The sequence below is a fragment of the Sphingomonas sp. 77B genome, from assembly GCF_056497825.1.
In genome coordinates, this window is record NZ_JBWMBY010000001.1 from 1,543,770 (window position 1) to 1,600,300 (window position 56,531).

Here is a 56,531-nt window from a genome sequence, read left to right on the forward strand (position 1 = left end):
GGCGCGTGATCCTGGTTGGTGCAGGCCCCGGTGATCCGGGCCTGTTGACCGTGCGCGCGGTCGAGGCTTTGAAGACCGCCGATGTCCTGGTCCATGACGGGCTGATCGACCCGCGCGTCCTCGACCTCGCGCCGCCTGAGGCGCAGCGCATCTCGGTCGCCAAGCGCCGCGCGCGGCATACCCTGTCGCAGGAGGCGATCAACGCGCTGATCGTCGCGCATGTGAAGACCGGGGCGATCGTCGTGCGGCTGAAGGGCGGCGATCCGTTCATCTTCGGGCGCGGCGGCGAAGAGGTGGAGGCGGTACGTGCCGCCGGGCTCCCCGTCGAAGTGATCCCCGGCGTGTCGGCCGCACTCGGCTGCGCGGCAGAGGCGATGCTACCGCTGACCCATCGCGATCATAGCTCGGCCGTGTCCTTCGTCGCAGGGCAATGCAAGGGGCTGACCGATCAGGACTGGTCGGGGCTGGCGGGCCAAGGGCGCACGCTCGTCATCTATATGGGCGTCGCGACCGCCAACGGCATCGCCGACAAGCTGATGGCGGACGGTGTCGCCCCCGACATGCCGGTCGCCGTGCTGGAGCGCGGCACGCTGGAGGGCCACCGCGCGATCCGCACCCTGCTCGCCGATCTCGGCCCGATGGTCGAGCGCGAGGCGGTGCAGAGCCCGGCGATCATCGTCGTCGGCGAAGTCGTGACCCTGTCGGATGCCGAAGACAAGCTGGCGCGTTGGGCCCGCGTGGCGGAAGGAATGAGCGCATGAAGCTGTTGACGGGCAATGACTTGAGCACCGGCGACGTCGTCTGGTGGACGGGGAGCGACTGGTCGCGCCATGTCGAGGACGCGGTCGATGTCGGCAGCCAGGGTGAGGCGATCCTGCGTGTCGAGGAAGGCGCGCGCCGGGTCAACGTGCCCTATCTGCTCGACGCCGAGGCGACCGAACAAGGCCCCCGCCCCGCCCATATCAAGGACCGCATTCGCGCGCTCGGCCCCACGGTGCGCCCCGACCTGACGCTGAAGCCCGCCGATGCGGATGCCGGCGCCTGGGTCATCTGAGAAAGCCATTCATGTATCGCTATGACGAATATGACCAGAGCATCGTCGATGCCCGTGTCGAGGAATTTCGCGACCAGGTGGAGCGCCGCCTGTCGGGTGCGCTGACCGAGGATCAGTTCAAGCCGCTCAGGCTGATGAACGGCCTCTATCTTCAGCTGCACGCCTATATGCTGCGCGTCGCGGTGCCTTATGGCACGCTCGACAGCCGCCAGATGCGGATGCTCGGCCATATCGCGCGCAAATATGATCGCGGCTACGGCCATTTCACCACGCGCCAGAACATCCAGTATAACTGGATCAAGCTGGCCGATGCGCCCGACATCCTGGCCGAGCTGGCGACCGTCCAGATGCACGCCATCCAGACGTCGGGCAATTGCATCCGCAACATCTCGTCGGACCAGTTCGCCGGAGCCGCCGCCGACGAGGTCGCCGATCCGCGCCCCTGGGCCGAGCTGCTGCGGCAGTGGTCGACCTTCCACCCGGAATTCACCTATCTGCCGCGCAAGTTCAAGATCGCGGTGATCGCCGCAGATGAGGACCGGGCGGCGATGCGGCTGCACGATATCGGTATCCAGCTGCTGACGCGCGACGGTGTGCTGGGCGCGAAGATTTTCGTCGGCGGCGGCATGGGCCGTACGCCGATGATCGCGCATGAGGTGAAGGACTTCATCACCGCCGACCATCTGATGAGCTATCTGGAGGCGTGCCTGCGGGTCTATAACCGCTATGGCCGCCGCGATAATATCTACAAGGCGCGGATCAAGATCCTGCTCCATGAGATCGGCGTCGATGCCTATCGCGATCAGGTGGAGGCGGAGTTCGCCGCGATCCGCGATCTGGGCATCGACCCGCCGCTCGCCGAGCTGGAGCGGATTACCGCCATGTTCGCCGGGCCCGACTTCGCCACCGATGCGCCCGACACGGTCGACCGCTCCGACCCCGATTTCGCGGTCTGGCTCGACCAGAATGTCTCAGCCCACAAACAGCCCGGCCATGCCATCGTCACGATCAGCCTGAAGCCGATCGGCGGCATCCCCGGCGACGCCTCGGCCGACCAGATCGACCTGATGGCCGACCTTGCCGAGCGTTACGGCCATGACGAGCTGCGCGTCACCCACGCGCAGAACATCGTCCTGCCGCATGTCCGCAAGGCCGATCTCTACGCCATCTGGACCGCGCTTCGCGAGGCGGGGCTGGCCGAGGCGAATCTCGACCTGATCTCGGACATCATCGCCTGCCCCGGGCTGGACTATTGCAGCCTGGCAAATGCCCGCTCGATCCCGCTGGCGCAGAAGATCGGCGAGCGCTTCGCCGGGCGGCAGCGTGAGCTGGGCGAGTTGAAGCTGAAGATTTCGGGCTGCATCAACGCCTGCGGCCATCACCATGCCGGGCATATCGGCATATTGGGCGTCGATAAGAAGGGCACCGAGAATTACCAGCTGCTGCTCGGCGGATCGGGGGCGGAGGACGTGTCGCTGGGCAAGATCACCGGCCCCGGTTTCGACGAGGACGGCGTGGTCGACGCGATCGAGCGCGTGACCGATCGTTACGTCGAACTGCGCGAGCGCGGCGAGCGTTTCCTCGACACCTATCGCCGCGTCGGCATGCAGCCGTTCAAGGAAGCCATTTATGGTTGACCCCATCACCATCAACACCCATGCGGGCGCGACGCTGCTGCGATTCCGCGACGATGTGGTGCATGACGAACCGGCGGTGACGCTGGACGCCTTTCTGGGCCAGACCAACGCCACCGCCGTCCGGCTGGAGGCGGGGGACGATGCGCGCGAACTCCTGCCGCATCTGGGCCAGATCGCATTGGTCGAGATCAGCTTCCCGACCTTTCGTGACGGACGCGGCTATTCGGCAGCGCGCATCCTGCGCGAAGCAGGGTTCGAGGGCGAGCTGCGCGCGGCGGGCGACGTGCTGGTCGACCAGATCCCGCCCATGCGCCGCTGCGGCTTCGACAGCTTCGCGCCGGAAAAGCCGGTCGATGCGGCGACGCTGACCAAGCTGCTGGCGCTCTACCCCCAGCCCTACCAAAAGGCCGCTGATGCGCGCGTGCCGGTGTGGAAGCTGCGCCATGGCTGAGCGCGCGCTCGACCGGATCGACGTTCGGCCGGCTTATACCGCTGAAGACGCCGCCGCGTATGAGGCGCGTTTTGCGGGCGTGCCCGCGCCGGAGATGCTGCGCACCCTGCTGACCGGCGAACTGCATGGCCAGATCGCGGCGGTGTCGTCCTTCGGCACCGAGTCCGCCGTGCTGCTCCACATGGTCGCAAGCGCCGATCCGGCGACGCCGGTGGTCTTCACCGATACGCTGAAGATGTTTCCCGAGACGCTGGCGTACCGCGACACGCTGGTCGAACGGCTGGGTCTGCTGGACGTCCGCGTGATCCAGCCCTATCCCGCCCTGCTGGCCGCAAAAGACCCGGAGGGCATCCGTCACGGCTACGACCCCGATGGCTGCTGCGACTTGCGCAAGGTCGAGCCGCTGGCGCGCGGCCTCGCCCCGTTCGAGGCGTGGATTTCCGGCCGCAAGGGCTTTCAGGCCGGTACTCGCCGCGCCCTGCCCCGCTTCGAGGTCGAGGATGGCCGATTGAAGCTCAACCCGCTGGCAGACTGGGACAAGGCGGCGCTGGACGGCTATTTCGCCACGCACGACCTGCCGCGCCATCCGCTGGAGGCCGAAGGCTATCTCTCGATCGGCTGCGCGCCCTGCACCAGCAAGGTCAAGCCCGGCGAAGATCCCCGCGCAGGCCGCTGGCGCGGGTTCGACAAGGTGGAATGCGGGATACACCGGTCTGTTTCGGCAGGCTGAAGGGGGCCACGCCCAACTTCCGCTTCATCCTGTCTTAACCGCGCCGCGACAGAAGGCGCCTGGCAGGATGAGGGATCACCCATGTACAAAGTCACAGTCGACCTGAAATGCGGTTATTTCGAGGTTACGACCCACGGGTTTTGGACCCTGGACACCATGGCCGACTTCGCCCGCGAGCTGGAACAGACCGTCCACCGCATCCGTGCCACCGGCCGCACCCCGGTCAGCCTGTGCGATCTGTCCAACGCGATGGTGCAGAGCCAGGAAGTCGTCGCGGCCTTCGTCCAGATGATGGAAAGCCCGGCCGTCCGCTCGGGTCGTGTCGCGGTCTATACCTCGGGCGCGCTTACCAAGTTGCAGGCGGAGCGGGCGAACCAGGACCACGACGAATTCCGGTTCTTCACCGACAAGGACGAAGCCCGCGCCTGGCTGCTCGCGCCGACAAGGTAAGGTTGGGGTGCATCCGCTCACATACCCCTGCCTCCGTTCGCACGGAGCGAAGTCGAAGTGCACGCCCCGAACCATGTGGCCAGGGATGAGCGTGGCCTTCGACTTCGCTCAGGCTGAACGGAGGGTATGGCTCAATACCCCGCAAAATCCGTAAACCGCGTGATCGTCGGGTCGAACTTCATCACCACCTTGCCGGTCGCACCGTGACGCTGTTTCGCGACGATCAGTTCGGCCAGGCCGTAGACCCGCTCCACCTCGGTCGCCCATTTCGCGTGATCCTCGAAGACCTTGCCGTCATCGCCTTCCATCGGGCGCTTGGGCTCGCGCTGCATCATGTAATAGTCTTCGCGGAACACGAACCAGACCATGTCGGCGTCCTGCTCGATCGAGCCCGATTCGCGAAGGTCGGACAGCATCGGGCGCTTGTCCTCGCGCTGCTCGACCGCACGGCTCAGCTGGGACAGCGCCAGCACCGGCACGTTCATGTCCTTGGCCAGCGTCTTGAGCCCGCGCGAAATCTCCGAGATTTCCTGCACGCGGTTGCCCTCGGACGACTTGCCCGATCCGGTCAGCAGCTGGAGATAGTCGACCACGACCAGACCCAGTTCGTTGTTCAGCCGCCGCTGAAGCCGCCGGACGCGGGTGTGCAGCGCGGAAATGGTCAGGCCGCCGGTATCGTCGATGAACAGCGGCAACTGCTCCAGTTCGGCGGCGGCGGCGGCAAGCTGCGCGAACTCATTGCGGCTGATCTTGCCCATGCGCAGCGCTTCGGAGCTGATCCCGGACTGCTCGGCCAGGATACGCGTCGCCAGCTGGTCGGCCGACATTTCGAGGCTGAAGAACGCGACCTTGGCACCGACCGACTCGGAGGGCGGAATGCCGTCCTGCATGTCGCGCATCCAGCGGCGCGCGGCGTTGAACGCGATGTTGGTGGCGAGCGAGGTCTTGCCCATGCCCGGACGGCCCGCCAGGATCATCAAGTCGGAGCGGTGCATACCGCCGATCTTGGCATTGACCGAGTCCAGACCCGTGGTGATGCCCGAGACATGGCCGCCGGAGTTCAGCGCGCGCTCGGCATTCTTGACCGCCATGGTGGTGGCCTGGGAGAAGCTCTTGACCGCATTCTCGGAACCCCCGTCCGCCGCGACCTTGAACAGCTCATTCTCGGCCAGCTCGATCTGCGCGCGCGGGTTCACCTCTTCCGAAGTGTCCATCGCCCGGTCGACCAGCGTCCGCCCCACCGTTACCAGCGCGCGCAGCATGGCCAGGTCATAGATCTGCGTCGCGAACTGCCGCGCGCCGATCAGGCTCGCCCCCGATCCGGTCAGTTGCGCCAGATAGGACGGCCCGCCCAGCGCCTTCATCCCCTCATCCGCCTCGAACATCGGGCGCAGGGTGACAGGCGTCGCCAGCATGTCGGTGGCGCGCAGATTCTTGATCGCGGAGAAGACGCGGCCATGCACCGGGTCAAAGAAGTGCTCCGGGTCCAGCCTGTCGACCAGATCGTCGGCCAGCCGATTGTCGATCATCATCGCGCCCAGCAGCGCGGCCTCCGCCTCGGTATTGTGGGGGAGCTGCTGCGGCTCGGTGGCGGCAGCGGGGTTCTGAAATGCGAGGGTGGCCATTTCTCCGGCGTTAGCGCGAAGAGGCGCCGGATGAAAACGCATTCAGTCGATCAGCGCGGGATTTGCGGCGCACGCGCTTCGCGACTATCCCCGTGCGCATGGCCGATCCGCGGATCATATCCATCGAACTCGACGAGCGCAGCCTGGGCTGGCGCTCGGCCGATGTCGAGCAGGAGCGGCGGATCGCGATCTTCGACCTGATCGAGGAAAACTACTTCGCGCCGCAGCGGCCTCAGGCGGACGGCTATGCCGGGCCCTACCGCATCAAGCTGGAGTCCGAAGAAGGGCGGCTCGGCATCCACATGCACCGCGAGGATGGCACGCATATCGAGACCCTGGTGCTGGCGCTCGGGCGGTTCCGGCGGCCGATCAAGGATTATTTCGCGATCTGCGACAGCTATTACCAGGCGATCCGCGCCGCCACGCCGCAACAGATCGAGACGATCGATATGGCCAGGCGCGGCATCCATAACGACGCGGCGCAGATGCTGAAGGAGCGGCTGACCGGCAAGATTGAGGTCGATTTCGACACCGCACGCCGCCTCTTCACACTGCTCTGCGTCCTGCATATCCGCAACTGATGGCGATTCTCTGGAAAATCGGGGCCGGGCTGCTGGCGCTGGGTGCGATCAGCGCGGGCGGGCGGCACTGGGTCACGCATTGGCAGCCCTCGACCGAACATTATCCGCTCCAGGGCATCGACCTGCCCGAGAACCCTCCCGCCGTCGAATGGCGGACGCTGCGCGCGAACGGCGCCGACTTCGCCTATCTGGTCGCGACCTCGGGCACCGACCGGCGCGATCCGTCGTTCGAAGGGAATTGGGACGCCTTGCCTGAGGCCGGGATGCGGCGCGGCGCGATCCATATCTATTCGCTGTGCCAGCCTGCCGCGGCGCAGGCCGATGCCTTCAACATCTTCGTGCCGCGCGCGGGCGATGCGCTGCCCACCGCGATCGACCTGTCCTTTCACGACGATTGCACCGCCCGGCCCGACCGTGCGCAGCTGGTCGCCGACCTGACCCGCTTCGTGTCGATGGTCGAGACTCATACCCGCAAGCCCGTCATGCTGCGCGTGTCCAAGGCGTTCGAGCGCGAATACACCGTCACTGCCGCACTTGATCGTCCGGTCTGGGCGATCGGCAATCTGTTCAAACCCGATTATGCCGCGCGCCCCTGGCGCATGTGGCGTGCCAGCGATTTCCGCCGGGTCGAGGGGGTGGAAGGCCCCGTAAACTGGGACGTCGTCACGCCATGAATGCCACCGATACACATGCTTTGATCGCCGCCGCTCGTGAGGCCGCGCGCAACGCTCATGCCCCCTATAGCCGTTTTGCGGTCGGCGCAGCGTTGCTGATGCAGGACGGCTCGGTGGTGACGGGCGCGAATTTCGAGAATGCGAGCTACGGCTTGTCGCTCTGCGCAGAGACGGTTGCGATCGCCACCGCCTCGGCCGCCGGGCGGCTGCGCGAGATCGTCGCGATCGGCGTGATCGGCGGCGCGATGGACGGGGACGGCGTGCCCACCGGCACCAGCCCGGTCAGCCCCTGCGGACGATGCCGTCAGGTCATCAACGAAGCCGCCCAGATGGGTGGCCGCGACCTGCCCGTCCATTGCGGCGCGGCGGAGGGGGACGCGGTACGAACCTATCGCCTGTCCGAGCTGCTGCCGGATGCTTTTGGCCCGGCGGATCTGGGGATCGGCTGAGGCCCCACGCAAAAATCCGAAGATTTGGTTCGCGCGGAGACTCGGAAAAGAAGAAGTCTCAGCGTGGCATAAGATGGCCTCACCCCTCCCCTTCAGGGGAGGGGCCGCGGGTGGGGCGCCTACGCAAGCGTGCTGTTCGGGGCGAGGCCCCACCCCACCCCCTGCGGGATTTCGACTGCGAAACTCCCCCTCCTCCATCCCGGCGAAGGCCGGGATCCAGTTGCGGGGCGATTGTCCGTTACTCTTGTGATTGCCCAACTGGGCCCCGGCCACCGCCGGGGGCGTGCATGTTCCTAGACAGTGATGACGTTGCCTTGGACCAAGGAGAGCCCCTTCCCTTCAGGGGAGGGGTTGGGGTGGGGCCTCGCCACGGGCAGCACGCTTGCGGAAGCGCCCCACCCCCAGCCCCTCCCCTAAAAGGGAGGGGTGAGTTAATCTCATGTCATCATGGCCTAGGCCGGATCGACATTCAGGATTCCCAAACCCGTTGCAGGGTGATTCATAGGCATCCGTGTCAAAGCGCGGAGGGAGCGATGGGGATCAAGCGTTACGAGTTGAGCGAGGCGCAATGGTCGCGGATTGCGTCGCTGGTTCCGGGCAAGACGACTGATCCCGGCCGAACGGGTTCGGACAACCGCTTGTTCGTGAATGGATGTTTGTGGGTGCTGCGCTCGGGCGCACACTGGTGCGACCTGCCGGAGCGCTATGGCAAGTGGAAGACGGTGCACCGGCGCTTCAGCCGCTGGTGCCATGGCGGCGTCTGGGAGCGCGTGTTCGAGGCGCTGACGGCCGACCGGGACAACCAGTATCTGATGATCGACAGCACCATCGTTCGCGCCCATCAACAGGCTGCGACCGGAAAAGGGGGGGCGAGGATCAGGCGCTGGGGCGTTCCCGAGGTGGACTGACGACCAAGATCCACATGCTCGCCGACACGTTCGGCCGGCCCTTACGCTTCCGCATCACGCCAGGGCAAGCCAGCGACATCGCCTCCGCATCCGATCTGCTCGAAGGCCAGCAGGCCGGGGCGGTGCTGGCCGACAAAGCCTATGACGGCAACGACTTGCGCGACCGGATCGCAGGCATGAACGCCACGGCTGTCATCCCGTCAAAACACAACCGCAAGGTCGCCATCCCGCACGACGAAGACATCTACAAGCATCGCAATCAGATCGAGCGATGCTTCGGACGCCTCAAGCACTTCCGACGCTTCGCCACCCGCTACGATCGCCGCACCATCCACTTCACCGGATTTGTCCACCTCGCCGCCGCCATGATCTGGCTACGATGAATGTCGATCCGGCCTAGGTCTCCCGACTCCCGGCGGCGACCTACCATCGCGTACGATCGGATACGTCCTCTCCTCACCTCAGCGCGAACATCATTCTTCCTTGCGCCTCCGCGTGAGCCCCCCCCTTTTTGGCGGTTGCCGCTTGCCCTGTCCCCGCGATCCGGCGATGAGCGGCCAAACCTGAAGGGAATGAAGATGTCGATCCTGTCCGACCGCTGGATTCGCGAGGCCGCGCAGACCCAAGGCATGATCGAACCATTCGTCGAGAGCCAGCGGCGCGACGGCTGTATCAGCTATGGCCTGTCCTCCTATGGCTATGACGCGCGGGTGGCGGACGAGTTCAAGATCTTCACCAATGTTGACAGCGCGGTCGTTGACCCCAAGGACTTTGCGTCGAACAGCTTCGTCGACCGCAAGACCGATTGCTGCATCATCCCGCCCAACAGCTTCGCGCTGGCGCGGACGGTCGAATATTTCCGGGTGCCGCGCGACGTGCTCGTCATCTGCCTGGGCAAGTCGACCTATGCCCGTTGCGGGATCATCGTGAACGTAACGCCGCTGGAGCCGGGCTGGGAAGGTCATGTGACGCTGGAGTTTTCCAACACCACGCCGCTGCCCGCCAAGATCTACGCCAATGAGGGCGCGTGCCAGTTCCTGTTCCTGAAGGGTAACGAGCCCTGCGAGACCAGCTATGCCGACCGCGCGGGCAAATATATGGGTCAGCGCGGTGTCACGCTGCCTCGATTGTAAGGGTTAGGCCGCAGCGGGCGTCGATCCGGGCGACTAGCAACGGCAGGTCGACACGGCCCTTCGCCAGGCCGTTCACGGCCGATCGGGCACGTCCAGACGCGTCGGCGTCCGGACCTGCCCTTGGACCATCTTAACGTGCGGCGATCGTCTGCGGCAAATGGCGCAGACCGGTGCGGGCCACGGTGTGCGACGACAGGATCACGCCCGATGGCATGTCCATGGCGACCGCCTTTTCCTTCAACACGGCGTCATACAGCGCGCGTGCGTCGGCGGCGCGCCCCGTCTTCGAATAGACGGCGGCCAGGTTGAGCATCAGCTCCGGGCTGTTCGGATCGGTACGACGTTCTTCGAGCAGCGTCCGCTCGGCCACGTCGAGATGGCCCGCTGCAATTTCCTGAAACCCCGTGCGCTGCGGCCAAGAATCCTGGGCCATGGCCGGGGCTGCCACGCCCGCCGCCGCCACAAGCAACACCGAAACCACTCCACGCATAACCCATCTCCTATGTTTCATTTTTGTGACTTGAGAGTGTCACTTTTATGAAACGTGCGCAAGCGCGCAAAGATGCGGCGGTTTGGATGAAGCCTGCTCGTTGCGGGACGTGGTTATCGGGGGGAACGCCAAGCGGGGGACGATCCAAGTGATCCCCACCTTGCGGGTGGATTGGAGGGGTCGAAGCCGAGCGGGGGATCCGGCGGAAAGAAGGCACCACTTTCGTGAAGATTTTTGCTGTCGGGCAGAGCGCGCAGCGTGGCCTTCGACTTCGCTCAGGCTGAACGGCGTTCAGGTCAAGCACCTGAACCCGCGATGCAGGGCGGGGAAGGGGCGAGGAGCGCCCCCAATCGCCGTTCAGCCTGAGCGAAGTCGAAGGCCAAGGCCGAGGCCAAGGAAATCCCTGCCCCAGCACGAAAAAAGGCGGCCTCCGAAGAGACCGCCTCATTTCATCATCGACCTGATCGAAAGCGATCAGAAGTCGTTGCGATACTGCTCGTTGCCGATGAAACCGAGCTTCGTCACCGCCGAACGCTTGATGATGGCCAGGGTCTCGTCGACCTTGGCATACTTGGCGTCGGGGGCCGGCTGGAAGTGCAGTTCGGGTTCCGGGTTCATCGCGGCGGTCTGGTCCAGGAACTGGCGCAGCGTCACCTCGTCGACCGGGGCACCGTTCCAGGTAACCGTACCGGCGGCGTCGATACCGATCTTGTTCTTCTCGGTATTCACGACCGGCGTGTTGGTCTTCGAGTTGACCGGCAGGTCGACCTTCACCGCGTGAGTCTGGATCGGGATGGTGATGATGAACATGATGAGGAGCACGAGCATGACGTCGATCAACGGCGTCGTGTTCATGTCCATCATCGGCTCGCCATCATCAGATCCGGCGCTCATTGCCATGGCGTGCTAACTCCTATTCTGTCCGCCCGGCCGATCAGGCGCGGGGGTTGCCGCCGGGGGGCGGCTCGGAGATGAAGCCGACACGGGCGAAACCGGCCTGCTGCATCGTGTAGATGGTGCCACCGACACACCGATACGGCGCGTTCACGTCAGCGCGAATGTGAACTTCGGGAAGCTGATCGGCCGTGATATTCGGCCCGAGCCGCTCGATTTCGGCCTTCAGCTTTTCGACCGCGCGGGTACGCAGTTCGTCCGAGCTGACCGGCGTCAGGTTCCAGTACACCTTGCACTGGCCATTCTCGCTGGTCACCGAGAGCGACACGTTTTCCGGCTTCGTCGTCGTAGGTTCGAAGCGGACGTTCGGCAGCTTCAGCGGAACGGTCTGAATCACGACCGGAACCGCGATCAGGAAGATGATGAGGAGCACCAGCATGACGTCCACGAGGGGCGTCGTGTTGATCTCCGACATCGGTTTCTCGGCGGAGTCACCGCCAACGCTCATCGCCATGAGAGAGCTATCCTATCCATGCATTCTTGCGCCGCCCCGAATGAGCGGCGGGGGGTGGCGGGGCGACCATCCGGAGATGGCCGCCCCGCCCCCTTAAGCTCAGGCGCGGGTCTGAACGCCACCGGCCTGACCGGCGGTGGTGGTGCCAGCAGGCGCCTTGACGGCGGCAGGCTTGGCCGCACCGGCGATCGCCGGACGAACCGCACCGTTCGAGGCCAGGAAGCCCAGCACGTCGTTCGAGAACGACGACAGGTCTTCCGCGATGCCCTTGTTACGACGCTGCAGCCAGTTGAAGGCGAGCACCGCCGGAACGGCGACGACGAGACCCAGAGCGGTCATGATGAGCGCTTCACCGACCGGACCGGCGACGGCGTCGATCGAGGCCTGGCCCGACGAGCCGATCTTGATGAGCGCGCGGTAGATGCCGATAACCGTACCGAACAGACCGATGAACGGTGCGGTTGCACCGACGGTCGCCAGGAAGGCGAGACCGCCGCCCAGCTTCGAGTTGATCGCGGCTTCCGAACGCGCCAGCGAGCCGTGCAGCCAGTCATGCGCTTCGACCGGATCGGTCAGCTTCGAGTGCTGGTCCTGCGCGGCCAGACCGTCGTCGACGATCTGCTTGTAGGCCGAGTTCTTCTCGAGCTTGGCCGAGCCCTCGCGCAGCGAGTTCGACGACCAGAAGCCCTGACGGACGCGCTTGGCCTGGTTGATGATCTTCTGCTGCTCGAACAGCTTCGAGAACAGGATGTAGAACGACACGATCGACATCAGGCAGAGGATGGTGAACACCGACTGCGAGATGAGGCCGCCTTCCTTGAGAGCCTGGCCGAGACCGTAGGGGTTTTCGGCACCGGCCGCGGCGCCGCCCGCGGCGAGGATGGTGGTGAGCATGGTTGGTTAGGTCCTCTGACTAAAGCGTTGAATTTTTAAGTTCGGCCTAAAAAGCCGTTATTCCTGCGGCAGCTGCCAGCGTACCGGAAGCGTGTAGGACGACGTGATCGGGTTGCCCGCACTGTCGAGCGCAGGCGAGAAGCGCACGCGCGCCTTCGCGATGCGACACGTCGTATCGTCGAGCGCACGGTTGTTGCTGCTCGTCGTCACGACGCAATCGGTGACGCGACCGTCCGTACCGACCGTCAGCTTGGCGACCACGCGACCTTCCGCGCCTTCGCGCTGGGCCGAGGGCGGATAGGCATCGGGGCCGAAGAACTGACCCGGGTTACCCTTCAGGCCAGCGGCCTTCGAGATAGCGGGCGGTGCCGGCGGCGCAGGCGGGGCCGGCGGCGCAGGCGGTGCCGGCGGCGCGGTCGGCTGGCTGAGCGGAATCACCGTGGTCGTCGAGATCGTCGGCGCCTGGGTCGGCACGTTGACGATCGGCGGCGGGGTCACGACCGTCGTCGGCGGCGGCGGAACATTGGGCTGTTCCGGCGGCGGCGGGGGCGGCGGTTCCTCCGGCGGAGGTGGGGGCGGCGGCTCTTGCACGTCGAACGTGTTGAGCTTCTCGGTCGCCTTCTTCACGTACTGGTAAGCCAGCCCCGTGACGAAGGCATAGCCCAGGGCAGCATGGATGAGCACGACGATAACGATCGCGACCACCTTGCCCCCGGACATCTTCTGGTCAGTATAGGCCATTCAGCAACGAAACTCCTCAGTCTGCCAGTTTCGCCTCGCCGTAGCGTGGGGACGTGGGAAACTCCTGCCATGCTCTTGCGGCATGCGGCAGAGCCTTGAACCCTATCGTGACGGCTGGCGCGGCGCAATCAGTTTGTCGGACGTAATAAACGTACAACCTGCGCATGACGAAATTATTTCTGTACCGTTAATGTGCAAAGGAGTAGCGCGAAGCTATGAATTCCCTGTCCCACGCCATCCGCGCTGGCGCTTTGACGCTGTCGATTCCCCTATTCGCCGCCCCCCTGCCCGCCCAGATCGCCACTGCGCCGTCCGCCCGGCCGGGTGATTCGATGGCAGCGCAGGCAGGAATGGCACCCATGGGGCCGGGCTATGCCGATCTGGCCGATCTGGTGCTGTCGGCGCCGGTGATCGCCGACGTGACCATCCGGTCGGCGACCGCGATCAAGGGCGCGGAGGCCGCCGGGGTCGCACCCGGCCATCAGCGTTTCTACATCGAGGCCGATGTCGGCACGCTGATCCGCGGCGCGGGCGGCCTGCCTGCGCGGGTCGGCTATCTGTTCGATGCCGCCACCGATACGCGCGGCCGGGCGCCCAAGCTCCGGAAGATGCGGGTGCTGATCTATGCTCGCCGCGTGCCCAATGCCGCCGACCAGCTCCAGCTGGTCGCACCCGACGCGCAGTTGCCCTGGACACCCGATACCGAGCAGCGCAGCCGAACCATCGCCCGCGACGCCCTGTCGCCCGACGCGCCGCCAGTCATCACCGGGGTCGGCAACGCCTTTTACGTGCCCGGCAGCCTACCCGGCGAAGGCGAGACCCAGATTTTCCTGACCACCGCCAACTTTCGCCCCGTCTCGCTGTCGGTATTGCGTCGGCCGGGCGAGGAGCGCCGCTATGCCGTGGCGCTGAGCGAGATCGTGGACGAGTCCGCCGCCCCCCCGGCGCGCGACACGCTGCTCTGGTACCGGCTCGCCTGCGCGCTGCCGGATTCGCTGCCCGATCGAAGTACCGCCTCGCTGACGCCGGAAGACGCCCAGGCGGCGCGCGACGACTATCGTTTCGTGCTGCAAAAGCTCGGCCCCTGCGGGCGCGAGCGTCAGATGCCGACCGCCAGCGACTGACCCGTGACCGCGTGCGCGGCGGCGAGATAATCGACCGCCGCCGCGATCGCCTCGTCCGCAGCCCCCTCGGCCGGGATCACCGCGTTGATCCGCGCGCCCGGCGCCGCCGCGATGGCGAGCGGGGCGATCGCCGCCTCGACCATCGCCTGGGACAGCGCGTCGCGACCGGGACGGATGACCAGCACCAAATCCTCACCGGGATGCCCGGCGACCACGCCTGCGATATCGGCGTCGGGCGCCAGATCGACTCGCCGCGCCGTCACGCGCGTCAACGGCGGTGGCGGACCAGCGTGATGCCGATCGCCTCGCCATCCTCGGCGATCGCCAGCTTCACGATCTTCACCTGCACGCGGCGGACCCGCTTGTCCTGAAGGAACAGCGTGTCGCAGATATGGTCGGCAACCCCTTCGATCAGCGTGAAATGCACGCCCTCGGGCAGCTGGGTCGCAGCATGTTTCAGATCGAGATAGTTTTTGGACTCGGTCAGCGGGCTGTCGGGCGTGTAGCGCGCCGGACAGTCGAGATCGACGGTCAGCGAGATGCGCAGCGGCTGCGGCAGGTGCGTTTCCTCGGAATAGATGCCGGTCAGCACCTGGACTTCGAGGTCGTGGACTTCGAGCTGGAGACGGTCTTCCATTCCCGCGCCTGTAGCAGAGCGCGCGCCGAAGGAAAGCTTGCATCCCCCCGCCGTCGCGCTAAGGGCGCGCGTCCCCCTCCCCGCACCACCGGACTTCAGCTTCTTGACCGTGATGACCGCCCTTGTCCCGCTCGACGCGGTCGCACCCGATGCGGTCGAGGCTTTGCTGGACCGCGCCTTTCCGCCCGGACGGCAGGCGCGCACCGCCTATAAGGTGCGGGGCAGCGTGCGGCCGATCGCTTCGCTGTGCTTTGCCGCGGTCGAGGGGACCCGCCTGATCGGATCGATCCAGTGCTGGCCGGTCGCCCTGACCGACGACGACGGCCGCGCGCATCCGATGGTCATGGTCGGCCCGGTCGCGGTCGAACCGGAGCATCAACAGGGCGGGATCGGGCGCGAACTGCTCCGCCACATGCTCGATGCCGCCGCCGCGCAGGGGCTGGACCGCGCGCTGATGCTGATCGGCGACCCGGAATATTATGGCCGTTTCTTCGGCTTTTCCGCCGAGCGCACCGCCGACTGGCGCCTGCCCGGCCCGGTCGAGCGACACCGGCTGCTGGCGCGCGGGCCCGACGTGCCTGCACTCGTCGGGATGCTCGGCCCCGATACGGGGCAGGGCCAGGGTCTTTACCTGCCCGGCCAGCATCCCTAACTCGGTCGCATCATGCCGATGGCACCGCCCCCCGATCTGTCCGCGCTGAGCCTGGCCGAAATCGTCCAGGCGATGGAGGCGCAGAAGCTGCCCCCCGTCTCGCAATGGCACCCCAGCCATTGTGGCGACAGCGAGATGCGGATCGCGCGCGACGGCACCTGGTTTCATCAGGGCAGTCCGATCACCCGGCCCGCCATGGTCCGCCTGTTCTCCACCATATTGCGGCGCGAACCCGATGGCCGCCATGTGCTGGTCACGCCGGTCGAAAAGCTCGACATCGCGGTCGAGGACGCGCCTTTCGTCGCCACCGCGCTGAAGGCCGAAGGACAGGGTGAAAACGGACGCCTGGTGTTCCAGCTCAACACCGGCGATCTGGTCGCGGCGGGGCCGGAGCATGGTCTGCGCTTCGTCGAGGGCGAGGATGGCCCCCGCCCCTATGTGCATGTCCGGGACCGGCTGGAAGCGTTGATCGCGCGGCCGGTCTATTACGAACTGGCCGAACGCGCGCTGGCGGGTGACGGCGATGCGCCCGGCGTGTGGAGCGACGGCGTCTTCTTTCCCCTGACGCCCTCGCCCGCCGCATGACGCTGGCCGAAAGGCTGGCAGCGGCGATGGCGCGGATACCGGCGACCGACCTGCTGACCGGCGACGGTGTCGAGCCGCACGAGATCGGCGCGACGCCCACCGCCGCCGCCGTGCTGGTGCCCGTGACCGATCGGGCGGAGCCGGGCGTGCTGCTGACCCAGCGAACCGAAACCTTGCGCAACCATGCCGGACAGATCGCCTTTCCCGGCGGCCGCGCCGACCCCGGCGACGCCGATCTGGTCGCGACCGCGCTGCGCGAGGCGGAGGAGGAGATCGGGCTGCCCCCCGCCACCGTCACCGTCGTCGGACTGGCCGATCGCTACCGCACCGTCACCGGGTTCGAGGTGACGCCGATCGTCGGCGTCATCCCGCCCGACCTGACACTGACCCCCGCCGAGGCGGAAGTCGCGGACCTGTTCGAGGTGCCGCTGTCCTTCCTGCTCGACCCTGCCCATCACCACCGGGTCAGCGCGCCGTGGCGCGGGCGGACCCGCCATTTCTACGAGATATTATGGAACGACCGGCGCATCTGGGGCGCGACCGCGGCGATGATCGTCAACCTGTCACGGCGGATGCAATGGACGGCATGACGCCCGGCACCGCGCCTTGGGCCGACCGCCCCGAGCTGATCGCCCTGGCCGAGCGGCTGGAGGGGCGTTTCGTCGGCGGCGCGGTGCGGGACATGCTTCTGGGCCTGACCGTCGCCGATATCGACCTGGCGACGCCGCTGTCGCCCGAGACGGTGATCGACCGGGTGCGCGCCAGTGGATTCAAGCCGGTGCCGACCGGCATCGCGCATGGCACGATCACGGCCGTCCTGCCCGACGGGCCGGTCGAGGTCACGACGCTGCGCCGCGACGTGTCGACCGATGGCCGCCATGCCGTCGTCGCCTTTACCGACGACTGGCGCGAGGACGCAGCGCGGCGCGATTTCACGATGAACGCGCTCTATGCCGATCCCGCGACCGGCGAACTGTTCGATTATTTCGGCGGTCTGGACGATCTGAAGGCCGGGCGGGTGCGCTTCATCGGCGACCCTTTGCAGCGGATCGCCGAGGATCATTTGCGCATCCTGCGCTTCTTCCGTTTTCATGCGCGGTTCGGCCATGCGGTCGACGAGGCCGGGCTGGCGGCCTGTGCGGCGCGGGCCAACGATCTGATGGCGCTGTCACGTGAGCGGATCGCGGCGGAACTGCTGAAACTGCTGGTCGCCGCCCGCGCCGTCCCGGTCGTGGCGCTGATGGTCGAGCACGGCATCTTCCGTGCGGTCATCCCCGAAATCGACGCCAGCGGCGTGGAACGGTTGCGTCAGGTCGCCGAGCGTGAGGATGCGGCGGGGATCGCGCCGGATGCCATCCGGCGACTCGCCGCGCTCTTACCCCCGGACGCAGCGGAAAATGTCGGCGCGCGGCTGAAGCTGTCCAACACGGATCGCAAGCGCCTGATCGCCGCGACGGCGGGGCCAGGCGAGGAAGGGCCTCGCGCGCTGGCCTATCGCACGGGGCTGACCAGCGCGGTGGATCGGCTGTTGCTCGCGGGCGAGCCGGTCGAGTCGATTCGCGACTGGACACCCCCTTCCCTGCCGCTGACCGGCGGTGCGCTCGTCGAACGCGGGATCGGCAAGGGGCCGGAGGTGGCGCGGCTGCTTCGCCGAATCGAGACCCAATGGATTGCGGAAGGTTTCCCCGACGCCGAACGGGTCGGTCAGATTGCCGACGCGGCGGTGGCTCAGGCCTGATCGGCGATCATCGCCCAGGCGGCTTCGGGATCGAGCGGGCGGGCATAGTAATAGCCTTGCCCGTGGCTGCACCCCAAAGCGGCCAGCGTCTGGCCCAGTTCGACCGTTTCGATCCCCTCGGCGGTGGTCTTCATGCCCAGCGCCTGCGCCAGGCCCAATATGGCGCGGACGATGGCGATCTTGTCGCGGTCGGCCAGCATCCCCGACACGAAGCTGCGGTCGATCTTCAAGATGTCGATCGGCAGTTTCTGGAGATAGGCAAGGCTGGAATAGCCGGTGCCGAAATCGTCCATCGCAATGGTCGGGCCGAGCTTCTTGAGCGCGTTCATGATCGCGCTGACCCGGTCGGGATCGCCGACGATGGCGCTTTCGGTCAGCTCCAGGATCAGCCGCTCCCCCGCCACGCGCGCCTTGGCCAGCGCCGATTCGATGACCGCCGGGATGTCGTCACGCTGCAACTGGATCGCCGAGACATTGACCGACATGCGCACGCCGCAGTTCCCGCCCGCGCGTCGGTCCCACTCCGCCAGCTGCAGCAACGCCTGATTGGCGGCCCAGCGCCCCAGCGGCACGATCAGCCCCGATTCCTCGGCGACGGGGATGAAGTCGACCGGCGAATGATCGCGGCCGTCCGCATCGCGCCACCGGGCCAGCGCCTCGAACGCGATGGTCCGGCCGGTGCTCAGGTCGCAGATCGGCTGATAGGCGAGATGAAGTTCTTCCTGCCCGATCGCCCGGCGAAGCGCGGTTTCCATCGCGAATTGCGCCCGCGCGATGGTGAAGGCCTGGGGATGATAGACTTCCGTCCGCCCCGCCGCCTTGGCGTGCTTGACCGCGAACTGGGCGTGGCGGATCAGCTCCTCGGCATCGCCGTCCGGCCCTTCGTTAAAGGCGATACCGACCGATGCCTCGACATTGACTTCATAGTCGGTCAGCCGGAACGGTGCGCGCAGCGCCCGGTCGATCCGGTCGGCAAGGACATGCGCCTCCGCCTCGCTGCCGTCGATCATCATCAGGATGCCGAACTCGTTACCGCCGATCCGCCCGATCGAGTCGCGCGACCGCAGCGCCCCCTTCAGGCGGCGCGCCACGGTGATGAGCAGTTCGTCACCGACCAGCGAGCCCATGCACGCATTCAACCGGCTGAAGCGGTTCAGGTCGATGACCAGCACCGCATGGCGCTGGCCATTGGCCATCATCGCCTCGATCAGGTCACCAAAGCCCTGTCGGTTGGGCAGCCCGGTCAGGCTGTCGGTCGTCATCTCGCGGCGAAGGCTGCGCTCGGTATGGTGCTGCGCGGTATGGTCGACCAGCATCAGCACGCAGCTGTCACCCTGATCCTCGCTCGCGCGGGTCAGCGTGGCGCGGAAATAGCGGCAGTCGATCACGTCGCCGACCGATAGCGGGAACTCGATCGAGGACTGGGCCGAGGGCAGGAAGGCATCGATTCGCTTGGCGACCTCGGCCAGCAACATGGCCTTGGTCCGCGAGTCGTTCAGTGCGGCACGGGTATAGGCGTCGTTGGTCGCGACGATGATGGGCTGGCCCTGCACGAACGCGATTTCCGCCGCCGGAATCGCCATGATCCCGATCGCGCACGACGCCAGCGACCCGAAATTCGGGTTCGTCGGGCGTTGCGTCGGATGAGCGATCGTTGCCATCAGTCACCCGCGTAACCGCGCGAACGTTAAGAGCGCCTAAAATTCCACAAAAAATCCGGTTAACAAGGGATTGCCCCGCGACGAAGATCGCCGTCATGGCGCGGTGAGTATCCACGCCCTCACCCGTAAGGTGAGGAATCTCAAAGACTAGGCCGGATCGACATTCACGTCATTCCTCCCCTTGCAGGGGAGGTGACAGGCCGAAGGCCTGACGGAGGGGTGTTCCGGTTGAAGAGGTTGGACTTTCCTCACCACCGGCGACACCCCTCCACCATGCTGCGCATGGTCCCCCTCCCCTTGCAGGGGAGGAATATTTGGCATTCTACTTGAACGTCGATCGGCCCTAATCGAATCGATTGTCGCGGGGGAAGCCGGTCGGCGGCATCCGCCCCGCCGCGCCGCGCGCGGTGCGCCAGGCCGACAGGTCGGTTTCGGTGCGCACGCGCCCGCTCTCCCCGCCCATCGCCCAGCTGAGTCCGTCCTTGAAGACGAACGTCGTCGCATCCGACAGCCCGCCGTCGCGGTAGCGCTGGAGCTGGACGCCGGTGCCGCGCGACAGCTCGACGAACTCGGTCAGCGGAAAGACCAGCAATTTGCGGTTGTCGCCGATCGCCGCGACATAATCGTCCTCCGCGCCCACCGGCCGCACGACCTTCAGGCTGGCACCCGCCCGCGGGGTCAGCACGGTCTTGCCCTTGCGGGTCTCGGCGATGGTGTCGGCGGTCGGCACGACGAAACCGCGTCCGTCCGACGCGGCGACCAGCAGCTTCACGGCCCGCGCGGCAGGCAGGAAGCCCACGATGCCGATCGATCCGTCCAGGTCGATCATCGCGCGCACCGGCTCGCCAAAGCCGCGCCCGCCGGGCAGCTTGTCCGCCGCCAACGTAAAGAATCGCCCGTTCGCCGCCGCCAGGAGCAGCTTGTCGGTCGTCTGCGCATGGAACGCAAAGGCCGGGCCGTCGCCTTCCTTGAACTTCGAGGTGTCGGCCGAGGCGAGGTCGACATGCCCCTTCATCGCGCGAATCCAGCCGCGCTGCGACAGGATGACGGTGATCGGCTCGCGCTCGATCATCGCCTCCAAGGGGATGTCGCGGGTCGGCGCCGCTTCCTCGATCAGCGTACGGCGCGCGCCCAGCGCGGTTTCCGGGCCATAGCGGTCGCGGATCTTGCCCAGATCCTTCTTCATCCGCGTCCGCTGGCGCTGTTCGGAGCCGAGCAGCAGGGTCAGCTGTTCGCGCTCCTTGTCGAGCTTGTCGCGCTCGCCGCGTATCTCGAACTCCTCCAGCCGCCGCAGGGAGCGCAGTCGCATGTTCAGGATCGCCTCGGCCTGCCGGTCGGTCAGGCGAAACTCCTCGATCATCACCGCCTTGGGCTCGTCCTCGGTGCGGATGATCTCAATCACCCGGTCGAGGTTGAGATAGGCGACCAGATAACCGTCGAGCAGCTCGATCCGGTCGGCGATCTTGCCCAAACGATGCTCGGAGCGGCGGCGCAGCACCACGAACTGATGCTCGACCCAGGCGGCCAGCGCTTCGCGCAGGGACATGACGCGCGGGGTGCGGTCCTTGTCGAGCACGTTGAGGTTCAGACTGACCCGCGTCTCCAGATCCGAAAAGCGAAACAGTCCGTCCATCAGCACCTGCGGATCGACGGTGCGCGCGCGCGGTTCGAGGACGATGCGGACCTGCGCATCCGATTCGTCGCGCACATCCGCCAGGATCGGCAGCTTCTTGTCGTTGATGAGCGTCGCGATCTGTTCGATCAGCTTACCCTTGGCGACGCCGTACGGGATTTCGCTGATGACGATCTGCCAGCCGCCGCCCTTTTCGCGCTCGATCTCCCAGCGGGCGCGGACACGAAAGCCGCCCCGCCCCGTGGTGTAGCTTTCGCGCAGGATGGCGGGCGCATCGACGACCATGCCGCCGGTCGGGAAGTCCGGTCCCTTGACCAGCGCCAGGATCGCGTCGTCATCCGCATCCGGCTGATCGACCAGCAGGATCGCGGCCTCCAGCAGCTCGGCGGCGTTGTGCGGCGGGATGCTGGTCGCCATGCCGACCGCGATGCCGCTGGCGCCGTTCGCCAGCAGGTTCGGGAACAGGCCGGGGAACAGCTCGGGTTCCTGCTCCTCGCCATTATAGGTCGGGCGATAGGCGACGGCGTCCTCGTCCAACCCGTCCATCAGGTCGATCGCGACCTGGGTCAGCCGTGCCTCGGTATAGCGGTACGCGGCGGCGTTATCGCCATCGATATTGCCGAAATTGCCCTGCCCGTCGACCAGCGGATAGCGCAGCGCGAAATCCTGCGCCAGGCGGACCATCGCGTCATAGACCGACTGGTCGCCATGCGGGTGGTATTTACCGATCACGTCGCCGACGACGCGCGCGCACTTCTTGTAGCCCGAGGCCGGATCGAGCTTGAGCAGCCGCATCGCCCAGAGCAGCCGCCGGTGCACTGGCTTCAGGCCATCACGCACATCGGGCAGCGAGCGCGCGGTGATGGTCGACAGCGCATAGACCAGATACCGCTCCGACAGCGCGCTGTCGAAGGGTGCGTCCAGAATGCCGACGGGAGGATTGTCGCGGAGATCGATCGCCATGGAAGCCCAGCTTCTAGCAAGCCCGTGAGGTCGGGGCAATCGGGCGGATCAAATCAGGAACGCGATCCCCATTCGGCAGGATCGGATCGCCCCAGATGCGACAAAGCGGGCGCGATCGGTATCGCACCCGCTTCATCGGTCGCGCCATCAGTCGATTACGGCTGGGTCGCGACGGCCTGGGTCACATCCTGCTGGAACTGGTTGCCACGGGCGACCGTGCAGTTCTGGAAGGCGACGGGCGTAAAGGTCTCGACCCCGGCGACATCCTCGTCGGTCTTCACCTTGCCATGCGGTCCACGAACCGGCTGGAAGGCGATGGCTTCCGGGTGGAAGGTGGCGAGAACGTCGGCGGTATCACGGCAGGCCACGGTGCGTTCGGCACCACGGTTGTTCTTGATGACCGCGATCGCTTCCATACCATTGGGCTGCGGGACATGGGCCTGTTCATAGACCAAAGGCTGCTGCGCCATCTGCATCGGCCGCGCCATCGCAGTTCCTGCGGTCAGCATCAGGGCCCCACCAACAACACCGATCATCAGCTTGTTCATGACTTCCTCCTTTGCAAGCATCGATAGAACCCATTACTTGAAAGATCGGTTTCCGAAACTTTCCACCTTACGGCCTTTTAATCATTCCACAAAAATCTATTCATCATGGATCGGACATTACCGGATTTTAATCTTGAGATGCCCGCATTCCCATCGGGCCCGCCCGGATGGCCCAGCTCCATTGCGCCGCCGCATCGCATCCATTATAGGCGCGCCATCCCGCCTCGGGCCTCAGCATGGGGGCGCCGGGGCTGTACTCATTTCAGGGGACCGCCGCATGGCTCGCCGCCGCCAAATCTACGAAGGCAAGGCCAAGATCCTGTACGAGGGCCCCGAGCCCGGCACGCTGATCCAGTATTTCAAGGACGATGCCACCGCGTTCAATGCCCAGAAGAAGGGCACGATCAACGGCAAGGGCGTGCTGAACAACCGTATCTCCGAGCATGTCTTCACCATGCTCGACCATATCGGCGTTCCGACCCATTTCATCCGCCGCCTGAACATGCGCGAGCAGCTGATCCGCCAGGTCGAGATCGTGCCGATCGAGGTCGTGGTGCGCAACGTCGCGGCGGGCTCGCTGTCCAAGCGGCTGGGCATCGAAGAGGGCGTGAAGCTGCCCCGCACGATCATCGAATATTATTACAAGGACGATGCGCTGGGCGACCCGATGGTCACCGACGAGCATATCGCCTGCTTCGGCTGGGCCAGCCAGGAAGAGATGCACGACATCGCCGACCTGGCGATCCGCGTGAACGACTTCCTGTCGGGCATGTTCGCAGCGATCGGCATTCGTCTGGTCGACTTCAAGCTGGAATTCGGCCGCATCTGGGACAATGACTTCGGTCGCATCATCCTGGCCGACGAGATCAGCCCCGATGGCTGCCGCCTGTGGGACATGACCACCAACGAAAAGCTGGACAAGGATCGCTTCCGTCGCGACCTGGGCGGCGAGGTGGAAGCCTATCAGGAAGTGGCGCGCCGTCTGGGCCTGCTGCCCGAGGGGGGCGACACCGCCGTCCTCGACCTGGAAGAACACCGCAAGAGCCGGGGCAAGTAAATGAAGCTCAAGATTTTCGTCACCTTGAAGCCCGGCGTGCTCGACCCGCAGGGCAAGGCGATCCACCACGCGCTGGAAAGCCTGGGCTTTGCAGGCGTCAACGACGTGCGCGCGGGCAAGCTGATCGAGCTGGAAGTCGCCGACGCGACCACCGACGCGCAGATCGACGAGATGTGCCGCCAGCTGCTCGCCAATACCGTCATCGAGAACTACCGGGTGGAGCGCGCCTGATGAAGACCGCAGTCATCGTCTTTCCGGGCTCGAACTGCGACCGCGACCTCGCCGTCGCGCTGGAGGCGGTGACGGGCGTCAAGCCGGCCATGGTCTGGCACGGCGACAGCGAGCTTCCCGAGGGGCTGGGGTTGATCGGTGTGCCGGGCGGCTTCTCCTATGGCGATTACCTGCGCTGCGGCGCGATCGCGGCCCGTTCGCCGATCATGCGCGCGGTGGTGGATGCGGCGAACAAGGGCACGCCGGTGTTCGGCGTGTGCAACGGCTTCCAGGTGCTGGCCGAGACCGGGCTACTGCCGGGCGCGCTGATGCGCAACCGCTCGCTCAACTTCGTGTGCCGCGACGTCGACCTGGAGGTCGCGAACACCGACAGCGCGTTCACCCGCCTGTACCAGCAGGGCGAGACGATCCGCATTCCGGTCGCGCATCATGACGGCAATTACTTCGCCGACACCGACACGCTCGACCGCCTCGAAGGCGAAGGCCGCGTCGCCTTCCGCTATGCCGAGGACGTCAACGGCTCGGCCCGCAACATCGCGGGCGTGCTGAACGAGAAGCGCAACGTGCTGGGCATGATGCCCCATCCCGAACGCCGCATCGAAGCCGCGCACGGCGGCGACCATGGCCGCCGCCTGTTCGAGGGCCTGCTGGAGATGGTGGGCGCGTAACTCCCACCCTCCGTTCAGCCTGAGAGACGTCGAAGGCCACGGGATGACATTTGAAAAGGGGAAGCGAGACAACTTGCTTCCCCTTTTTTATTTGCGCGAAGCCGCGAAGACGCAAAGAGGATATTGGTTCGCGCGGAGGCGCGGAGAACGCGGAGGTGGTTCGCATTTGGAAACGGCTTCTCGCCTCACTATGGCTGCTTAGAGCATGATGACATGAGATTAACCCACCCCTCCCCTTCAGGGGAGGGGCCGGGGGTGGGGCGCCTCCGCAAGCGTGCAGCCCGTGGCTATGCCCCACCCCAACCCCTCCCCTGAAGGGGAGGGGCTCGCCTTTTGTCAAAGGTAACGTCATCACAGTCTAGCAAATATCGCAGCTGACGCTGCGTACGACCTCTTTGCGTCCTCCGCGTCTCCGCGCCTCCGCGCGAACAAAATCTCAAACGCTTCGCGCCATCGCGGCTTCGCGTGAACTCAAACCTTCGCCCGGAACGGCGAAAAGTCCGTCCCCTCATCGAACACATCCACCCCTTCGGCCCGCTTCAGCCAGCCGACGATCAGATAGGTGACCGGGGTCAGGAGGACTTCCCAGCCGACCTTCAGCGCCCATTGGGTGAACAGCACCACGACCACCAGATGGGGCGTCCACCCCACCGCGCCCCAGAATGCCAGCGGGTAGAAGATCAGGCTATCCACCCCCTGCCCCACCAGTGTTGAGCCGATCGTCCGCGACCACAGATGCCGTCCGCCGGTCCAGACCTTCATGCGCGCCATGACATAGGCATTGGCAAACTCCCCCGCCCAAAAGGCACAGACACTGGCCAGCACGATGCGCGGCACCTGGCCGAAGATCACCTCATAGGCCGCCTGGTTGGTCCAGCTTGGTGCCGGAGGAAGTGCCACCACCACATAGCTCATGAACGCCATGAACAGCACCGCCGCCGTCCCCGCCCAGATCACCCGCCGCGCGCGCGCATAGCCATAGACTTCGGTCAGCACGTCGCCGATGACATAGCTGAGCGGAAAGAACAGGATGCCCGCCCCGAACGGCCACTCGCCCACGACCGGCAGGGTGATGACCGCCACCTTGCCCGCGCCGATGACGTTGGACAGCAGCAGGATGGTGACGAAGGCCGCCATGACGAAGTCGAACCAGCGGAAAGCCCCGCTTCCCATCTCCCGGTTCGCCACCACCCGTTCCACGCTCATGCCGATCCCTTTCACCAAGCGAACCGACATTTATCGCCATTCCCAACCCACGCAAACCACGCTAGGGACACCGCCATCCGCGCGTCCGTAGCTCAGTTGGATAGAGCAAGGAGCTTCTACCTCCTCGGTCGGGGGTTCGAATCCCTCCGGGCGCGCCATTTCCGTTCAGCTTTGGGCACTGCGGCTCCCGGCGTCTGGGACGCCATGATGGCCAATTCCAGCATCGCGTTGCGCCCCGTGATCCGCACCTCGCGGTCGCCGACCTCGACGCGGTCGACGAGCAGGTAGATGTATTCCTTGCGCGTCCTGCCGTCCGACTCGTCCAGCTTACGGAGAAGCAGATCGCCGAACCGGGCGATGATCGCAGGCGTGATTCGCCGATCACCGGCGTCGAGCTGCCGTTCTAGAACGGCGATGTCCGCCTGCGTGCTGGCCTTCTGCGCGCGGATGTTGCCCAGTTCGGCGGCGACTTGCGGATCGTCCGGGCTGAGCACCTCCAGCCGGACCAGCTTGATCACGCGGGCGCTCTCGTCATCGAGCTGGGTCAGCCGCGCGCGGAGCCGCTTCAGTTCGGCCGCGCGCTCGGCGACGGCGGTTGCGGACCGGTCCAGCCATGTCTGGAGAAGCGCGGTCAGCCGTTCCGGCTGAACGAGATGGCGGGTCACGGCGCCGACGACCAGATCGTCCAGCTGCCCCATCGGGACGCGACGCCCCGAGCATGCATCCGGCCCGCGCTTGATTCGCGCCGAACAGGCGTAATAGCGATACTGGCCGGACTTGCCGGTGCTGGTCATCATCCCGGCGCCGCAGCCGTCCCCGCCGCAACCGCAGACCGCGCGGCTGGTCAGCAGATTCGTGTTGGTCTTCGCAGCCGCTTCGCCCATTCGCGGGTCGCGATCGGCCATCTGCTGGCGAACCGCGTAGAACGTTTCCTCGTCGATGATCGGGGGGACCGGGATCGGCACCCATTCGCTTTCCGGCCGCGTCTCGCCCGTGCGCGGGTCCCGGCGGTTGAAGATGACGTAGCCGATATAGGCGGTGTTGGTCAGGATGTTGTGCAGCGTGCCGATGCTGAGCCGCTTGCCCCGGATACGGTAGCCGCGCTCGTTCAGGTGATGGGCAAGGCCGGTGACGCCGATCGGACCCCTGGCCGTGCCCTCGCGATAGGTCTTGAAGATGTAGCGGACCATGTCGACCGTCTCGGGATCATGCTCCAGCTTCTTGCGGTCCTTGCCGCGCGCCTGCGGCACGGCGTAGGTGCGGAAGCCGATCGGCGGCGTCTGGCCGTTCCAGAAGCCGTTGACGGCATTGGCTACCATGGTGCGGCGAACGTGCTTGGCGTTCTCGGCGGAATGATATTCGTCGAAGATGGCGAGCATCGACACGGCGAGGTCGGATGCGGGATCGTCGCCGAAATTCTGCGTCACCGAGATGATGCGGATCTTCTTGCGGCGCAGCCGTTCGCGATACTGCATGAAGTCGAGTGCGTTGCGGAACAGCCGCGACAGCGAATGTGCGAGGATGATGTCGACCGGATGCTCGTCCGATTCGGCAAGCGCGATCATCTCGCGAAAGGCACGGCGATGATCGTCGGTGGCGCTGCCCGCCTCCGAGAAGACGCGGACGGCCTGGGCGCCATGATCCTCGATCCAGCGCTCGGCGGTGGCGATCTGATCCGGCAGCGACAGGTCGTTCTTCTCCTGCCGCGTGGTCGATACCCGCGCATAGACGAAGACACGCTTACCCGCGAACGTTTCGGTTCCCATGACCAGGCCTTTCGAACAGCGCGGCGATCTCGCCGCCGAACAGCCGGTCGATCAGTGCGACCTCCTGTTCAAGGGTCGACCATGAATCGTCGAAGGCCGCGCTGACAAGCCGCGGATCGTTCATGCGCGCATCACCGACCAGCGACGCGGAGGTCGCCTGGTTCGTTGGAGGTGATGCACGCCGGCTCATGGGCCGGGCGTGGCAGGTTCAGCGCGACGCCGTTGCGGGGGGCGCTCGCGAATCTTCCGAAAGGGCTTGCGTTAAGGGTTCATCGTGCCTGGTCGGCAAGAAGCATACGAGGTTTCAACGCCCCGCCCTTCACCGCTAATTGGTCAATGGCATTTCCACTTTCCCGTCATTGATCGGTCGTTTTGGGAAATAGCAATCGGGAACAGATTTTGAGAAATTCCGATTGAGGGCGTTTGTCGGAAGGCTGCCGTCGGCTGGATTCTCGTCATCGGTTCCCGAACAAGAATGCGCTCAAGCCCTACCGCCTGTCAGCAACCTTCGCGTTTTCTTGAGCGATCGCATTAGCGATCAGCCCTGGCAAGCGCTCCTTGATCATATCCTGTTCGACCCAGTAGCGGGCTGATGCGACCGTGGCAGGCTGACGGGCCTCCAGCTTGATCAGGTGAAATCCCTCAGGTCCGCGCACGGGTTGGGTAATCGCCCCCACCGGCAGATCCTTCACGTAGGAGTAGAACGCTTCATCCATGGTGACGCCGAGCAGATCGGAAAGCGCACCTCCTTCCGCAGCCGTCGAGGCGTCTTCCGACGCAAGCTCCGCGACCTTTTCGAAACGTTCACCCCCGCCTATGCGGGCGCGGAGTCGATTGGCGAGTGCCAGGGCTTCCCTCTCCGGGCGCGTTGCGCCGCCACGCGTCGGGCCAATGGCGACGAAGATGTGCCGGAGGCGATATTCATCATAGCGTCCGGGATGCGCCGCAATCCATTTCGCGATGTCGGCATCCGTCGGTTGGATCGAGTTGACCAAACTACGCCGCGCGGCTTCGGCGAGAACGAGTTGGTCTGCCGCTTGACGCGCGGCGCGTACGTCGGCGCGTTGGGCGATGCCTTGTGATTCGGCGACTCGTGCCAAAGCTTCGACTTGCCGGGCATCGCGCCGTTCGGAAGGCGATACAGCGATGTGATCGAGCTGAGTGGGATCAAACAGCCAGGAAAAATCAATGTGAGCACCAAGCATATATGCAAGTGAATCATCTGATTTACCTGGGCGTTCCTGTCTATCTTGCGCAAAAGAATTCGCTTCTACAAAAAAAGGTGCCAAGCATATCAAAATAAGACGCCAAGTAAAACGAGGGCAAAACTTGGCAAGACAATTTAATCTAATTGTCTTTATAATATGTGTTGATCTTGAATATATCCACGATATTGCCTTGATCACGGCTATCAACTTTCATTGAGGTGTTGATGATGAAGGCCATTGCTGACTTGCTGGCAACCCCTTGGCGCCTTGTGGCGGCAACCGCGGTCGTGCTTGTGCCTGGGGGCTTGGTCATCTGGCGCAGCCACACGGAGGCCACCAAACCGGTGCGCGACCAAGTGACGGTCGTATCGGCGCCGCTAAAGGAGGCAGGCCATAGGCTTGCGCCGAACGATGCGCTGAGCGATGCGGCGACCATGCCGCCGCCCGGCCTATTGGACACGGACGGAGCGAACCAACTGGTGACGCGATACTTGCCTGAATTGCGAGAGGTCCACAGCGAGTGCGACGCGGAGGTATGCGCCATTTCGGCGGAACCGAGCGCGGCGGGCCAACCGCTGGACGACCAGGCGTTTTCGCAACTGGTACGGGACGACATGCCGGCGATCCTTGCGCGAGCGGGTCATGGCCTGCTGGAGCCGATCCAGATCGAAGAACTCGGCCCCGACCAGTATCGCTTGCGGTTCCGGATACCGCGCCAAGCGCACTGACCTGTCGCAGGGCAGATTTCTCTCAGAAGCGTAACGGCGACGGGCGAGACAACCGCCCGTCGCGCATCATCCGCTGGCGATCAGCCCCAATAGCCTTGGAAATGGGTCTGCCGCTTGCCGGCTCGGGCCAGGTAGCGGACGGTGCCCTGCGGATCGTCCGTGGTGATCAGGCCGAAGCGTTGCTGGACGAGGAACGGCATCTGCCCTCGCCGATCATCGGTATCCCGACCTGCGACCTGGCGATTGACATAGTAGGTATAGTAAAGGTCCGACAACTTGTAGCAGCACGCGCCGGTATTCTTGTAAAAGCTGTCGGATCGCGGGCCGTCCGGGATCGCCTGGAATACGGCGACGCGGATGCCTTTCTTGAGCGCCTGATCCTTCTGATAGGACAACAGGCCGCCATTCTGCTTGACGTTGATCTCCATCGTCTTGACCCGGCTGGACCAGGCGTTGAAGGCGTCGGCGACGCTGATCTTGCCCAGCATGTTGGTGGTGAAGACCGGAATGACCTTCAGGTTGCGGCTCTGACGCCAGAAGGACTGGGGCGTCGGGTACAGCGTCGCATTGACCTTGACGCCCATCACGGCGCCACCATTCGGAACCAAGCCTTTGACCAGGCTGTCCAGCATCCGCACGGCGCTGGTCGTCTTGGTGTCGAAGATGATCGGCGTCCACCACAACTCAGAGGCGAATGTTTCCAACACGTTGCTGACGCGCGGCAGCTTCTGATCCGACAATCCTGACCGATCGGGAAGCAGCAGGGTCAATTTGTCGAGGTCGGTCGCCGTGACGCTGCTGACCGCCGGATTGTCACCCGTATCGTTCATCGGGTTGTATTTGCGGTTGGACCGAAATTGGTAGATATTGGTTGTGCGGCCAAGATTGAAGTCGTGCATCAGGTACAGGACGCCGTCCTTCGACTCTTTCACGTCCAGTTCGATGCCGTCCATGCAATTGGCCTTGGCCGTTTCTGCGGCGGCAATGGAGTTTTCCGGGATCGTCTGGTCGTCGGGATTATATTTACCCCAGGACCCACGATGGGCGAGCAGCAGGGTGTCGCGGGTCGCACTGGTGTTCATGATCTCGGCCATCGACTGCTCGGCGGTCAGGCACTTGGCGGCGCTAGCCTGCTGCGCGCCGAGCAGCGCCGCGGCCGCCGTAATGGTGCATGACGCATAACGAACAAGACGAACACGATTGGACATCATATCCTCCATGGTTAGGCGTGAATTCGCTTCTGGAAAGGGTGATACGGATCAGTCTCGCGACGCTGGTCGATCATAACGCCGGGCGAAGACTGATTCGTGACATCATCGTAACCATCCTGCGTCGTGCGACCGACGCGGTTGTTCGACACGGTCGAGGAAGCATGCGCGGCCAACGGCGTCGCTGCCGCTCCGCAATGCTCCGTTTCCGGACGCGTCCGCGACCAGCGCAACGCTAGCTGCATCGCCCCGCACTTCAGAACCGCACCAGCGCGCCGACATAATAGGCCAGGCCGTTCATCAGCTCCTCGCTGAGCCAGCCGAACCCGGGGCCGGTTACCCGGGCGGGGCGGTTGTTGGACAGGTTCTTGCCCTGCGCGATGATCGTCAGCGCGCGTGACAGGCGCACACGGATCTGCGCGTCGAACAGGTCGCTCGCCTTGTAGCGAATATCCTGGGTGGGATCGGTGGTCGAGGTGGTGAGGAGCAGCGGCGACAGGTGGTTCCACGCGCCCTGCAACGTCACCGGACCGATGGTGTAGAACGCTCGGACATTCCCGACCACATTGGCGCTTTCGGTCAGGCTGGACAGCTGGCGGCGTGTGCCGTCCGCCATCATGACCGAGGGTGGCGTCGGATCAAGCAACGTGACATTCGCGGCAAAGCCCAATCCGTCGAGCGGATGCGGCAGGAAGTCCATGCGCGTGACGACCGCGTTCAACTCGACACCCCGGATGACGGTGCCACTAGCATTGACCGGCCGGATCGTGGTGACCTGGGTCGTTACTCCATTGAAGGGCTGGAGCTCGGTGTTGCTCACCGTCAGTATCTCGTCCTGGACCCGCTTGATGAAACCGGCGGCCGAGAACATCACGTCGCGATTGACGTAATATTCGAGACTAAGGTCGTAATTGTCGCTGCGGCGCGGACGAAGCTGGGCGTTGCCGGTCTTGATCGTGACGAAGCTGGTGGTCGAGTTGATCGAGATCGTCTGCCGCCCGGCGAGATCGCTGTAATCCGGACGGCCGAGCGTGCGGCTGAAGGCGGCGCGGACGCGCAGCCTGTCGGTCGCATTCCAGTCGAACTGCGCCGAGGGCAGCCAGTCATGATAATGCTGGCCCTGTTGCCCATAGTCGAGGCTGGTCGTCTTGCCCGCCGTCGTCAGGGCATAGGAGCCGGTCGACAGGTCTGTCGCCTCATAGCGGATACCGGCGGTCAGCCGCAGCGTGTCGAGCGCATAGCGCCCCATCACATAGGCGGCCGTGATATTCTCGGTCAGCCTATAGTCGGATTGCAGGCCGGTGTACGCATTGGTCGGGTTGGCGGTGAACTTGTCCGGATTGGCGTTGAAGAAGCGGGAGACGGCGGCCGGATCGAAGAAGATCATGCTCTGGCCGTGGCCGTTATAGGGCGTATAGCTTTGCGGCACGACGAAGGGCGCCAGGGTCGTGGCGCCCGATGCGGGCTTATAGTCGTTGACGTTGCGATCATAACGCCGGTCGAGGAACCGGGCGTAGAGGCCCGTAGCGACCCCGAAACCGCGATCGTCCGCACCGGTGTTGATCCGGAGGTTGGCGCGGCCGGTCAGCGCCTTTTCCTTCTGATCATCCGGGACCGCCTGATAATCGTAGATATTGTAGTTCGCCGGATTGAAGACATAGGCCGGTTTGGCGAAGTTGAACTGCGGGAACTGGCCCGGCGGGATCGTATAGTCATAGGCCAGGTTGGCGCCCGAGGGCGCGCGGAACACCGATGTCGTCGAATCCTGGTGATAGGTCGCGATGGCGTAGTTCAGGCCGAAATCGACGAGCATATGGCTGGCCGGGGCCAGTTCGCCGTGGAAGTCGGCATATTGGATGCCGCGCTTCTGGAAGTAGCGGGAATCATCGGCCTGCGCATAATTGCCGCTCGTCACCGTGCCGCCGTTCGCCGTGACGTTGGTGATGTTGGCGAACGTGTTGGTCGCCGCCGTCACCGTGGTGGTCGGCGTGACGCTGTTCGCCTGCCGGTCCTCGTCATTGGTGTGATAGAATTTGGCGAAGGTCAGCGCGCCCTTGAACATCACATGGTCGTCGAACTCCAACTTGGCGAAGCCGCCATAACGCTGGCGCAGATTGTCGTAATGCAGCCAGCGGCGAACCGAGGGCACGACGAACGCGCTGCTGGCATCGGTCGTGGCGGGGTTCAACTTCTGACCGGTGGTCGGATCGACATAGAGCGGCAAGGTGCTGGCGGAGTCGAGCGAGGCGCTGACCCGGCGGAAATAGCTGCCTGCGACGACCACGCCGAATGTGTGATCGGGGCCGAATGTGGTCGCGCCGACCATCTCCACCTGACCCGAAGGCATGTTGCCACCACGCGTCCGCCGGAAATCCCAGCGGCCGATATCGAACCGGCCGCCCAGAAAGGGCTTGCCTCCATTGTCAAACGCGCTGCGGGTACGCAGGTTCGCGATGCCGCCGATCGCATTGCCGTTCATTGCTGCCGTCATCGACTTATAGACCTCGACCCGCGCGGCAAGCGACGAAGGGATGACGTCGAGCGAGACGTTGCGGCGGTTGATCTCGTTGGCGGGCAGCGGCACGCCGTCGATCTCGACCAGGTTGTAATCGGCGTTGAGCCCCCGGATCGACAGGAATTGCGCCTCGCCGCGTCCGTTGTTCTGGATCGTCGAGATGCCGGGGACGCGGGTCAGCGCCTCGCCCAGTCCGAAATCCGGCAGCGTGCCAATCTCGTCCGAACTGATGCTGTCGGAAATGACGTCGATGCTGCGCTTGGCAGCGATGTCCTTGACCGACTGAAGCCGCGCGCCGGTGACGACGATGTCGGGACTCGCCTGGTCCGGCAACGCGGTGGTCCGCGCCGTCTGGCCATGGGCCGGTGCAGCGAGTGCCGTCGACAGCAGCAACAGCGTTCGCCCTGCGAAAGACACCTTCATGGTAATTCCCCTCTTTCCCCAAACAGGTCCGCCGCCTATTATTCACTATGAGTGACATATCTGTGACGATGCAGCTCGACGGGCAGTCGTCATCGAGGGAGGCCAGAAACGATGCGACTGTTTGGCATGATGACCGCTTTGATGATTTCCACGGCCAGCACCTCGGCGGCGGCCGTGGACCGGCTCTATGCGTGCGGTGACGATCAGGTTCGCGAATATGCGCTGAGCGGGGATAAGGCGGAGGAGGCGTGGCGCTGGACCGCGTCGCAGGCGTCGGACCTGCCGGCCGAATATCGTTCCAGGCTGCTGGCGCATATCGACGACTGCAAGCCGGTCGAAGGCGGCAAGGCGATCCTGGTGACTGCGTCGACCGGTGGTGTGGTGCTGATCGACCGTGCAAGCGGCAAGGTCCGTTTCCGCGCAACCGCGCCGATGGCGCATTCGGCCGATCTGCTGCCCGGCGGCTATGCGGCGGTGGCGCTGTCGATCAACAAGGCCGGAGACCGGCTGGAGCTCTACAAACTGGCGCGCATCGAGAAACCGTTGCTCAGCCTGCCGCTCCCCTCGGGCCACGGTGCGGTCTGGGATGCGAGGCGGCAGCGCCTGTTTGCGCTGTCGCATGACCTGATCCAGGCCTTCGCCTTCGATCCCGATGGGGCCAAGCCCCGCCTGACCGAAACCGCGCGCTGGACCCTGCCAGGGCGGCACGATGGCCATGATCTGTCCACCACGCCGGACGGCGGCTATATCGTGACCACCGACGATGGCGTGTGGAATTTCGATCCTGGCAGCGGCCGCTTCACGCCGATGCCGGCGCTCAATCCCAAGCAACAGGTCAAGTCGGTCAGCGTGACGCGAGGGGCCATGGCATGGGTGCAGGCGGAGGAAAGCTGGTGGGCGCATGGCTTCACGGTCGTCGATCGCGACACCGGTATTATGCGCCGGATCGATACGCCGGGGATGAAGCTCTACAAGGTTCGCTGGATTCCGTGAGATGGCGCCGGGCCTGCGCGATCTATTGCGTGGCGCATTTCGGCAAGAGCCTGTTGTGGACCGCCAGCGATCTGCTGACCCTTTATCTGCTGGTATCGATCTATGCCCTGGCACCGACCATGGCGGGGGCGGTGTTCATGGTGGGACTAACGGCCAGTGCACTGGCTGATCTCGGCATTGGCCTCTGGTTGGCGCGTCGCCCGGACCATGCGGCGATGCTCGCGGGCGGGGCGTTGGTGATTGCAGCGCTGGCGTTTCCGGCAACGGTCTTGCTGGCGCCGCTGGGCTTCGGAGCCTTGCTGGTGGCGACGGTGGTCTTCCGCATCGCCTATGCGGGGTGCGACGTGCCCCATAATGCGCTGCTGTCCAGGCTGGGCGATACTGCCGGACGCGCTTTCGCTCTTTCACGCGGACGGACGATCGGAACGGCGCTGGCATCGTTGGTCGCCGCCATTGTCGCAGGGAGGCAACTGGCGACCACGCCGCTGTTGTGGAGCATCGCGGGGGGCGGCTGGCTGATTGGGTCGTTGATGGTGCCCCTGCTGGTCGCCTTTCCCCTGTCCGCGCCGACTCGGCAGAGTGGCGAGCGGTGGCGGGACCGATTGCCACCGCGCTTCCTGGCGGCCAGCATGATTGGCATCGTCGCGCTGGCCGCGCTCGCGAAGGCAGTGCTGCACCTGCCCCTCGGCCGGGCGGATGGACAGGATGGGACGGCGGTCCTGACATGGTTGGTCCTGGGGCGAACCGCATCGGCCCTTCTGCCGATGCGCATCGGATCGCTTCATCAAGGCGTGGCGGTCCTGGCGCTCGCCTATGCGGCAAGCGGCGCCGTCGCGATCAGCTATGGCTGGAGCGTCGGACCGGCCATGCTCGTGCTGCTGGGATTGGCGATGGGCGTGACCAATCTCATCGGATGGGCGATCCTGCCGCTGCTGGCGGCGGGCCCTCGCGGTTATGGGGTGTATGCCATGGCGTCGAAGGTCGCGCTGGGGCTGGCGGGGCTCGCCCTGGGGGGGAGCCTGGGGCGTATGCCGACCTTCACGGCGCAGGGATATTTCGCCTTCACACTGGCCGTCGCCATTGCGTGCGCCTTCGCTGCCGGCCTGCTGATACCGCGCTTGACAGGAACGCCGCGACAGAGTCTTACCCGGCAATGACCGTGATCACCGCCGGGACATTTCCGCCCCAGTTCCTGCGGGACGACGGGCGGCGTACCGCGACGGCGAACGAACGCCTTGTGATGAACCTGCTCTCGCGCCAGGGTTCGGCGAGCCGTGCCGACCTGGCCCGCCTGACAGGCTTGGCGCCGCATTCGATCACCCGCCTGGTCGAGCCGCTCATCGCGCGTGGCCTGCTATACGAGGCGATTCCGATCGCGGCCGGCGTCGGCAAGCCGGCGACCAAGCTGGCGCTGAATGGCGCATCGGCCTTCGCCATCGGCCTGTCCGTGATGACCGATGCCGTCTCGCTGGTGCTGCTTGATCTCGCCGGCAACGTCCAGGCGACGCGCTGCGAAAAGCTGGCGGACATCGAGATTTCCGGCGCGTGCCGCCAGATTCGGACCATGATCGACGGAGTCGTCGTCGCGGCAAAGCGCGACCGATCCACGCTGGTCGGTATCGGGATCGGCGTCACCGGCTATTTCATCGGCGATGGTGCCCGATTGAATCCGCCGCGGCTGCTCGACCCTTGGGCGCTTGTGCCGCTCGACACCATCCTGGCCGATGCACTGGGCGAGAAGGTGTGGATCGACAACGACGGCAATGTCGCTGCGATCGGCGAGGCGATGCTGGGCCATGGTCGCACCATGCGCGATTTCGCCTATCTCTATTTCTCGGCCGGTTTCGGGGGCGGCATCATCTCTCAGGGGCTGCCGCTCCGCGGGCGGCACGGCAACGCCGGCGAGTTTGCCTCGATCCTGCCGCTGGATTGGCCGCAGCCAAACCTCGAAGCGCTCCGGCTGAGCTTCCAGGAAAAGGGGGTGACCTTCCCCAATCTCCACGCGATGCTCGGCGCATTCCAAGCCAACCATCCTGCGGTGGATGTCTGGCTGGAGCGGAGCCTGCCTTCGCTCAACCTGGTGGCATCGGCAATTTTCGCCACCATCGATCCCGGCCTGATCGTGCTCGGAGGGCGCCTGCCGCTGGCGCTGGGGCAGCGGATCGCAGAACGGATCACCCTCACCAATCCAGAGAGACGCGGCTACCATCGTCCTACGGCGCGGATCGCACCATCGCTAATACATGGCGATGCAGCGGCGATCGGCGCGGCGACCGTCCCACTGCGCGCAGCATTCTTCGATCCCGAGCAGGGATTCACGATGGTCTCAGATCCTGGTGTTAAATAAACGGCATGTACCCGCAATATGCCACCATCGCGCGGAACCCGCGGATGGCGGATCGCTTCGCCGATCTGCCTCTCCAAGTAATGGAAGATGCCGGGTTTAGGGAATGCGGCAGCTTTCCTGATTTTCGATCGGAATGGGAAAGCCCCGGCCGTCTCGCTGGTCGTTCGGCACTGAAGAAGCTTCTGCGCCCTTCCGGTTCAACTCTCATCAAGTCGAAGGTCGTGTGACATTATCGCTGCCGTTTCTGCGACGGCAACGAGCCTTGCCTCGTCCCATCCCTCACGAGCCGCGGCCGATAGGCCGAGCATCGTCGTAGCGACATAATCGGCGATACGTCCGGGCGCCTCAATACCGGACTGTGTCAGGAACACCTGCACTTTCCGCCTATTTTCCCCTGCAATCTGCGCGGCCGCACTTCCCCAATCGGTCGTCACGGTCCTGGAATGTTCAAGGATAAGGCAGCCACGCCGCTGCGGATGGGCGGCATAAGCATGCGCCGCAGCGCGTAGCATGTCGGTGAGGGCGGCCGGCGGCGCGGTGCCCGGGATCAGGAAGCGGTCCAATGGCACCACGGTGGCCGAATATCGGTCGAGCGTGTCCTTGAAAAAGGCGGTCTTGCTGCCGAACGCTGCGTAAAAACTCGGCGGAGTTATCCCGATCGCCTCGGTCAGCGCCGCCACGCTGACATTCTCATAACCATGCTCATGGAACAGATGCTGCCCGACCTCGACCGCAGCGTCGAGCGTGAACCCGCGCGGCCGTCCGCGAAGCCCCTTATTTTCTTTAATAATCATTACAGAATCCATTTGCGCCGCCGGATGGCATTTATATAGGGGTCATTAAAGGAATCGCCATGACCCGGATCGCATCGGTGCGGGGCAGGCGTCGAACCGACGAACAAAGACCACCATGTCGCTATCCTCCTCGCCAAGCCGCGTCGAACCAGGGTTAGCCCCGCGCGCCAATCTCCCGATCGCAGCGCTGTCCGGCCTCGCCGCCAGTGGTTTCCTGTGCATCGTGACCGAAACGCTTCCCGCTGGCCTGCTGCCACAAATTGCGTACGGCCTCCGGATTTCCAAGGCGATCGCGGGGCAACTCGTTGCGATCTACGCGCTCGGCTCCCTGCTTGCGGCGATTCCGCTTACGAGCCTGACCCAAGGCCTTCCCCGGCGGGGCGTTCTGGTGGGCGACGATCTCCTGCTTTGTCGTCGGCAACACCCTTACGGCATGGGCCGGATCCCTCGCCGTCATCCTGCTAGCGCGTTTCGTCGCCGGCTGCGCAGCCGGGCTCGCCTGGGGAATTCTCGCGGGGTACGCACGCGGCATCGTGCGTCCGGACCAGACCGGCCCGGCGATGGCGCTCGCCATGGTCGGCGTGCCGCTGGCGCTCTCGCTGGGTGTTCCCCTGGGCACCTTCCTTGGCGGCCTGGTCGGATGGCGCGGATCATTCCTGATTGTCTCGGCGCTCAGCGTCGCATTGATTGCCTGGATCATCGCAAAAGTGCCCGACGCACCCGGCCGGGCGAACGACGATCGTTCTTCGCTGCGCCATGTCATCGCTACACCGGGCGTCGTGCCGATCCTGCTCGTCATTCTCACATGGATGACGGCGCACAACATCCTCTATACCTATATCGCACCGTTCGCGATGGCTGCGGGGGTGCGGATCGATCTGGTCCTCCTGGCATTCGGCTGAGCAGCCCCCACCGGGAGGTCCGGGTAGATAGTTAGTGCATTGTCGTCTCCGCCGCCATTGCCGGGCGCAGGTGGAGCGAAGCGGAACCGGAGGCCGGCAATGGCGGCGTCGCCGCTTCTGGTGCGGGTGGGCGATAGCCCAGGCTGCTATGTGGCCGGATGGTGTTGTAGTGGCGCCGCCACGCCTCGATCAGCACTCTGGCCTCGGCGAGGCTGTAGAAGATCTCTCCGTTAAGCAACTCGTCACGCAGCGAGCCATTGAAGCTCTCGTTGTAGCCGTTCTCCCATGGCGAGCCTGGCGTGATGTAGAGCGTGTTCACGCCGATCTGCCCAAGCCATTTCTGGACTGCGGTGGCGATGAACTCGCTGCCGTTGTCCGATCTGATATGGGCAGGCGGGCCCCGGTCAATGAACAGCTCGGCCAGGGCCGCCAGCACATCTTCGTGGCGAAGCTGACGGGCGACCATTAGCGCTAGGCACTCGCGGCTGGCCTCGTCGATGATCGTGAGGATGCGGAACTTGCGCCCGTCATGCGTCCGTGCCTCGACAAAGTCGTACGCCCAGATGTGCCCAGGATATTCCGGCCGCAGCCGAATACACGAGCCATCGTTCAACCACAGCCGACCACGTTTCGGCTGTCGCTGAGGCACCTTCAGCCCCTCGCGCCGCCAGATCCGTTCCACCCGTTTGTGGTTCACCGACCAGCCGGCCGCATGCAGCAGTGCGGTTACCCGGCGATAGCCGTAGCGCCCGTACTGCCTGGCCAGCGCGACGATGTCGTCGGTCAGCGCCTCCTCGTCATCTGCCCCACACGGCACTTTGCGCTGCGTCGACCGATGCTGCCCGAGGACGCGGCACACCCGTCGCTCAGACACATCCAGCACCTCACGCACCTGGTCGATGCACCGCCAGCGCCGTGCGGGGCTCAGAAGTTTCCCCGCGCCGCCTCCTGCAGGATCAGCTTGTCCAATGTCAGGTCCGAGATCGCGCGACGCAGCCGCAGGTTCTCCTTCTCCAGATCCTTCATCCGCCGCGCCTAATCCGTCTTCAGACCACCATATTCCTTGCGCCATCGGTAATGGGTCTGCTCGCTAACTGCGATGCGCCGGCATGCCTCGGCCGTCGTGCCGCCCTGGCCTAGCATGATCTCAAACTCACGCAGCTTGCCGATGATCTCCTCGGGCTTGTGCTTCTTCGCTGGCATTCGTCGTCCCTTCCTCAATCCAGACTGTCATAGTCGATGGACCACTCAGAAGGGGGCAGCTCACCACACGGCATTGTCTCCTCAGTTGCGTTCCAGTAATGTTCGGGGTTCAACTAGGGGAACTAGTCTGTAGCCAAGCAACCGACGAACAAGGGCGGCACCTCGCGCATACGCTTCATCATGTTGGATGCCGAGATCCCGGAAGGCGACTTAGACCAGATCACGTCGGCCATTCAGAACGCGCTAAAGCCCACCACGACGATAATCCAGCAGCGACTGCCCGCCCAGCCTATGCCGGCGTTGCCTGCTGGAGCAGCGGAGCCGGACGCCGACTTCGATGATGGGGTGATTGAAGCGGAAACCGGAGAACCCAATGCTCCCGCACCTCGTCAACAGCGTGAGGCGCGCGCCCGCAAGCCGACAGTCCCAAAGGTTCTGCCCGACCTCGATCTGAAGTCGGGCGTCGCCTTCGAGGTGTTCGCGAACGAGCACGCCCCCAAGAACGACGTCGAACGTAATCTCGTTGTGCTCGCCTGGTTTCACGAACACCGTCCGGACGAAGTCGTCACCGCTCGGCACGTGTACACGTGCTATCGGGCGGTGAAGTGGCCCTCCGGCATTGAGGATTTTTCGTGGCCGCTCCGGGCGCTCAAGAAGGAGCAACTGGTCACCAGCCCTGGTCGTGGTCAGTACGAGATAAACCACCTGGGCATCGATCGGGTAGAGAAGATGGGGCCTGCTGCTTGAGCAGTGTCACAGACTTTGCCGGGTCGGTACCCGGGTTTTATCGCAACACCTCCGTCGACCAGTTGCTGGCCCTGGCGTGGTATGTCGAAGCGCGTCAGCAGCGCGCCAGCTTCGACGGCGCGCACATGCGGCAGTGCTTCAAGGACGTGGGTGTCGACGCACCCGACATGAGCGTTTACCTGCCGCGCTTGGCAGCGAAGAAGCCGCCGCAGCTCGTGAAGGAGAAGGGCGGCTACAGGTTGGCTGGCGCGGTACGGAGGGCCCTTGATAGCCGGCTGGGCGGTGACCCGACGACTGTGGCGGTGGCCAAGGCGCTCACTGACCTTCCGTCACGGCTGCCCGACCTTGCAGAGCGTGAGTTCCTTACCGAGGCGCTGAAGTGCTACCGCGTCCGTGCGTATCGCGCGGCTGTCATCATGGCGTGGAATCTCACGTACGACCATTTCGTGCGCTGGGTCTTCGCGGACGCGAACCGCCTCGCATCCATGAACGGAGGCATCGCCGCCAAGTACCAGAAGAAGAACCTGACACTCGCGAAGCCCGAGGATGCTGACGAGTTGAAGGAGTCGGAGTTCATTGAGGCAGCGCGCACGGGCAACCTGCTTGACAAGAACACTGCTCAGATTCTGAGGGAGAAGCTTGGGCGGCGGAACATGGCGGCGCACCCGTCCCGCATGGCCATCACCCAGCACTCCGCCGACGCGATGATAACCGACCTAGTGACGAACGTGATCCTCAAGCTGGGCTAGGTGTTTGATCCCACGGTTTGATGGTGCGATCCTTTCGTTGGAATGGAAGGAAGCCGCATGGGACAAGTTCGTCATGGGTGCGCCACGACCACGCACGCCGTCCGAGCAGCAATACAGCGATCGCAAGCTTCGCTCGCGACGCTGAGCCGTGAGTTGGGGATCAACCCGAAGACGGTCGCCAAGTGGCGGAAACGGGCGACGGTCGAGGATTTGAAGACCGGGCCGAAGGCCCCTCATTCAACCACCTTGTCCGAGGCCGAGGAGGCAATGGTCGTGGCGTTCCGGCGGCACACGCTATTGCCCCTCGACGACTGTCTCTATGCGTTGCAGCCATCGATCCCGCACCTGACGTGGTCAGCGCTGCACCGCTGCCTGCAGCGGCATAGTATCTCACGCCTGCCAGACATTGAGGGCGACAAGCCGAAGCGCCAGCGCTTCACGCGTTGCCCAATCGGCTTCTTCCACATCGATATTGCCGAGGTGCAGACCGCCGAAGGCAAGCTCTACCTGTTTGTTGGCATTGACCGCACAAGCAAGTTCGCCGTCACGCAACTGGTCGACAAGGCCGATCGCCGGACAGCGTGGGAGTTCCTCGAACACCGGCTCACCAAGCCGAACCATCCCTGGACGAATGGCCAGGTCGAGCGGATGAACCGCACCATCAAGGAGGCGACCGTCAAGCGCTTCCACTACGAGAGCCACAACCAGCTGCGGACGCACCTGGCCGACTTCATGGCCGCCTACAACTTTGCCCGCCGGCTCAAAACGCTCAGCGGATTCACCCCCTACGAATACATTGCCAAGATCTGGACGTCGGAACCAGACCGATTCATCGTTTATCCGCTCCACCAGATGCCGGGACTGAACACCTAGCGATTTTATGGCCTCTGGAAGGCGCTCTCAATCAGAATTTCCCAATGATCTGAGTGCCCATCGCTTTCACGTCGGGCGCGCCACTTTGCAAAATCGCCAGATTTACGTGCGTTCCGTAGTAGCGCATTGGATAGCAATGGGCACGCGACGTCTGGAAGACCTCGGACGTCAGGATTTCAATTTTGAAATACGATGGATAGAGCTGCCGATGGATCGGTTTGAGCCTCCTGGTCTGATCTCGGCTATGTGTGTGGATAGAACGTGCGACCGCCGAGCGCCTTGAGCGTGCAGGCAAAATTGTGGATGGCGTGAGCCATGGGACTATCGAAGCGCATCAAGGGACTGGACCTTAGCGTCGGTTATCTCGGGTTGCAGATCGCATTTGGTATCCAGAGCGCCAGTCTGAGCCGCGTGTTCCAGGGATTGGGGGCCTCGGTCGACCAGCTAGCCGTCCTCTGGCTGGCGGGGCCGGTGACGGGGCTGCTGGTGCAGCCCGTCGTCGGCGCGATCAGCGATCGTCATGGCGGTCGGTTCGGGCGGCGGCGGCCCTATATCCTAATATCGGCCCTGCTGGTGATCGCCGCGCTGGCCGCCTTGCCGATGGCAACGTCGCTCATGGTGGCGGTGGTGGTGGTCTGGGGTCTTGAGGCGGCGATGAATGCGCTTCATGCGCCCTATCGCGCGCTGGTGGCCGACACGCTGCCGCCCGAGGATCAGGCGAGCGGCTATGCCATGCAGACCGTCTTTATCGGGCTGGGGGCGCTGGCCGGGGCCTGTGCGCCGATCCTGCTTGCCTTGGGCGGCTGGTCGAACGTCGCCCAGCCGGGCCAGACTGCGCCGTCGATCCGGGTGGCGTTCCTCGCGGCGGCGCTGGCGGTGGCGCTCGCGGTAGGCTGGACGGTGGCACGGGTGCGCGAGCCGGTCGCGACTCTCACGCCACGGCATGATCCGTCGGTGAGGCCTGACCGCTGGACCGGCTTCGCCGCACTCTGGCGGGCGCTGCGTCCGGTGGCGGCCATCCAGTTTCTCAGCTGGTTCGGGCTCTATCTGCTATGGGTCTATGCCACGCCGGTCGTCGCGGCGCAGTTGTACGGCGCGACCTCGCCCTTCGATACGGCCTATGCCCGGGGGGCGGACTTTGTCGGGATACTTTTCGGAATTTATAACGGCGTGGCCGGGCTGTTCGCCTTTCTACTGCCGGGGCTGTTCCGGCGGTTCGGGGTGACGCGGGTCCATGCGGCGGCGCTGGTGGCGGGCGCACTGGGGCTGGCCGGCGTGGCACTGGCCTCTCATCCCGCCGGACTGGTCGCCTGCGCCGTGCTGATCGGCATCGCCTATGCCTCGATCCTGAGCGCCCCCTTCGTTTTGGCCGGGCGGGCGGTTTCCAGCGCGACGGCAGGCATGTTCATCGGCGTCATGAACATCTTCATCGTGGTGCCCCAACTGGTCGCGGGGCTGAGCATGGGCTGGGTCATCGCGCACGGGCTGGGCGGCGTGGCCTGGCCCGTCCTGCCCCTGGCGGGCGGGCTGATGGCGATGGGGGCGGTGCTGAGCCTGTGCCTGTCGACCATGGACGAGGACGCGATCCCAGCTTAGTGCAAGCTAATGCAAATATCGATTCGATCGTGGCGCGGGTGAAGCGGGGCGGGCCGACGCTGGGCGGGATCGCGGCGGAAACCGGGGTGTCGGTCGCGACCGTGTCACGGGTACTGACCGGACATAGCGCCATCAGCGAGGAGACGCGCGAACGGGTGCTGAGCACCGCCGACCGGCTTGGCTATGTCCATGTGCCGCAAAAGACACGCCGCGCCGTCCCGTCGCTCTCGGAGCAGATCTGCCTGGTCGTGCCGGTCGCGACTGCACATGGCAGCCAGCTGGCCAATCCGTTCGAGCTGGCGCTGATCGGCGGGATCGGCACGGCCCTGCGCGAGCGGCGGCGCGACGTGTCGATCGTGTGGCAGACCCCCTATGACGATGCGACGCTGGCGCAGTTCCTGGATCAGAGCGCTTATGCGGGCACGATTTTCCTGGGCCAGTCGCAGTTCCACGATACGCTCAACCTCTATGCCGATCTAGGCAAACCCCTAGTGGCTTGGGGTGTCGAAGTGGCGGGGCAAAGCTATTGCTCGATAGGTAGCGACAATCACGAGGGCGGATTTCAGGCGACCGCGCATCTGCTTCGGAAAGGGCGGCGGCGCATCGCCTTCATCGGAGCGACGCCGCCCATCGCCGCCGCCCGCACGCCCTTTTCGCAGATTGCGATCCGGCTGGACGGCTATCGCGCGGCGCTGGAGGCGCATGACGTCGCGTTCGACGCGGCCATGGTTCAGACGCCGACCGCCGGGCGGTTCGAAGGGGCCGAGGCGGTCGACAATCTGCTGGAGCGGGGCATAGCCTTCGACGCAATTGTCGCGGCGTCCGACTTGGTGGCGCTGGGCGCGATCCAGACGCTGCGCCAGCGCGGCCTGCGCGTGCCCGAGGATGTGGCGGTGATCGGCTATGACGATATCGACGCCGCCGCGCTGTCGACGCCGGGACTGACCACCATCCGGCAGGATGTGATCAAGGCGGGCAATCTGCTGGTGTCCAAGCTGTTGCGCATAATCGACGGCCACCGCGCCAAGTCCGAACGCCTGCCGACCGATCTGGTGATTCGCGAGTCGTGCGGACGTTGACTGCCGAATCAACCATGCAAAATTATAGTCTTCATCAACCCCAAGCGACTGATACAGATGGCTTATTCAAAGCGATACTGAGCAAGCCAATGTAAATTGCAATCGTTTGTATAAATTGATTGCATAAGTTTGCAGATAGGATCAGTTTCCCTTCCATCAGGCGGATCGCCCGTAAGAGGCGTCTAGGAGGGGATTATCATGCGTGCATGTCGTTTGGCGTTGATGGCTTCGGTTGCCTGGATGGCGCCGCTCGCCCCCGTACTCGCCCAGTCGAACGAGGCTGCGAACCAGCCTGCGGCTCAGCCCGTCGCGCCACCCGAGCCCGATGCAGCGCAGGGCAGCGATTTGGGCCTGAACGAGATCATCGTCACCGGCACCCGCACGGGCACGCGCAAGTTCGAGACGTCCTACGCCATCACCACCATCGACCCGCAGGCGATCGCGCAAAAGGCCCCGTTGGGCATTGCCGACCTGATCGCCTCGACGCCGGGCATCTATGTCGAAAGCTCGGGCGGCGAGGTCGGCAATAACGTCTATTCGCGCGGTCTTCCGGCGGACAATTATCGCCATCTCCCGCTGCTGGAGGACGGCCTGCCCGTGTGGGAAGAGGGCGCGGGCGCCTTCACCAATGCCGACGAGTTCTTCCGCGTCGATGCGACGGTCGACTCGCTCCAGATCGTGCGCGGCGGCTCGGCCTCGATCACCGCGTCCAACGCACCGGGCGGCGTCGTCAACGTCCTGACCAAGCGCCCGACCCGTACGCTCCAGGGCATGGTGAAGGGCGAAGTCGGCGACTGGGATCATTACCGCATGGACGCCAATGTGTCCGGCCCGTTGACCGACCGGCTGTCCTTTGCGATCGGCGGCTTCTATCGCGAGGATAACGGCCTTCGGAACCCCGGCTTCACCGGCAACCAGGGCGGGCAGTTCCGGGTCGGCCTGCAATATGATTTCGCCGACACCGGCTCGCTGTTCGTCAGCTATCGTAAGCTGGACGACAAGAACATCTTCTACACCGCCATCCCGCTCGCCAGCCCGTCTCAGGGCCTGCCGGGGTTGGATGCCGGCACCGGCACGCTGGTCAACACGGCCTTTGCCCGACTGACCGTGCCCGACGGCAGCGGTTCGTTCGACAAGCGGGTGGACCTGACCCAGGGCATCCACACCGATACCGATACCTTCACCGCGATCTTCAACAAGCCGCTGGGCGACGGGTGGGAGGTCAATGACCGTGCCCGCTATACGACCGGGACAGTCGACTTCAACGGGCTGTTCAGTTCGGGCATCACGACGTCGCAGGACTTCCTGACGAGCGCGCTGGCCCGGTTGCAGGCCGCCCGACCCGACACCGTGTCCGCCGTCTATCGCGACGCCAGCAACGGCCAGACCGTCGCCGCCGCCGACCTCGGCAACCAGCTGGCGCTGACCCAGAGCATCTTCAACACGGTCGTCAATGTCGAGAATGTGATCAACGACCTGAGCGTCACCAAGAAGCTCGACACCGGCATCGGTCGCCACACCCTGACCGCAGGCTATTATTTCAGCCATTTCAAACAGACGCAGAATTGGAACTGGAACGACATATTGGTCGAGGCGATCAACCGCCCGCGCTATTTCGACGTCGTCGGCCTGAACGCGGCCGGGCAGCAGACCGTCGCGCTGACCAAGAACGGCCTGCTCAACCTGCACAGCAACCTCCAGCGCTTTCGTGACCAGGTGACGATCAACGCCTTCTACATGACCGATGCGTGGCAGGTCACCGATGCGCTGCGCATCGATCTGGGCGCGCGCTATCATCACGTATCGAAGCAAGGCACGATCGCGCAGACCACACGCGCCAATCTGGGCGATGCGACGACCATCGCCGACGACAATGTGCTGGTCTTTACCGGTGCGACGACACCCTATCGCTTCAAGACCGGGCAATGGGCCTTTTCAGCGGGCGCGAATTACGAGTTCGACAAGCGGGTCGCGGCCTTTGCCCGCTACAGCCGCAGCTTCCGCGTGACGCCGGAGTTCGTGCAGTGGTTCGGCGGCGCGCCGGTCGAGAACCGGATCGATCTGGTCGAAGGCGGGCTGAAATATGCCACCCGGCCCTTCTCGGCTTTCGTCACCTTGTTCTATAACAAATTTCCCAACATCGCCTTCCAGACGATCGTGGCGGGCCCGAACGGCCAAGCGCAGACGATCAACCAGACGGCGGCGGCCGAGTCCAAGGGCGTCGAGGTCGAACTGTCATTGCGACCGATCGACTTCTTCGAGCTGGCGGCGAGCGGGAATTATCAGAAGATCACCTACACCAGCTTCGCAGGGCAGGATGCGAGCGGGCCGTTCGACTTCAGCGGCAATCAGATCGTACGCCAGCCGCAGGTTCAGGTGTCGGTTCGCCCGACGCTGCATCTGCTGGGCGACCGGGTGAACATCTTCGGTGAGGCCGCCTATACCGGCAAACGCTATGTCGATGTGGCCAACACCATCGTGCTGCCGAGCTATACCGAGGTGCGGCTGGGTGCGAATTGGAAGGTCACCGACGCGCTCCAGGCGCAGGTGGTGGCGACCAACCTGTTCAACGAGGTCGGTCTGACCGAAGGCAATCCGCGTGCGGGCTCGATCATCGGGGTTCGGGAAACCGCGTTTCAGGGCCGCCCGATCTTCGGCCGCCGCGTCCGCGCCAGCCTTACCTACAGCTTCTGATGCGCAAGCGACTGGGCATGATCGTCAGCCTTGCAGCGATGATCGCGGCGACCCCGGCCTTGGGACAGGCATGGCAGACCGTCACCTCACCCGATGGCCGCATCTCGGTCGATGTGGCGGTGGACAAAGGCGAGGCGGTGTACCGCGCCCGCTATGACGGCAAGCCGATCCTCGATCGGTCGCGGATGGGGTTCCGGTTCAAGGATGCCGCGCCGCTCGACACCGGGCTGACGCTGGTCGCAAGCCGCCCGACCGCGCTCGACCGCCCCTGGACCCAACCCTGGGGCGAGCGGCGCCAGATGCGCGAGCATTATCGCGGGCTGGTCGCGACGCTGGCCGCCGCCGATGGCCGCCAGCTGGGCGTCGAGTTCCGCGTATTCGATGACGGCTTCGGCTTTCGCTACACGCTGCCCGGCACAGCGGAGCAGCCGCTGGTCGTCACCGACGAGGAAACCGAGTTCCACTTCGCGCAGAATTACCGCGCCTGGTCGATCCCGGCCTATCGCGAGAAATATAGCGAATATGAATATAGCCGCTCGGCGCTATCGGCGATCCAGACCGCGCAGACCCCGCTAACGCTGGAGGGCGACGGCGTGGCGATGGCGGTGCACGAGGCGGCCTTGGTCGACTTCCCGTCGATGAACCTGCGCATGCCCGAGGAGAATAGCCGCACGCTGAAGGCCGACCTGTCGCCCTGGTCCAATGGTGACCGGGCGCGGACGCATGGCGGCGCGGTGACGCCGTGGCGCGTCGTGATGGTCGCCCCCGATGCCGCGCATCTGGCGGACTCGACCATCGTCCTGAACCTCAACGAACCCAATCGGCTGGGTGACGTGTCCTGGATTAAGCCGGAGAAATATATCGGCATCTTCTGGGCTATGCATACCGGCCTGCTGACCTGGGAGCCTGGGCCGAAGCTGGGCGCGACCACCGCGCGCGCCAAATCCTATATCGACTGGGCGGCAAAGCACGGCATTCCGGGCGTGCTGGTCGAAGGGTGGAATATCGGCTGGGACGTGCCGGAATGGTGGAAGAACGGCCATTCACGCTTCGTTTTCGACCGCGCGCAGCCTGCCTTCGACATGGCAGAAGTGTCGGCCTATGCCCGTGCCAAGGGAGTGGACCTGATCGGTCATCACGAAACCGGCGGACAGGTGAAGGATTATCTGCGCCAGCTGGAACCAGCGCTCGACTATTACGACCACTACGGCGTGCGTTCGATCAAGCTGGGCTATGTCGGCACGCGGCTGGACGAGACGGAATGGCCCGACAGCCAATATGCCGTGCAGAGCCTGCAAAAGGTGGTCGAGGCATCGGCGCGGCACCGCATCGCCATCTTCCCCCACGAGCCGGTCAAGGATACCGGCCTGCGTCGCACCTGGCCCAATCTGATGAGCCGCGAAGGCGCGCGGGGACAGGAATATAATGGCGGCAGCCCGGACAGCGGCAACGCGCCCGACCATACGACCATCCTGCCCTTCACCCGGCTGTTGTCGGGACCGTTCGACTATACACCGGGCGTGGTGCATTTCGACTATCGCGCGACGCGGCCGGACAATCGCGTGCCCTCGACCATCGCCAACCAATTGGCGCTGTATGTCGTGCTGTACAGCCCGGTGCAGATGGCCGTCGACCTGCCCGAACATTATGACGAGCACGCCGACGCCTTCCGCTTCATCCGCGACGTTCCGACCGACTGGGAGGACAGCCGCACGCTGCAGGGGAAGATCGGCGAATATGCCGTCGTCGCGCGGCGCGATCGGAACAGCCCCGACTGGTATCTGGGCGCGATCACCAGCGACACGGCGCGCCGCCTGACGGTGCCGCTCGACTTTCTGGACAAGGGCGCGCGGTACGAGGCTACCATCTATGCCGACGGCCCCGGTGCCGACTGGCGCACCGCCCCGGAAAAGCTGGCGATCCGGCAGCAGATGGTGACCGCCGGAGACCAGCTGTCGCTCGATCTTGCTTCCGGCGGTGGGCAGGCCATCCGGTTTCGAAGGCTTTAGGCTGATCCACTCATGGGAAACGGCAGGGGCTGGCTTCAGCTTTGAGTGCCATCACGGGCGCCACGCATCACGCAGCACCCACGCCACGTCACGCCACGCCACGCCACGTTATCAGGTTAGGATCATCGGGTTTCTCAGCCCGAACAAGCCGAGTGGCGCAGACCGCTGTCCCAGCGCGCGCCACTCATCCACCGCCAACCTTCCTCACCAGCGCGTGCGCAGCGTCAGGCCATAGGTGCGCGGCTCCGCCAGATAGGACCCGAACAGCGCGTTGGCCGTCGCGTAGTTCGGCGCGCCGAAACGCTGGACTTGCGACAGGCTGCTTGAACCCTGGAACGGCATGTTGAAGGCGACCTGCTGGTAATTGGTGTTGAGGATGTTCTGGCCCCAGAATTCCAGCGCCCAGCGCTGATCCTTGCCGTGCAGGCCGATGCGCGCGTTCATCAGGAAGAAGCCGTCCTGCGTCTTCTCGATGAACAGGTCGGAGCCGGTGTTATAGTCGCTGGTCAGACGGCCATCGACATAGAAGAGCGCGGTCATGCCCGTGCCCGCGATCGGCGGCGTCCAGCTGGCCGAGGAGGTCGCGACATGGCGCGGTGCGTTCGACATCATGTTGCCGGGCAGCAGGAACAGCGCATTGCTAAGCGGCTCGCCCGCATCGCTGCCGACCAGATTGCGCGCATAGTTGGTATGGGCATAGGTATAGGCCAGATTGACGGTGACGTCGGGCACGGGGAACAGGCCCGCTTCCAATTCGACACCCTGCGTGACGACGCCCGCCTTCACCTTGCCGGGGCAGCGGCCGGTGTTGGGGGAGTCGTCGCGATCGGCACCGCCCAGATCGGTGCTGCACGCGCTGATATTCTGGACGATATAGCCGGTGCCGTTGAAGGTGTTCAGCTGGAAGTTCTTGAACTCCGAGCGGAAAGCGGCGGCATTGAGGGTGAAGGTGCGCGAGGTGAACTTCACGCCCAGCTCATAGGCATTCACCGTCTCCGGATCGAAGCGCAGATTCGTGACCGAGGCCGCCGTCGGCGCCGCATACACATTCGGGGTCAGGTCCGACCGCTCCAGATTATAACCGCCTGCCTTGTACCCGCGCGCATAGGAGCCATAGACTAGGGTGCTGGCCACCGGCTTCCACGAAATGACGGCGGTGCCGGTGAACTGCCCCTCGCTGATCGCGTCGGACAGCGGCAGCCCGGAGAGCGCGGAGGAGGAGTTGCCATTGCAGCTCAGCGTGACGATCCCTCCGGCCAGGTTCGCCAGCGTCGCATTGCCGCTTTGCAGGAACGGACGAAGCGCGGCCTGTTGCAGCGGGCAGGCGGTGTTGTTGTTCTCGAAGCTGGCGCCCAGCGTCTTGCGCTCATGGGTGTAGCGAAGGCCGCCGGTCAGGCTGAGCGTGTCGGTCAGCCGATAGATATTGTGCGTGAAGAACGCGTAGTTGGTGCTGGTCTGGTCGTAGAGATCGCGCAGCGCACCGACATTGTTGATCGTGCTCAGCCGGTCGATGGTCCCGATCAGCTGCGATCCGAGCGTGCTGGTCAGGACCGCGCGCCCCGCCCCGCTCAGGCAGCCCGGATTGGCCGGGTTCTGCAACGCCGCCGCCGGATTGATCGAGGCGACGACACGGCAAGCGGCAAAGGCGCCATATTGCGAACCGAAGATCAGATTGTCCGAAACCTGAAGGTCCTCATGCGCGAAATAGCCGCCGACCAGCCAGTCGAGCCGGTTGTTGAGGATCGAGCCGCTGAGGCGCGTTTCCTGCGTGAAGGTCTTGAACTGGCGATAGGCGCGGCCGTTGTCGGGCCGGTCGATGATGTCGACATTGCTGTAATCGACATCGCCCGCGCCGCCCGCCTTATATTCGCGGTAAGCGGAGATGGAGATCAGCTGGACCTTGCCGATATCCCAGCCGACGCGCGCCGAGACGCCGTAATCTTCGGTCACGTTGGAATAGGCATGGCCCGGCGTCTGCGCGATCCGGCGATTATAGGGGTCGCCCGCGCTGGGCAGGACGCCGCCCAGGCTGCGCAGGATGTTGACGATGCGGTTCTGCGGATTGATCGCCGCATCGCCCGGTACGCCGGGCGTCGGGTCGATCTTTTCGCGCGTGTCGATATAGACCGCGCCGCAGCATTTCTCGTCACGATGCGTATAGTCGCCGATCAGGCGGATCGAGAAATCGTCGCTCGGCTTCCAGAACAGCTGGCCGCGCACGAAAACACGGTTGCGGTCGTTATAGTCGGTCTTGTTGATGACGTCGTAGAGAAAACCGTCGCGCTTGGCGTAGACACCGTCGACGCGGAAGGCGAGCGTATCGCCGATCACCGGCCCGGTGACCGCGCCCGCAACGCGCACGGCATTGTAATTGCCGTAGCTGACCTCGCCATAGCCGCCATATTTGAACTGCGGATATTTGGTGTAGATGCTGATTGCACCCGCCGAAGAGTTGCGCCCCGACAGCGTGCCCTGCGGCCCGCGCAGCACCTCGATCCGCTCCACCTCGCCCAGGTCGTTGAGGCCCGAGCCGGTACGGCTGCGATAAACGCCATCGATGAAGACCGCGACCGAGCTCTCCAGGCCGGGATTGTCGCCCACCGTGCCGATGCCGCGGATGCGCGCCGTGGCGTTCGCCTCCGAGCCGGTCGAGCTGACCAGCAGCGATGGCGCCAGCTGGGTCATCTGGCGGATATCGGTCGCCCCCGAATTCTGCAGGGCGACAGTGCCATAGGCGCTGACCGCGATCGGCACGCTCGACAGGCGTTGCGAGCGACGGGTCGCGGTGACGACGATGTCGCCGTTCTTGGGAGATTCGGCGTCGGGCTTCTTCTCGTCCGCCTTGTCCTTGGGCGCAGGGGCCACCGAGCGCAGGCCCTGCGCCGATGCCGTACCTGCGAACGCCCCCGTCACCGTCAGCGCCGCCGTCGATGCCAGCAGCCAACCCCAATGTCGCATTCTCACTCCCCCGAACCCTGCTTGTTCTGGCGGAAGCGATAGACGAATAGTCATACCGGCTGGTTAAGCCGGTACAGGTACAGGAAAATATCCGTCCCGGCACGGCCATGGCTCGAATGGCCCCGTCGGTCGTTATCGGAAGCATGGCTGCCCCGATCCCCGTCCCGGCATTTTCGGGATACCGACCGAACGCCGATCCAGGAATGCCCGCATGAGGCGGTGGCAGTGGGCGCTGCGGCTGGTCACGCGGCGCATGTGGTTTCGCGCGGCATTGTTCTGCGTCTTTGCCGTGGCCCTTGCCTTGGCGAGTGCGCTGGCCGGGCACATGATCTCCTACAGCTTCGCCGCCAGGATCGGGTCGAAATCGGTCGACGGGATCCTCAACCTGCTGGCCTCCTCGATGCTGGCCGTCACGACCTTCGCGCTGACCGCGATGGTGCAGGCCTATTCGGGTGCGACGAGCAGCATCACGCCGCGCGCCGTCCAGTTGCTGATCGACGACAGCACGTCCCAAAACGCGTTGGCGACCTTCCTCGGCAGTTTCCTGTTCGCGATCGTCGGCATCATCGCGCTGTCGACCGGCATCTATGGCGAAACGGGGCGCGTCATCCTCTATGCCGGGACCATCCTGGTCGTCGTGCTGATCGTCGTGACGTTCCTGCGCTGGATCCAGCATATCGTCCGTTTCGGTCGCGTGTCCGACACGATCGACCGAGTGGAGCGCGCCGCCATCGCCGCCGTCCGTGCGATGGTGCAGCCGCCACGCTTCGGCCCTGCCAAGGGACCATCCTTCCCGGACGGGGCAAGCCTGCTCCATCACACCGATATCGGCCGCATCACCCATGTCGATCTCACCCAGATCGGAGAGGTCGCGGCATCGATCGGGGGTGACATCCATCTGGTCGGTCTGCCGGGCCTGCTGGTCGACCCGGCACGGCCGCTGGCCTGGGCGCCGGTTCCTATCGACGAACAGGCGGCGTGCCGGATCAGGGACGCTTTCACCATCGAACACCACCGCGCCTTCGATCACGATCCTCGATTCGCGCTGGTCGTGCTGGGCGAGATCGCGGCGCGCGCGCTGTCTCCGGCGGTCAACGATCCCGGCACCGCCATTGCCGTGATCGAGGCGGGGACGCGGGTGCTCGCCGCCATCCTGCGCCACCGCCCGGACCCGGAATGGACGCCGCCCGTCAGGGTGATCGTGCCGCCCTTCGCCTTTGCCGACATGATAGAGGACATGTTCCGCCCGATCGCCCGCGACGGCGCCGCCACGATCGAGGTCGGGGTCCGGCTGCAAAAGGCGCTCGCCGCGCTGGCCGTGATCGAGGCACGCGCGCGTGGCGATTGCCATGCCGAGGCCCGCGACGCGCTCGATCGCGCCCTGAGCGAGCTGACCAGCAAGCGCGACACGACCGAGTTGTCGCAACTCCATCGCCAACTGTGGAGCCACGAGATGCCCCCGCCGTCCGCCGCCCCATTCGCCATTCCGGCCCGCTGATGATAACCTGTTGATATGATGAAGAGTGAGATCAACCCGCGCGTCTTCTGGGGCGCCTCCGGGATCATCGCGCTGCTGCTGGTGACGACGCTTGCCATGCCGGGCACCGCCGATGTCGCGTTCAAGGCGGCGCAGGCCTGGGCGATCGACACGTTCGGCTGGTTCTATATCTCGGCGGTGGCGGTGTTCCTGGTCGTGGTGCTGGCGCTGGGTTTCGGCCCGGCGGGCAAGCTGAAGCTGGGGCCGGACGATGCCGAGCCCGACTTTCCCTATCTGTCCTGGCTGGCGATGCTGTTCGCGGCGGGCATGGGCATCGGCCTGATGTATTTCGCGGTCGCCGAGCCGATCCAGCATTATATCTCGCCCCCCGACGCGCCTAGCGGCACCATCCTGGCCGCGCGCGAGGCGATGGCGATCACCTTCCACCATTACGGCGTCCATGCCTGGGCGATCTATGCGCTGGTCGGCATGAGCCTGGCCTATTTCACCTATCGCAAGGATATGCCGCTGACATTGCGGTCGGGCCTGTCGCCGATCCTGGGCAAGCGGATCAACGGCCCGCTGGGCGATGCGATCGACATCTTTGCGGTGTGCGGCACGGTGTTCGGCGTATCGACCTCGCTGGGCTTCGGCGTGTCGCAGATGACGGCGGGCCTCAATTACGAATATGGCCTGCCCGACACGATTTCGGTCAAGATCGTCGTCATCGTGCTGGTCATGGGCGCCGCAACCCTGTCGGTGCTGAGCGGGGCGGATCGCGGCATTCGTCGCCTGTCGGAACTGAACCTGACGGTCGCTGTCCTGCTGATGCTGTTCGTGCTGGCGGTCGGGCCCACCCTGTTCCTGCTGCGCGCGCTGGTGCAGAATTTCGGCCTGTATCTCGATCATTTCGTCAAGCGCACCTTCACCCTCTACGCCTATGAACCGCGCGCCTGGATGGCGGACTGGACGCTATTCTATTGGGCGTGGTGGATCGCCTGGTCGCCGTTCGTCGGCATGTTCATCGCACGCATCTCGCGCGGGCGGACCATCCGTGAGTTCGTGATCGGCGTGCTGTTCGTGCCGACCGCCTTTACCTTCCTGTGGATGACGGTGTTCGGCAATACCGCGATCTCGCTCGACCTCGGACTGGCGCATGGCGGGATCGCCGATGCGGTGCAGGCCAATCTGTCGACCGCCCTGTTCAAGTTCCTGGAATATCTGCCTGCGGCCAGCGTCACCTCGACGCTGGCGATCATCCTGGTCGCCATATTCTTCATCACCTCTGCGGATTCGGGCGCGCTGGTCATCGACACGCTCGCCTCGGGCGGCACGGAGGAGACGCCGCGTTGGCAGCGTATGTATTGGTGCGTGCTGCTGGGCGTCACCGCCACGCTGTTGCTGATCGCGGGCGGCCTGGGCGCGTTGCAGTCGGCGACCCTGCTCGCCGCCCTCCCCTTCTGCTTCGTCATGCTGCTGCTGGCGGTGGGGCTGGTGCGCCAGACCAATGCCGATCTGGCGGGCGTGACCTTGCCCGGCGACGGCCCGGCGATCAGCGAGCGGATCAAGCGTCTGATCGTGCCCGCCCGACGCGCCGACATCCTCACGCAACTCAAGGCGCAGGGCGAGCCCGCGCTGCAATCGGTGCAGGAGGCGCTGGAAGCAGAAGGCTGGACCGCCAGCGCGCTGGATTCGACCGACGACAAGGTGAAACTGACCATCACCGCCAGGGACGGCCGCCTGTTCACCTATCGCCTGTCGCCCCGCTCGCGCCCCCTGCCCGCCTATACCGCGCTGGACGCCCCGGAAGGCCGCCGCAGTCTTGCCTGGATGCTGGCCGCGCAGACCAATGGCGAGACGGGGTTTCGCGACCTGACCGGCTTTACCGTCGGACAGATCGCCAACGACGTGCTGAACCAGCTGGAACGGTGGCGGCTCGCCGAGATCAAGCCGGGCATGGCGCGCTGACACGCGCGGTGTCCTTGCCGGGTTGTGAAGTTTCCCCTGCCTGTGCCATAGATTACGCGGGTGTTCGCGGAATCTGGCGCGGGCAGGGTCTCTCGTTGGTCGGGCCGCCAGCGGCGAACCTTTATGCCCGGAGTATCGGCTTGCCCGATTCCCTTCCCATGTCCCTCGCGCGTCGCCATGCCCCTCCGATCGGCAAGGGGGAATTCCCGTGGCGCTGCTGATCCTGATCGCTCTGCCGTTCGTGGCGGTCGTGCTGCTGATGCTGACCCGTCGGGCGCAACGCGCCGTCCATATACTGATCGCCGGTGCCGGTAGCGCGGGCGGTCTGGCGGTACTGCTGACCCAGGCGGGCGCGGTGCTGTCCGG

Annotated in this window: 52 protein-coding genes, 1 tRNA gene and 2 pseudogenes (2 of these 55 cut by a window edge); 35 read left to right on the top strand and 20 right to left on the bottom strand. The window is 64.8% G+C overall.

What is annotated here, in order from left to right:
* From cobA to AC1GI4_RS07170, 6 genes are all read left to right on the top strand, one after another.
* A protein-coding gene (gene cobA, locus AC1GI4_RS07145; protein WP_294269096.1) for a uroporphyrinogen-III C-methyltransferase crosses the window boundary here: on the top strand, positions 1–761 show its 3' portion. It extends 31 nt beyond the left edge of the window; 761 of the gene's 792 nt are visible here — the last part of the coding sequence; the start codon falls outside the window, past its left edge; it ends in the stop codon at positions 759–761.
* Positions 758–1,054, top strand: coding sequence for a DUF2849 domain-containing protein (locus tag AC1GI4_RS07150; protein WP_479629075.1), 297 nt, complete (start codon positions 758–760; stop codon positions 1,052–1,054). The genes cobA and AC1GI4_RS07150 overlap by 4 nt, the downstream gene beginning before the upstream one ends.
* An 11-nt stretch (positions 1,055–1,065) precedes the next feature.
* Complete coding sequence (locus AC1GI4_RS07155) at positions 1,066–2,691, top strand: nitrite/sulfite reductase (protein WP_479629076.1); 1,626 nt, start codon at positions 1,066–1,068, stop codon at positions 2,689–2,691.
* Complete coding sequence (locus tag AC1GI4_RS07160; protein WP_479629077.1) at positions 2,684–3,142, top strand: DUF934 domain-containing protein; 459 nt, start codon at positions 2,684–2,686, stop codon at positions 3,140–3,142. Before AC1GI4_RS07155 ends, AC1GI4_RS07160 begins: the two co-directional genes overlap by 8 nt.
* On the top strand, positions 3,135–3,872 hold the full coding sequence (locus AC1GI4_RS07165) for a phosphoadenylyl-sulfate reductase (RefSeq protein WP_479629078.1): 738 nt from the start codon (positions 3,135–3,137) through the stop codon (positions 3,870–3,872). Before AC1GI4_RS07160 ends, AC1GI4_RS07165 begins: the two co-directional genes overlap by 8 nt.
* 81 nt (positions 3,873–3,953) lie before the next feature.
* The gene (locus AC1GI4_RS07170; RefSeq protein ID WP_479629079.1) at positions 3,954–4,322 is read left to right on the top strand and encodes an STAS/SEC14 domain-containing protein; all 369 of its coding nucleotides are present in this window, start codon (positions 3,954–3,956) and stop codon (positions 4,320–4,322) included.
* A 131-nt stretch (positions 4,323–4,453) separates the two neighbouring features.
* Here AC1GI4_RS07170 and AC1GI4_RS07175 read toward each other — a convergent pair whose 3' ends face one another.
* Positions 4,454–5,947, bottom strand: a complete 1,494-nt coding sequence (locus AC1GI4_RS07175) for a replicative DNA helicase (RefSeq protein ID WP_479629080.1) — start codon at positions 5,945–5,947, stop codon at positions 4,454–4,456.
* Between the two features lie 98 nt (positions 5,948–6,045).
* Between AC1GI4_RS07175 and AC1GI4_RS07180 the strand changes: the two genes are divergently transcribed.
* From AC1GI4_RS07180 to dcd, 5 genes and pseudogenes are all read left to right on the top strand, one after another.
* Positions 6,046–6,528: a UPF0262 family protein gene (locus tag AC1GI4_RS07180; RefSeq protein WP_294269113.1), complete on the top strand. Its 483-nt coding sequence runs from the start codon at positions 6,046–6,048 to the stop codon at positions 6,526–6,528.
* Positions 6,528–7,202: a GH25 family lysozyme gene (locus AC1GI4_RS07185; protein WP_294269116.1), complete on the top strand. Its 675-nt coding sequence runs from the start codon at positions 6,528–6,530 to the stop codon at positions 7,200–7,202. The genes AC1GI4_RS07180 and AC1GI4_RS07185 overlap by 1 nt, the downstream gene beginning before the upstream one ends.
* A complete protein-coding gene (locus tag AC1GI4_RS07190) occupies positions 7,199–7,651 on the top strand; it encodes a cytidine deaminase (RefSeq protein WP_433909849.1) in 453 nt (150 codons plus the stop codon). The genes AC1GI4_RS07185 and AC1GI4_RS07190 overlap by 4 nt, the downstream gene beginning before the upstream one ends.
* Positions 7,652–8,184: 533 nt before the next feature.
* A pseudogene (locus AC1GI4_RS07195) lies at positions 8,185–8,942 on the top strand (IS5 family transposase).
* Between the two features lie 195 nt (positions 8,943–9,137).
* On the top strand, positions 9,138–9,692 hold the full coding sequence (dcd, locus tag AC1GI4_RS07200; RefSeq protein ID WP_042486309.1) for a dCTP deaminase: 555 nt from the start codon (positions 9,138–9,140) through the stop codon (positions 9,690–9,692).
* A gap of 130 nt (positions 9,693–9,822) precedes the next feature.
* Here the strand turns inward: dcd and AC1GI4_RS07205 are convergent, their stop codons facing one another.
* The 5 genes from AC1GI4_RS07205 to AC1GI4_RS07225 all read right to left on the bottom strand — a co-directional run bounded on the left by AC1GI4_RS07205 (position 9,823) and on the right by AC1GI4_RS07225 (position 13,225).
* Positions 9,823–10,182 (bottom strand): tetratricopeptide repeat protein, encoded by a 360-nt coding sequence (locus tag AC1GI4_RS07205; protein ID WP_479629081.1) that lies wholly within the window; start codon positions 10,180–10,182, stop codon positions 9,823–9,825.
* Between the two features lie 474 nt (positions 10,183–10,656).
* The gene (locus tag AC1GI4_RS07210) at positions 10,657–11,082 is read right to left on the bottom strand and encodes an ExbD/TolR family protein (protein ID WP_433909847.1); all 426 of its coding nucleotides are present in this window, start codon (positions 11,080–11,082) and stop codon (positions 10,657–10,659) included.
* Positions 11,083–11,116: 34 nt separating this feature from the next.
* The gene (locus AC1GI4_RS07215; RefSeq protein ID WP_433909846.1) at positions 11,117–11,590 is read right to left on the bottom strand and encodes an ExbD/TolR family protein; all 474 of its coding nucleotides are present in this window, start codon (positions 11,588–11,590) and stop codon (positions 11,117–11,119) included.
* Between the two features lie 99 nt (positions 11,591–11,689).
* Entirely contained in the window at positions 11,690–12,484 is a 795-nt protein-coding gene (locus AC1GI4_RS07220; protein WP_433909845.1) for a MotA/TolQ/ExbB proton channel family protein, read from the bottom strand.
* 57 nt (positions 12,485–12,541) lie between these two features.
* Complete coding sequence (locus AC1GI4_RS07225; protein ID WP_433909844.1) at positions 12,542–13,225, bottom strand: energy transducer TonB; 684 nt, start codon at positions 13,223–13,225, stop codon at positions 12,542–12,544.
* A gap of 215 nt (positions 13,226–13,440) precedes the next feature.
* Here AC1GI4_RS07225 and AC1GI4_RS07230 point away from each other — a divergent pair, with 215 nt between their 5' ends.
* Positions 13,441–14,349: a hypothetical protein gene (locus AC1GI4_RS07230; RefSeq protein ID WP_479629082.1), complete on the top strand. Its 909-nt coding sequence runs from the start codon at positions 13,441–13,443 to the stop codon at positions 14,347–14,349.
* On the opposite strand, the gene AC1GI4_RS07235 is transcribed toward AC1GI4_RS07230, so the two are convergent.
* Together AC1GI4_RS07235 and AC1GI4_RS07240 are read right to left on the bottom strand one after the other, a co-directional pair.
* Positions 14,325–14,612, bottom strand: coding sequence for a Rossmann fold domain-containing protein (locus AC1GI4_RS07235; RefSeq protein ID WP_294273491.1), 288 nt, complete (start codon positions 14,610–14,612; stop codon positions 14,325–14,327). The genes AC1GI4_RS07230 and AC1GI4_RS07235 overlap by 25 nt on opposite strands.
* 5 nt (positions 14,613–14,617) lie before the next feature.
* Positions 14,618–14,986, bottom strand: coding sequence for a dihydroneopterin aldolase (locus tag AC1GI4_RS07240; protein ID WP_042486371.1), 369 nt, complete (start codon positions 14,984–14,986; stop codon positions 14,618–14,620).
* A 112-nt stretch (positions 14,987–15,098) separates the two neighbouring features.
* Between AC1GI4_RS07240 and AC1GI4_RS07245 the strand changes: the two genes are divergently transcribed.
* From AC1GI4_RS07245 to AC1GI4_RS07260, 4 genes are read left to right on the top strand one after another with little or no spacing between them, the layout of a single operon-like run.
* Positions 15,099–15,638, top strand: coding sequence for a GNAT family N-acetyltransferase (locus AC1GI4_RS07245; protein WP_479629084.1), 540 nt, complete (start codon positions 15,099–15,101; stop codon positions 15,636–15,638).
* A gap of 12 nt (positions 15,639–15,650) precedes the next feature.
* Positions 15,651–16,223: a DUF1285 domain-containing protein gene (locus AC1GI4_RS07250; protein ID WP_479629085.1), complete on the top strand. Its 573-nt coding sequence runs from the start codon at positions 15,651–15,653 to the stop codon at positions 16,221–16,223.
* The gene (locus AC1GI4_RS07255; protein ID WP_479629086.1) at positions 16,220–16,813 is read left to right on the top strand and encodes a CoA pyrophosphatase; all 594 of its coding nucleotides are present in this window, start codon (positions 16,220–16,222) and stop codon (positions 16,811–16,813) included. Before AC1GI4_RS07250 ends, AC1GI4_RS07255 begins: the two co-directional genes overlap by 4 nt.
* A complete protein-coding gene (locus tag AC1GI4_RS07260) occupies positions 16,801–17,961 on the top strand; it encodes a CCA tRNA nucleotidyltransferase (protein WP_479629087.1) in 1,161 nt (386 codons plus the stop codon). Before AC1GI4_RS07255 ends, AC1GI4_RS07260 begins: the two co-directional genes overlap by 13 nt.
* Here the strand turns inward: AC1GI4_RS07260 and AC1GI4_RS07265 are convergent.
* The 3 genes from AC1GI4_RS07265 to AC1GI4_RS07275 form a co-directional block, all read right to left on the bottom strand.
* Complete coding sequence (locus tag AC1GI4_RS07265) at positions 17,952–19,622, bottom strand: putative bifunctional diguanylate cyclase/phosphodiesterase (protein WP_479629088.1); 1,671 nt, start codon at positions 19,620–19,622, stop codon at positions 17,952–17,954. The genes AC1GI4_RS07260 and AC1GI4_RS07265 overlap by 10 nt on opposite strands.
* A gap of 343 nt (positions 19,623–19,965) precedes the next feature.
* Positions 19,966–22,218, bottom strand: a complete 2,253-nt coding sequence (parC, locus tag AC1GI4_RS07270; protein ID WP_479629089.1) for a DNA topoisomerase IV subunit A — start codon at positions 22,216–22,218, stop codon at positions 19,966–19,968.
* Between the two features lie 155 nt (positions 22,219–22,373).
* Positions 22,374–22,766 (bottom strand): hypothetical protein, encoded by a 393-nt coding sequence (locus tag AC1GI4_RS07275; RefSeq protein ID WP_294273469.1) that lies wholly within the window; start codon positions 22,764–22,766, stop codon positions 22,374–22,376.
* Positions 22,767–23,043: 277 nt separating this feature from the next.
* On the opposite strand from AC1GI4_RS07275, the gene purC reads away from it, so the two are divergent.
* The 3 genes from purC to purQ are packed head-to-tail and all read left to right on the top strand — an operon-like array spanning position 23,044 to position 24,722.
* The gene (gene purC / locus AC1GI4_RS07280; protein ID WP_007405170.1) at positions 23,044–23,823 is read left to right on the top strand and encodes a phosphoribosylaminoimidazolesuccinocarboxamide synthase; all 780 of its coding nucleotides are present in this window, start codon (positions 23,044–23,046) and stop codon (positions 23,821–23,823) included.
* Positions 23,824–24,054, top strand: coding sequence for a phosphoribosylformylglycinamidine synthase subunit PurS (gene purS, locus AC1GI4_RS07285; protein WP_042486357.1), 231 nt, complete (start codon positions 23,824–23,826; stop codon positions 24,052–24,054).
* Complete coding sequence (gene purQ, locus AC1GI4_RS07290) at positions 24,054–24,722, top strand: phosphoribosylformylglycinamidine synthase subunit PurQ (protein WP_294270697.1); 669 nt, start codon at positions 24,054–24,056, stop codon at positions 24,720–24,722. Before purS ends, purQ begins: the two co-directional genes overlap by 1 nt.
* Positions 24,723–25,193: 471 nt before the next feature.
* On the opposite strand, the gene AC1GI4_RS07295 is transcribed toward purQ, so the two are convergent.
* Positions 25,194–25,928, bottom strand: coding sequence for a queuosine precursor transporter (locus tag AC1GI4_RS07295; RefSeq protein WP_479629090.1), 735 nt, complete (start codon positions 25,926–25,928; stop codon positions 25,194–25,196).
* 81 nt (positions 25,929–26,009) lie between these two features.
* Here AC1GI4_RS07295 and AC1GI4_RS07300 point away from each other — a divergent pair.
* Positions 26,010–26,086: transfer RNA gene (locus AC1GI4_RS07300), tRNA-Arg, on the top strand.
* Here AC1GI4_RS07300 and AC1GI4_RS07305 read toward each other — a convergent pair.
* The 5 genes from AC1GI4_RS07305 to AC1GI4_RS07325 form a co-directional block, all read right to left on the bottom strand.
* Positions 26,045–27,694 (bottom strand): recombinase family protein, encoded by a 1,650-nt coding sequence (locus tag AC1GI4_RS07305; RefSeq protein ID WP_479630371.1) that lies wholly within the window; start codon positions 27,692–27,694, stop codon positions 26,045–26,047. The two genes, AC1GI4_RS07300 and AC1GI4_RS07305, sit on opposite strands and share 42 nt — an antisense overlap.
* A 488-nt stretch (positions 27,695–28,182) precedes the next feature.
* A complete protein-coding gene (locus tag AC1GI4_RS07310) occupies positions 28,183–28,983 on the bottom strand; it encodes a peptidylprolyl isomerase (RefSeq protein WP_479629091.1) in 801 nt (266 codons plus the stop codon).
* A 58-nt stretch (positions 28,984–29,041) separates the two neighbouring features.
* Positions 29,042–29,518, bottom strand: a complete 477-nt coding sequence (locus AC1GI4_RS07315) for a hypothetical protein (protein WP_294268911.1) — start codon at positions 29,516–29,518, stop codon at positions 29,042–29,044.
* Between the two features lie 192 nt (positions 29,519–29,710).
* Positions 29,711–30,838 carry a glycerophosphodiester phosphodiesterase family protein gene (locus tag AC1GI4_RS07320; RefSeq protein ID WP_479629092.1) on the bottom strand — a complete coding sequence of 376 codons (1,128 nt, stop codon included), beginning with the start codon at positions 30,836–30,838 and terminating at the stop codon, positions 29,711–29,713.
* A 256-nt stretch (positions 30,839–31,094) separates the two neighbouring features.
* The gene (locus AC1GI4_RS07325) at positions 31,095–33,776 is read right to left on the bottom strand and encodes a TonB-dependent receptor (protein WP_479629093.1); all 2,682 of its coding nucleotides are present in this window, start codon (positions 33,774–33,776) and stop codon (positions 31,095–31,097) included.
* A gap of 111 nt (positions 33,777–33,887) precedes the next feature.
* Here AC1GI4_RS07325 and AC1GI4_RS07330 point away from each other — a divergent pair, with 111 nt between their 5' ends.
* Genes AC1GI4_RS07330 through AC1GI4_RS07345 form a run of 4 tightly spaced genes read left to right on the top strand, consistent with a single transcriptional unit; the run spans position 33,888 to position 37,343 of the window.
* Positions 33,888–34,769, top strand: a complete 882-nt coding sequence (locus tag AC1GI4_RS07330; RefSeq protein WP_479629094.1) for a DUF6528 family protein — start codon at positions 33,888–33,890, stop codon at positions 34,767–34,769.
* The gene (locus AC1GI4_RS07335) at positions 34,766–35,926 is read left to right on the top strand and encodes a hypothetical protein (protein WP_479629095.1); all 1,161 of its coding nucleotides are present in this window, start codon (positions 34,766–34,768) and stop codon (positions 35,924–35,926) included. The genes AC1GI4_RS07330 and AC1GI4_RS07335 overlap by 4 nt, the downstream gene beginning before the upstream one ends.
* A complete protein-coding gene (locus AC1GI4_RS07340) occupies positions 35,854–37,116 on the top strand; it encodes an ROK family transcriptional regulator (protein WP_479629096.1) in 1,263 nt (420 codons plus the stop codon). The genes AC1GI4_RS07335 and AC1GI4_RS07340 overlap by 73 nt, the downstream gene beginning before the upstream one ends.
* A 5-nt stretch (positions 37,117–37,121) precedes the next feature.
* Positions 37,122–37,343: a hypothetical protein gene (locus AC1GI4_RS07345; protein WP_479629097.1), complete on the top strand. Its 222-nt coding sequence runs from the start codon at positions 37,122–37,124 to the stop codon at positions 37,341–37,343.
* On the opposite strand, the gene AC1GI4_RS07350 is transcribed toward AC1GI4_RS07345, so the two are convergent.
* Positions 37,314–37,910, bottom strand: a complete 597-nt coding sequence (locus AC1GI4_RS07350; protein WP_479629098.1) for a TetR/AcrR family transcriptional regulator — start codon at positions 37,908–37,910, stop codon at positions 37,314–37,316. The two genes, AC1GI4_RS07345 and AC1GI4_RS07350, sit on opposite strands and share 30 nt — an antisense overlap.
* Positions 37,911–38,308: 398 nt before the next feature.
* Between AC1GI4_RS07350 and AC1GI4_RS07355 the strand changes: the two genes are divergently transcribed.
* Positions 38,309–38,812 carry an MFS transporter gene (locus AC1GI4_RS07355; protein WP_479630372.1) on the top strand — a complete coding sequence of 168 codons (504 nt, stop codon included), beginning with the start codon at positions 38,309–38,311 and terminating at the stop codon, positions 38,810–38,812.
* A 31-nt stretch (positions 38,813–38,843) separates the two neighbouring features.
* On the opposite strand, the pseudogene AC1GI4_RS07360 reads toward AC1GI4_RS07355, so the two are convergent.
* Positions 38,844–40,015 (bottom strand): annotated as a pseudogene (locus AC1GI4_RS07360) (IS3 family transposase).
* Between the two features lie 180 nt (positions 40,016–40,195).
* Between AC1GI4_RS07360 and AC1GI4_RS07365 the strand changes: the two are divergent.
* The 7 genes from AC1GI4_RS07365 (at position 40,196) to AC1GI4_RS07395 (ending at position 49,762) form a co-directional block, all read left to right on the top strand.
* A complete protein-coding gene (locus tag AC1GI4_RS07365; RefSeq protein WP_479629099.1) occupies positions 40,196–40,762 on the top strand; it encodes a hypothetical protein in 567 nt (188 codons plus the stop codon).
* Positions 40,759–41,511 carry a hypothetical protein gene (locus AC1GI4_RS07370; protein ID WP_479629100.1) on the top strand — a complete coding sequence of 251 codons (753 nt, stop codon included), beginning with the start codon at positions 40,759–40,761 and terminating at the stop codon, positions 41,509–41,511. Before AC1GI4_RS07365 ends, AC1GI4_RS07370 begins: the two co-directional genes overlap by 4 nt.
* A gap of 57 nt (positions 41,512–41,568) precedes the next feature.
* Positions 41,569–42,384, top strand: a complete 816-nt coding sequence (locus AC1GI4_RS07375) for an integrase core domain-containing protein (RefSeq protein WP_479629101.1) — start codon at positions 41,569–41,571, stop codon at positions 42,382–42,384.
* A 315-nt stretch (positions 42,385–42,699) separates the two neighbouring features.
* Positions 42,700–43,980 (top strand): MFS transporter, encoded by a 1,281-nt coding sequence (locus tag AC1GI4_RS07380; protein ID WP_479629102.1) that lies wholly within the window; start codon positions 42,700–42,702, stop codon positions 43,978–43,980.
* On the top strand, positions 43,980–45,059 hold the full coding sequence (locus AC1GI4_RS07385) for a LacI family DNA-binding transcriptional regulator (protein ID WP_479629103.1): 1,080 nt from the start codon (positions 43,980–43,982) through the stop codon (positions 45,057–45,059). Before AC1GI4_RS07380 ends, AC1GI4_RS07385 begins: the two co-directional genes overlap by 1 nt.
* 198 nt (positions 45,060–45,257) lie before the next feature.
* Positions 45,258–47,753 carry a TonB-dependent siderophore receptor gene (locus tag AC1GI4_RS07390; protein WP_479629104.1) on the top strand — a complete coding sequence of 832 codons (2,496 nt, stop codon included), beginning with the start codon at positions 45,258–45,260 and terminating at the stop codon, positions 47,751–47,753.
* Positions 47,753–49,762 carry a glycoside hydrolase family 97 protein gene (locus AC1GI4_RS07395; protein WP_479629105.1) on the top strand — a complete coding sequence of 670 codons (2,010 nt, stop codon included), beginning with the start codon at positions 47,753–47,755 and terminating at the stop codon, positions 49,760–49,762. Before AC1GI4_RS07390 ends, AC1GI4_RS07395 begins: the two co-directional genes overlap by 1 nt.
* A 204-nt stretch (positions 49,763–49,966) precedes the next feature.
* Here AC1GI4_RS07395 and AC1GI4_RS07400 read toward each other — a convergent pair whose 3' ends face one another.
* The gene (locus AC1GI4_RS07400; protein ID WP_479629106.1) at positions 49,967–52,720 is read right to left on the bottom strand and encodes a TonB-dependent receptor; all 2,754 of its coding nucleotides are present in this window, start codon (positions 52,718–52,720) and stop codon (positions 49,967–49,969) included.
* A 211-nt stretch (positions 52,721–52,931) separates the two neighbouring features.
* Here AC1GI4_RS07400 and AC1GI4_RS07405 point away from each other — a divergent pair, with 211 nt between their 5' ends.
* From AC1GI4_RS07405 to AC1GI4_RS07415, 3 genes are all read left to right on the top strand, one after another.
* Positions 52,932–54,218 (top strand): DUF2254 domain-containing protein, encoded by a 1,287-nt coding sequence (locus tag AC1GI4_RS07405; RefSeq protein ID WP_479629107.1) that lies wholly within the window; start codon positions 52,932–52,934, stop codon positions 54,216–54,218.
* Positions 54,219–54,233: 15 nt separating this feature from the next.
* Entirely contained in the window at positions 54,234–56,165 is a 1,932-nt protein-coding gene (locus AC1GI4_RS07410) for a BCCT family transporter (RefSeq protein WP_479629108.1), read from the top strand.
* Between the two features lie 208 nt (positions 56,166–56,373).
* Positions 56,374–56,531, top strand: the 5' end (the start) of a protein-coding gene (locus tag AC1GI4_RS07415) for a monovalent cation/H+ antiporter subunit A (RefSeq protein ID WP_479629109.1). It continues 2,653 nt past the right edge of the window; 158 of the gene's 2,811 nt are visible here — the first part of the coding sequence; the start codon lies at positions 56,374–56,376; its stop codon lies beyond the right edge, outside the window.

Coding starts and splice junctions, on each gene's coding strand:
- AC1GI4_RS07325 (WP_479629093.1), bottom strand. CDS start 33,776: ATGAAGGTGTCTTTCGCAGGGCGAACGCTGTTGCTGCTGTCGACGGCA.
- AC1GI4_RS07215 (WP_433909846.1), bottom strand. CDS start 11,590: ATGGCGATGAGCGTTGGCGGTGACTCCGCCGAGAAACCGATGTCGGAG.
- AC1GI4_RS07160 (WP_479629077.1), top strand. CDS start 2,684: ATGGTTGACCCCATCACCATCAACACCCATGCGGGCGCGACGCTGCTG.
- AC1GI4_RS07240 (WP_042486371.1), bottom strand. CDS start 14,986: ATGGAAGACCGTCTCCAGCTCGAAGTCCACGACCTCGAAGTCCAGGTG.
- dcd (WP_042486309.1), top strand. CDS start 9,138: ATGTCGATCCTGTCCGACCGCTGGATTCGCGAGGCCGCGCAGACCCAA.
- AC1GI4_RS07250 (WP_479629085.1), top strand. CDS start 15,651: ATGCCGATGGCACCGCCCCCCGATCTGTCCGCGCTGAGCCTGGCCGAA.
- AC1GI4_RS07400 (WP_479629106.1), bottom strand. CDS start 52,720: ATGCGACATTGGGGTTGGCTGCTGGCATCGACGGCGGCGCTGACGGTG.
- AC1GI4_RS07390 (WP_479629104.1), top strand. CDS start 45,258: ATGCGTGCATGTCGTTTGGCGTTGATGGCTTCGGTTGCCTGGATGGCG.
- AC1GI4_RS07180 (WP_294269113.1), top strand. CDS start 6,046: ATGGCCGATCCGCGGATCATATCCATCGAACTCGACGAGCGCAGCCTG.
- AC1GI4_RS07265 (WP_479629088.1), bottom strand. CDS start 19,622: ATGGCAACGATCGCTCATCCGACGCAACGCCCGACGAACCCGAATTTC.
- AC1GI4_RS07245 (WP_479629084.1), top strand. CDS start 15,099: ATGACCGCCCTTGTCCCGCTCGACGCGGTCGCACCCGATGCGGTCGAG.
- AC1GI4_RS07155 (WP_479629076.1), top strand. CDS start 1,066: ATGTATCGCTATGACGAATATGACCAGAGCATCGTCGATGCCCGTGTC.
- AC1GI4_RS07330 (WP_479629094.1), top strand. CDS start 33,888: ATGCGACTGTTTGGCATGATGACCGCTTTGATGATTTCCACGGCCAGC.
- AC1GI4_RS07220 (WP_433909845.1), bottom strand. CDS start 12,484: ATGCTCACCACCATCCTCGCCGCGGGCGGCGCCGCGGCCGGTGCCGAA.
- parC (WP_479629089.1), bottom strand. CDS start 22,218: ATGGCGATCGATCTCCGCGACAATCCTCCCGTCGGCATTCTGGACGCA.
- AC1GI4_RS07405 (WP_479629107.1), top strand. CDS start 52,932: ATGAGGCGGTGGCAGTGGGCGCTGCGGCTGGTCACGCGGCGCATGTGG.
- AC1GI4_RS07365 (WP_479629099.1), top strand. CDS start 40,196: ATGTTGGATGCCGAGATCCCGGAAGGCGACTTAGACCAGATCACGTCG.
- AC1GI4_RS07350 (WP_479629098.1), bottom strand. CDS start 37,910: ATGATTATTAAAGAAAATAAGGGGCTTCGCGGACGGCCGCGCGGGTTC.
- AC1GI4_RS07210 (WP_433909847.1), bottom strand. CDS start 11,082: ATGGCAATGAGCGCCGGATCTGATGATGGCGAGCCGATGATGGACATG.
- purS (WP_042486357.1), top strand. CDS start 23,824: ATGAAGCTCAAGATTTTCGTCACCTTGAAGCCCGGCGTGCTCGACCCG.
- AC1GI4_RS07345 (WP_479629097.1), top strand. CDS start 37,122: ATGTACCCGCAATATGCCACCATCGCGCGGAACCCGCGGATGGCGGAT.
- purC (WP_007405170.1), top strand. CDS start 23,044: ATGGCTCGCCGCCGCCAAATCTACGAAGGCAAGGCCAAGATCCTGTAC.
- AC1GI4_RS07150 (WP_479629075.1), top strand. CDS start 758: ATGAAGCTGTTGACGGGCAATGACTTGAGCACCGGCGACGTCGTCTGG.
- AC1GI4_RS07320 (WP_479629092.1), bottom strand. CDS start 30,838: ATGTCCAATCGTGTTCGTCTTGTTCGTTATGCGTCATGCACCATTACG.
- AC1GI4_RS07275 (WP_294273469.1), bottom strand. CDS start 22,766: ATGAACAAGCTGATGATCGGTGTTGTTGGTGGGGCCCTGATGCTGACC.
- AC1GI4_RS07380 (WP_479629102.1), top strand. CDS start 42,700: ATGGGACTATCGAAGCGCATCAAGGGACTGGACCTTAGCGTCGGTTAT.
- AC1GI4_RS07225 (WP_433909844.1), bottom strand. CDS start 13,225: ATGGCCTATACTGACCAGAAGATGTCCGGGGGCAAGGTGGTCGCGATC.
- AC1GI4_RS07315 (WP_294268911.1), bottom strand. CDS start 29,518: ATGTCGTCCCGTACCAGTTGCGAAAACGCCTGGTCGTCCAGCGGTTGG.
- AC1GI4_RS07410 (WP_479629108.1), top strand. CDS start 54,234: ATGATGAAGAGTGAGATCAACCCGCGCGTCTTCTGGGGCGCCTCCGGG.
- AC1GI4_RS07205 (WP_479629081.1), bottom strand. CDS start 10,182: ATGCGTGGAGTGGTTTCGGTGTTGCTTGTGGCGGCGGCGGGCGTGGCA.
- AC1GI4_RS07165 (WP_479629078.1), top strand. CDS start 3,135: ATGGCTGAGCGCGCGCTCGACCGGATCGACGTTCGGCCGGCTTATACC.
- purQ (WP_294270697.1), top strand. CDS start 24,054: ATGAAGACCGCAGTCATCGTCTTTCCGGGCTCGAACTGCGACCGCGAC.
- AC1GI4_RS07175 (WP_479629080.1), bottom strand. CDS start 5,947: ATGGCCACCCTCGCATTTCAGAACCCCGCTGCCGCCACCGAGCCGCAG.
- AC1GI4_RS07260 (WP_479629087.1), top strand. CDS start 16,801: ATGGACGGCATGACGCCCGGCACCGCGCCTTGGGCCGACCGCCCCGAG.
- AC1GI4_RS07295 (WP_479629090.1), bottom strand. CDS start 25,928: ATGAGCGTGGAACGGGTGGTGGCGAACCGGGAGATGGGAAGCGGGGCT.
- AC1GI4_RS07375 (WP_479629101.1), top strand. CDS start 41,569: ATGGGACAAGTTCGTCATGGGTGCGCCACGACCACGCACGCCGTCCGA.
- AC1GI4_RS07170 (WP_479629079.1), top strand. CDS start 3,954: ATGTACAAAGTCACAGTCGACCTGAAATGCGGTTATTTCGAGGTTACG.
- AC1GI4_RS07185 (WP_294269116.1), top strand. CDS start 6,528: ATGGCGATTCTCTGGAAAATCGGGGCCGGGCTGCTGGCGCTGGGTGCG.
- AC1GI4_RS07190 (WP_433909849.1), top strand. CDS start 7,199: ATGAATGCCACCGATACACATGCTTTGATCGCCGCCGCTCGTGAGGCC.
- AC1GI4_RS07255 (WP_479629086.1), top strand. CDS start 16,220: ATGACGCTGGCCGAAAGGCTGGCAGCGGCGATGGCGCGGATACCGGCG.
- AC1GI4_RS07230 (WP_479629082.1), top strand. CDS start 13,441: ATGAATTCCCTGTCCCACGCCATCCGCGCTGGCGCTTTGACGCTGTCG.
- AC1GI4_RS07305 (WP_479630371.1), bottom strand. CDS start 27,694: ATGGGAACCGAAACGTTCGCGGGTAAGCGTGTCTTCGTCTATGCGCGG.
- AC1GI4_RS07395 (WP_479629105.1), top strand. CDS start 47,753: ATGCGCAAGCGACTGGGCATGATCGTCAGCCTTGCAGCGATGATCGCG.